Here is a 57,671-nt window from a genome sequence, read left to right on the forward strand (position 1 = left end):
TGTTCAAGGTCCAGGCCATCACCTGCACCCCGCGTTCAATCAGGGATCTGGCCAGAACCGGGCTAAGCCGGTCATAGCTGATGGATAAGAAGGAGCAGCCCAGCTCATCAAGCTTACCCGCAGGATTACCGGATCTGGAGTCATAGATCAGCCCTGTATGGAACCGCGCGTCCAGCTCCTTGATCCGCCGCAATACACCGGCATCGAACGAGGTCAGCACCACTTCCTCGCGCATTCCCCTGGCATTCACCAGATCAATGACTGCCTGCGCAAGACCGGGATACATATCCCCCACCGTCTTCAGTTCAATATTCAGCCGCAGCCGGCCTGATGCCAGAGCAAGCACCTCTTCCAGAGAAGGCACCCGCTCTCCGCGAAAAGCACGCCCTTTCCAGCTCCCCGCATCCAGCCGCCGCATCGGCTCGTACTCCATATTCTTCACCTTGCCGTGTCCGTTGGTCGTACGGTCCAGGGAATAGTCATGGATGACCACGGGAACCCCGTCCTTCGTCAGCTGCACATCAATCTCTATCCAGCGTACAAAGGGCAGCGCAATCGCCATCCGCACGGCGGCCAGTGTATTCTCGGGGGCCTTACCGGAAAAACCACGGTGGGCTACACACATATTGTTCATCATTGATACGCACCTCCGGCTATTTCACCGCTTGGGTTACGGTACCGTCATTGCGGACCTTGATCAGGCCGGAAGAAATAGATTGTATTCTGTGCAGCAGCAGCTGCCCGTCGGCTTCATTCATCGGCACAGGCTGCGCCAGCTCGGCATCCATCGGCTTCAGCTTAAGAGCGCATTGCCCCTGCTTGCTGCATTCCGCCTGGAATACCGCCGTCTCCCAAGTCGCCGGGATGGAGCCGCGTGTGAAAATAAAGTTGCCTGTGCTGTAGGCAATCCATTTGCCTTTGTACGGCTCAATTCCCTGCAGCACATGAGGATGGCCGCCCATCACCAGATCGGCTCCGGCATCAATGAAGCTATGCCCAAGCGCCTGCTGGGTCTTGTCATACTGCTCCATCCGCTCCCGTCCCCAATGGACGACGACAACGACAACATCGGCCTTTTGCTTGGCTGCGGCAATCGCCTTGAGACCTTCCGCACTGTCATACACGGAGGCAAGGCCAGGCTTGCCCGCTTCCGCCTTCCATTCAATCACCGGCATCACCCGGGTGAAGCCCAGCAGGGCAATCTTAATTCCATTACGTTCAAAATACTGCGCCGAATAGGCCTCCTGGCTATTCCGCCCTGCCCCCACATGAGGGATTCCGCGCTCACCCAGATGCTTCAGGGTATCCAGCAGACCTTCCTCCCCCTGATCCAGCGTGTGGTTGTTAGCCAGATTGACGGCATCCACACCGGCGGCTTTGAGCGCGTCCAGTGCTTTCGGCGGTCCCTTGAACACAAACTGCTTGTTCTTGGCCCCAACCCCGCGTGTAGTAATCGGCGTTTCCAGATTGACTACCGTGAGGTCATCCTTCTTGAACATTCCATCCAGCGCGCTGTAAGAATAATCGTAGCCCTTCTGCTCCAGCAGCGCGCCTGCCTTCCCGCTGAAGATGATATCTCCGGCAAAGCTCAGCTTCACCGTCGCTCCGGAGGTATTCTCCGGCAAGCCTGCGACCAGCCCGCTGCTGCTTCCCGTTGTGGCCTGCGGTGCATCCGTAGGGGTTGCCTGATCCGTTGGTGACGGTGCTGGCGTAGCCGAAGCTTCCGTGGTCGCCGCAGGCACTGGAGAAGCCTCCGGTGTCTCCTCCGGAGCAGGCTCCGCAGTGGCTGTAGCCTCTGCCCCGGGAGCTTCTTCTGTCGGGACGGCTTCCGAAGGGGCTGCCGCCGTTGCAGCAGCTTCTGGTGAAGGGGAGGTGACAAGCGCCGCTGGCGGAGCAGCAGAGCCCTGCGGGTCCTTGTCATCCATGAATGAATAAGCGAGCGCTGCGGTAATCATCAGCAGCAACGCCACATTGACCCACGCCCAGACCCTTCTGCGCCGTCGCCTGCTATGTTGTCTCTTGCCTTGTCTATTGCCTGATCTCGGCGGATACATGAGTCCAAGTAATCTCCTTTACCCTTAAAGTGTTTCTATTATAGCATATCTATCAGCTGCCGCTCCAAGCCGGGAACGGAGCCTCTCATAAAAAAAGATGGAGCGCCACTGCTCCGCTCCACCGTTGCTTTTAGATTGTAGCTCCCGCCGGCTCCGGCAGCTTCGTGAGGCTGGCTGCGGCAGTCTCAGCCGTAAGCTTTGCCTGCTTGATGCAGTCCGGCATCCCGATGCCGTCATAGCCTGCGCCAAAAGCATAGACGCCGGGCAGCTTCTGCGCCAGCTCGCTGCGCAGGCCGGAAATCCGGCCGGGATGGCCGACCGGATACTGCGGCATGGATGACCTCAGCCGGGTAATCTCTGTGAACAGCGGCGCTGCAGTGATCCCCATAATCTCCTTCAGGTCCTTGCGGACCAGCTCTGCCAGCGCATCATCCGGCAGCTCCACATTCTGTTCATCCCCCGAGCGTCCCACGTAGCAGCGCAGCAGCACCTTATCGTCAGGACTGGTATGCAGCCATTTCGTAGAGGTCCAGGTGCAGGCTGTGATGTTCCGCCCTTCCTTACGCGGAACAAGGAAGCCTGATCCGTCGTATTCGGTAACGATATCTTGCCGGGTGAACGCCAGAACCACATTAGCTACTGATACATAGTTCACTGCATCCAGCGCCGACACATCCACATGGGGACGCAGCAGCTCTGCGGCTGCGAAATTCTGCACCGTAACATAGATGTCGTCTGCTTCCAGCAACTCACCTGTCTCAAGCTCCACCTCATAACGGGCAGCGCCGGAAGAACCGGCGCCTCCCAGCACCCGGATGGACTTCGCTCCTGTCCCCGTGATTTGCCGGACATCCTGGAGATCATGGATGAGCGCATGGACAAGACTCTGCAATCCTTGCCGGAAGGTGAGGAAAGCACTTTTCTTCGTCCCGGTATGAGTCTCCACCGGCTTCCTGCCAGTCGTCATTCCCCGGATCAGGCTGCCGTACTGACGCTCGACCTCACCGAACTGCGGAAAGGTCGCCTGAAGGCTGATCTTGCGCATATCCCCTGCATAGATCCCTGCCAGCAGCGGCTCCGTCATATTCTCCAGCACCTCTGTACCCAGACGGCGCTCAATCAGATCGCCTAGCGACTCATCCTCCGCACTGCGGCGGGGCGGGAGTACGAAATCCATCATCGCCCGCATTTTGCCGCCGAAGGAGACCAGACCGCTCTTCAGGAAGGGCTTCAGCTCTGTCGGAATGCCCAGCACAAGACCGGCAGGCATCGGATGAAGCTTGCCCCGCTGCAGAATGTAGGTCTTCTTGGCATTAGGATTCGTGCTTACCAGCTCGTGGTCCAGCTCCAGCTCCCTGGCCAGATCGACCATCGCCGTCTTACGGGCCAGGAAGGAATCCGGGCCCTTCTCAATCACGAAGCCGTCACGGTGCAGTGTCTCGATTTTGCCGCCAAGGACCTTGTCCTTCTCGATTAAGGTAATCTCTGGCTGTACTGCCGCCTCACGGTAGAACTTGCGGATATAGAACGCGGCGCTGAGCCCGCTAAGACCTCCGCCGATAATAACTACCTTGCGGGGTGATGCCGTCATGGCAGATTCACCTTCAACTGGTTCGCCTTCGTACGCACCACATCGCTGAGCACCGACATATAGGCCGGATCACTGTTCAGCGAGTCAATCCGCAAGAGACGCATATCCAGCTCGGAGGCAAGCTGCTGTGCTTCAATATCCAGATCGTACAGCACCTCCAAATGGTCGGACACGAAGCCGATCGGGGCTGACAGCACGTACTTCACCTGGCTCTCGGCCAGCTCACGCAGCGTATCGAGAATATCCGGGCCCAGCCAAGGCTCCGCCGTCCGGCCCGCACTCTGCCAGGTGAACTGCCAGGATTCCACCCCCGCCTGAGCGGCAATCGCCTGAGAGGTCTCCAGCAGCTGGTCACGGTACGGATCGCCCATCGCCAAAATACGTTCAGGAAGACTATGTGCACTGAACAGCACGCGCACTTCCTCGCGCGCCGCGCCGGTCTCTTCGAACTCGTCCAGCTTGGCAGTCACTCTCCGGCTAAGCACATCGATCAGCTCGGGATGCATATGGTAGCTCTCTACGAACTCCATATGAATACCGCAGGCTTCAGCTTTTTCCTTGGCGCGCTTGATATAGGTTCCTACACTCATCACAGAGTAATGCGGAGCCAGCACGATGCCAATCGCCTGGGTAATACCGTCCCGGACCATAGCCTCGACACCATCCTCGATGAATGGTCTGGCATGCTTGAGACCCTGGTAGCAAACATACTGGATCTGCCCGCTGTTCAGCTTGGCCTGCAAGGCTTCCACCTGACGGTCCGTATTCTCTCTAAGCGGAAAAACCCCGCCGACAATCGCCTTGTAGCGGTCAGTCAGCTCTTTAAGCTGCTCAGCAGAGGGAGCGTTCCCCCGGCGGATATGCGTATAATAAGCCTCTACATCCTCAAGACTCTCAGGCGTGCCGTACGACATCACGAGTACTCCAATTTTGTTGGCCACGGTTTCCATCCCCTTTTATGAATAATTAACGTCCTATACAGCAAAGAGAGCAGCAAAGGCTGCTGCCATCTTGATGCTATTTCTTCAACTATGCCAGCGGCGGTACCGACTGTTTCATTGCCGCTGCTGAATACTCATGCACATAATCCGTTAATTCCTTGAGCGTATCGAGTGAAGCTTCAGGGAATAATCCATGTCCCAGGTTGAAAATATACCCCGGCTGCATGATGCCTTCATCGATAAGTTCCTTGGCCCGGGCTTTGAGCATATCCATCGGCGCGGTCAGCAGGTATGGATCCAGATTGCCTTGAACCGCATAGCCTCCGCCCAGTCTGCGCCGTCCTTCGGTGATGCTTACCCGCCAGTCCAGTCCAATCACATCGGCCTGCAGCTTGGTCAAGCTTGGGAGCAGCTCCCCTGAGCTGACACCCGGGAAGTAGATCTTCGGAACCTCCAGATCAGACAACTCCGCAAAAATCCGGGTGATCGTCGGCAGCACATACTGCTCAAAATCACGCGGAGCCAACGCCCCGACCCAGCTGTCGAACAGCTGGAACGCCTTCCCGCCGCTGGCGACATGGGCGCGCAGATAGACGATAACCATATCGCCCAGCTTCTCCATCAGCTTCTCCCACACCTGCGGCTGGCTGAACATCAGCTCCTTGGTACGGTGATAGGTCTTGGACGGTCTGCCTTCGATGAGATAACTGGCGATGGTGAACGGAGCCCCGGCGAAGGTGATCAGCGGAACGTCCAGCTCCTTGTCCAGTATGGCGATGGTCTCCAGTATATGGCCCAGATCGCCTTCCACATCGATCGGCTTCAGCCGTTCCACATCAGTTGCGGAGCGGATCGGATTCTCGATAACCGGCCCGATGTTCTTCACAATGTCAAAATCCACACCGAGGGAGGCCACCGGATTCATGATGTCAGAATACAGAATGGCTGCGTCCACGCCCAGCTTGCGCACAGGCATCAGGGTCACCTCAGCCGCAAGCTCAGGCTGCCTGCAGATCTCAAGCAGCGAATATTTCTCCTTGATCGTACGGTAGTCGGGATCATACCGGCCAGCCTGCCGCATGTACCATACGGGGGTGTACTCCGTGTTCTGCTGTCTGCAGGCACGGATAAAAGTGTCGTTGTAGGTCATGATAAGATCTCCATTAGATTTGATAGAATACTGTGAAAAAACACATATCATTATTATGCCCCTTTTGTAAGCGGCTAACAACCGCCTCACCCGAAAGGGAATGACAATCCCATGACATTACTATGACATGTGTTGCATTGTCCGGCTGAAAATCTATGATATACTGATATAATGTCAATTTTTCGTGAACTCTGTATCAATGAATCCCCTGAAAGGAAGTGAAAGCACTTTGAAGAATTGGGAGACCTGGAAAGTCAACCTCATGGTGCTTTGGTTCGGCCAGTTTCTAGTGAATGCAGGTATGACTATGATTACCCCGTTTCTGTCGCTTTATCTCGCCAAAGATCTGGGGGTGACCGGCGACCGCGCAATCGGGATGTGGGCCGGGCTTATTTTTGCCGCCAACTTCTTGACCTCGTTCATCTTCCAGCCGCTCTGGGGCAAGCTTGCCGACAAATACGGACGCAAAATTATGCTCCTGCGCTCCAGCTTCGGCATGGCGATTGTGATTGTGCTGATGGGCTTCGCCCAGTCCCCGATGCAGCTGCTGCTGCTCCGGCTGCTGAACGGAACCATCTCCGGCTTCAACCCCGCCTCTGTCGCGCTGGTCTCAGGCACCACACCGAAACCGAAGATGGGCTTCGCGATGGGCTTGATGCAATCCGGCGCGGTAGCCGGAACGATTCTGGGGCCGCTTATGGGCGGCTTACTGGCGGACTGGATCGGGTTCCGGCCGATTTTCTATGTGGTCGGCGCACTGCTGTTCGTTGCTTCATTGCTGGCGTTATTCCTGGTCAAAGAGAAATTCGACCGGGCAGAAGCAGCACAGGTGCCTCAGGTATCCGTGCTGGAAGGCTTAAAGGAACTGGCGAAGGTACCGCAGCTTCCCGCCTTGTTCGGCGTTACCTTCCTGTTGCAGTTCGCCATGGTCAGTCCCATGTCGCTGCTGCCGCTCTATGTTGAGAAGCTGCACGGCACCACCGTGGACCTTGCCTTCTGGGCAGGTATGGTCAGTGCAGTGACCGGTATCTCGAATATGCTCGCTTCGCCGCTGCTCGGCAAGCTCAGCGACAAGGTGGGAGCGCACCGGATACTGACCTTTGCGCTGATCGGCGCCGCTCTGTTCCTGATCCCGCAGGCGTTCGTGACCAGTGTCTGGCAGCTGATTCTCGTCCGCTTCCTGATGGGCGTCTTCATGGGCGGCCTGCTGCCTAGCGTCAACGCCCTGATCCGCTCCTATACGCCTGACGGCAAGGAGAGCCGGGCGTTTGGCTTCAACAGCAGTACGCTCGCGCTCGGCAATATGCTCGGTGCGGTGATCGGCGGATTCCTGTCCGGTTATATAGGGATTGAAGGCCTGTTCATTGTCTCCGGTGCATTCCTGCTGATCAATACGGTCTGGGTGCGGATCAAGCTGTACAAGAAGACTGAACCCCGGCTATTCCGTTAAGGGGCTGCTTCTCTTATGGGCGGTATAACTGGTGTGGCTGGCTGGTGTAGCACAAGTTATTTCACCATTGCCAGCGCCAGTCCGTCATAGGCAGGCAGCAGTGTGCTGGTCAGGCGGGGATCGCCCGCTATCATCTCATTGAAGCGGCGCATGGCCTGGACGGCCGGTCCGTTCTTCTCCGTATTAAGCGTGCGGCCGCGAAGAAAAATATTATCCCCGGCAATAATCGCCCCCGGTGAAGCAAGCCGGATCGCATATTCCAGATAATTCGGATAGTTCTCCTTATCGGCATCGATGAAGAAGAAATCATACCTGTTCCCCTGTGCTTCGAGCAGCTTCAGGCTGTCCAGTGCAGGGCCGGTCCGGTATTCCACCCGGTCGCCGAAGCCCGCCTGCTGAAGATGGCTCTGTGCCAGCTCTGCATATTCAGCCTTAAGCTCCAAAGAGGTGAGACGGCCTTCCTGTGTGAGTCCCCGGCACAGACAGATTCCGCTGTAGCCGCCAAGCGCCCCGATCTCCAGCAGGTTTGCTGAGCGGGAGAGGGTCACAAGCATCGTCAGCAGTCTGCCGTAGCCCGGGGCAATGGACACCTCCGGCATGCCTTTGGCCGCGATGGCTGCTTTGACTTGGAGCAATAATTCATCTTCTGTATATAGCTGTTCGCTGTACTCTTCCTGATTCTGCATATGTATTCTCCTCTTGAATGGGTGTGTGTGCCTGCGGACAGGCATTGTGCAGAACTCTTCCTTACCCTATACTGTAAGCTGAACGTTCTACAGGTTCAGATGACAAACCAGTTATTCTTATTGTACTGGCTTTACGTATTTATCTACAAGTTAAACGGAGTTGAGCGCACTTGGGCAAATTACAATTGATCGCCACCGCCCCCATGGGGCTGGAGGCTGTAGTAGCACGCGAATTAAACGAGCTGGGTTATGAGACCACGGTCGAGAACGGACGGGTCCTGTTCAGCGGGGATTACATCGACATCTGCCGCTGTAATCTGTGGCTGCGTACCTCGGACCGTGTACTGGTCAAGATGGGCCAGTTCCCGGCCCGGACCTTCGATGAGCTGTTCGAAGGAGTGAAGGCGATAAATTGGGAGGACTGGATTCCCGAGAACGGCGAATTCCCGGTAGAGGGCCGTTCGCATAAATCTCAGCTGACCAGCGTACCTGCCTGCCAAGGGATTGTGAAGAAGGCCATTGTCGAGAAGCTGAAGCTGTCGTACCACACCGAATGGTTCCCGGAGAACGGCCCCCGGTATGTGGTAGAAGTGATCCTGCTGAATGATATCGCGCTGATCACCCTGGATACCACCGGCCCGGCACTGCACAAGCGCGGCTACCGCCGTCAGGCTACGGAAGCGCCGCTGAAGGAGACGATGGCTGCGGCTCTGATCCAGCTCAGCCGCTGGAACGGCCATCGTCCGCTCTATGATCCTTGCTGCGGATCAGGCACTATTCTGATCGAGGCTGCGATGATCGCCTGGAATATCGCGCCAGGCCTGCGCCGCTCCTTCCCATCCGAGCACTGGCCGGAGATTCCGCAGCGCCTGTGGGAGGAAGCCCGCGAAGAAGCCTTCGATGCGGTGCGTGACGATTACCCGCTGCAGCTGACCGGAACGGATATCGATCCGGCAGCAATTGAGATCGCCGAGGCGGCGGCGAAGAGCGCCGGACTCTCCGGTGAGATCACGTTCAAGCATATGGCCGCTGCGAAGGCCCGGCCGGAAGGCGAATACGGCTGCATCATCACCAACCCGCCTTACGGCGAGCGGATCAGTAATGACAAGGAAGTGGAGAAGCTGACCCGCCAGTTCGGCGAGATGATGCTCTATCTGCCCACCTGGTCCTTCTTCGCCATCAGCCCGTACAAGGAGTTCGAGCAATACTACGGACGCAAGGCGGACAAGCGCCGCAAGCTCTACAACGGCCGGATCGAATGCCAATACTATCAATACCTGGGGCCGCTGCCTCCACGGAAATAGGCAATATTAAGTCTAAGAAGCCTTAAGTCCCATGAAGCACTCTGTGCTTGCGGACTTATGGCTTTTTTGCGTTTGCGGGGCCAATTGTAATCGGTTTTTCGACTACATTTGGTCCGCTCGCCTCTACGCTGCGTATTGTGGTCGGTTTTTCGTTTACATTTGGTCCGCTCGCCTCCACGCTGCTCAATGTGGTCGGTTTTTCGTTTACATTTGGTCCGCACACCTCCACGCTGCGTATTGTGATCGGTTTTTCGACTATATTTGGTCCGCACACCTCCGCGCTGCTCAATGTAGTCGGTTTTTCGTTTACATTTGCTCCGCTCGCCTCCACGCTGCGTATTGTAATCGGTTTTTCGACTACATTTGGTCCGCTCACCTCCACGCTGCCCATTGTGGTCGGTTTTACGACTACATTTGGTCCGCTCACCTCCGCGCTGCTCAATGTGGTCGGTTTTTCGATTACATTTGGTCCGCACACCTCCGCGCTGCTCAAAGTGGTCGGTTTTTCGATTACATTTGCCCCGCTCCCCTCCGCACACCAAAACAGCCCCCGCAAATAACGCGGGGGCTGTACGATGCTGTAGGCGCAGCAGATCTGAATTACTTCTTCTCCACCGGCCGTTTGACGAAGGCTTCCGCCTTGGCCAGCACCTCGTCTTCCGTCGGTCCGCTGATGTAGCGGCCGTTGATGTAGACAAACGGGCGTTTGCCGCATGGTCCGCAGTAGGAGATGCAGCCTGTCTTGATCTCGGCATCCGGTGCCATCTTCAGCAACTTGGGCACGATGCTTTTCATTTTGATATGATTGCACTCGTCACATAATCTTATATCGTTAGCCATGAAGCAACCCTTCTTTATGTCCGTAAAATACGGGCGGATCAACTAGTGATCGCCATGATTTCCTTTAGACGGATTAGTAATAACGAAACCTTCTTCGGGCAAGTAGAGATAATCAATCTTCACTCCGTCCAGCAGGGGCTGGTTCGGATCAAGAATGACATCGATATCCTTGTCGGTGGAGACTACAACATCGTTCTCCTTAGGCGTGTCCAGATCCAGTCCGTAGTGGGCATGGTCGCCATGGGCATGTGTAATTGCTACACGAAGCTTAAGCTCACTGTTGCCTTCAAGTTCCATGGTTTTCTTTATCACTTTAGCCGCGTTGCGGGTAATTTTGACGTTCATTCGATTCCATCTCCCAGGCCTCTATATTTTAAATACTCAATAATTCATTTTAAGGAGTATGGGAGGATAAAGCAACCATTAGGAGATGGACATCCACACTTAAAGGTACAATCGTCGCTAAAATGTCATCTTCCGCTGTGCAGCGCCGCGTATTTACGGTCCATCCGCGCTGTGAACCAGCCCATCAGCAGCATCGTTACGCCAATATCGTCAATCGGTATAAACGGCATGAAATCGGGCAGCACCCAGTACAGCAGCGCCGGAATCGTGAACAGCAGCTTGTCGGCCATAGCCACATTAGGCGAAACGATATAATGCCAGGAGCTGCGGAATATATGAGACCATTGTTTGAGTGACAACAGTTTTCTGAATTTCATGAGTTATGCCTCCCTGTGTAGTCTGTGTAAGCAGCAAAGGACACCGCCGCTAAGCACCTGTAAAAGGATTGCGGCTGTGCCCTTTGCTGTTATCTTACGCGAATGCGCAGGATTCGTTTCGCTTTTAAGTAGAATTTTATCGAATTCTCCCGAACCGGACCAACGTTCACTCCGTCACCTTAACATCGTCGATACGTGCGGTGCTGGAATGCATCCGCAGACCGATCTTCCCTCCGGCCGGCTGCGCCGCCGTATCGGTCCATTGGATCAGCTGGGTACCGCCCACAGATGCCGTAATCGTACTGCCGCTTACCGTCACCTTCAGCTCCATCCACTGGCCGGGCGTAACGGCAGTATTCGTGCTGCTCACCATCGTGAGCGTGCCGGCGGTTTTTTTGAACAGCTCCGCCTTGTCGCCGGAATCATTTAGCCGGAACATGTAATAATTGGAAGCATCCGCATACCGGAACAACAGACCCGCGTTGCCAAAAGCATTCAGCAGCTTGATTCTTGCCGAATACGTGTAATCCCTCCAGGAGGCGTCGCCTGTATAGGCAAGCGCTTCTCCTGTCCCGGAGTTCTGTGATAGAGCCTTCGTGCCGTCATCCTCCACACCCCAGGCTCCGCCAGAAGTCGTCCAGCCGCTGGAATTGCCATCCTCGAAATCATCCTGGAACAGCGTAACCGGCGGTGTAATCGTACCCTGGAACTCAAATACACCGATATCCGGCACACCGTTATACAGCGGATTCCCGAAGAAGTCCTGTCCTCCGTTGCCTGCAACCACCGCCCCGGCATCCAGCAGCGGAGAGGAGAGCGCCAGCTTATAGCCGTCTGCCGAATCGCGTCCTGTGGCCGTGCCGGGACTTACGAATCCGGGATTGCCGGTGATTTTATGGGGATCGTTCGGAACACTTGAGTTCAGCCCGTAGAAGCTGTTGTGATCATACGTCATTCTGGGGCTGTTCGTATATTGTCCGCTGGCTGCATTATAAAAGATGTTGTTCGTGTAATAGGCCATTCCTGTATTGCTCGCATGGGTCAGCGCCTTATTCTGCGTTCCCGAACGGTAGATGATGTTGTTGTAGACATAGAGATTGCCCCCGCCGTTCACCAGATGGAACACCCCGTTAGCGTCCTTATCGTTCTGGCTGATATTATAGCGGAAAATATTATTGTTCGTGTTGTTCATCACCAGCAGGGTGCCGCCCTCATTGTCATAGCTGAAATTGTACTGGTAGATGCTGTCGTGCACCTCGATGTCGAAATCCCAGGGCTGGCCGTCTCCACCCAGCATCCGGGTATCTGAAGCTTCATTGTATTGGAAAATAGCACCTTTGGTGTAATAGGCCCACTGCGCCGCAACGACAGTGATATCCTCAAGGTAATTGACGATGGATGTATTCACATCGCAGGCTTCTCCGATGGACTTCGTCTTGTTGTATTCGATCAGCGGCGCGGCGCTGGCTCTGACCAGGATGCCGTCCCGGTGGATCTTCTCCACCACATTGCCCCGGATGACCACACCCCGGAAAGCGTCGAACTTATGCGTCCAGGCACTGTTGAAAAAAGCATCCGTCATCGTCTGTATCCCCGTGTCCGCCACGTTAATGATCGTATTGTCCTCGATCAAAATATCTTCCCAGGTGCTCTCAAGTGCTGTATTGGCTCCCCGGGCATGAAAGTTGATGCCGCCTGTGCGGCGGTCTGTGCCGAAGATATCGTGGATGTCGAGATTCCGGATATAAATATGCCGGAAGTTCCCAGCCCCTGCTCCTTCGCCTACGACCAGCACACCGTTTCTGCGCATATCTGTAGGCTGCTGTCCGCTTGTAATCTCCAGATTGTTGATCTCCCAGTAAGAGACATTGCGCAATCTGACCCCGAAGCCTTCACCGCCCACGGCGGTGTTGCCGAAATCAATCAGCGGCTTGGCTCCGCTCCCGTAGCGGTCTACCGTAATCGGATTCCCCTCTGCGCCTGAGCCCTTGAGATCCAGATACTGGTCCTTCCATATACTTCCTGCCTTGAGCAAAATCCGGTCCCCCGGGCTGAAGGTCACGCTGTTGACTTTGCCCAGCGTCTTCCAGGCTGCCGCTTCACTGGTACCGGAATTACTGTCGCTGCCTTGTGCAGCATCGACGTAATACGTGGTGCCTGCCGCCTCAGCAACCGGACCTGATATTCCTGAGATAAGACTGAACAGCAGAAAGCCGATGATACCAAGCAAGGTCAGCCTGCCCGGCCTGCCTTGTCTTGATCTATGCTTCATACGATACCTTGTCATTCGGATCACGCTCCCGCAGAATAAATTGTACTTGTAAGTTTTCATGTGGGATCGCCGTGACTCCAGAGAAGTTTTGGACTTCCGGCCGCTGTTGTTTGCAGATTTCTTGATTTATCCCGTTTTTAACGGTTGAAATCCGCAAACTGCTGATGCTTCCGTAGCGAGCTTTCCTGCGGAAAGCTTTCAGGCGGACGCTATCGCTCCTACAGTTCCAAAATTCCCCTCCGCCACTTTTCCCTGTCTGTCTTTTTTTCAAGCTCAATTTATTAAGTTATAAAGCGGCCAAGGCCTCACCCAGCCAGGCTCCCTGCTGCACCAGTCCGTTCTGAAGCTTGGCGAGATCCACCTTCCGGCTCTGTCCCTCCGCTTCGGCCGCCATCGCCGCCGCCATACCCGCCGCCTGCCCCATGGCGAAGCAGTTCGGCATCACCCGCAGTGAGCCTTGCACGACACGGTCCGAGGAGGCGGCGCGCCCCGCCACCCATACATTGTCCAGTCCCACCGGCAGCATGCAGCGGTAAGGGACACCATGCGACTTCCCGGGCGGAAGATGGTGAATATGCATCGCCCCGCTGCTGCGGGCCATATGAATATCGATGAAGTAGCTGTTGCGGGCAATATCATCCGGGAAGGAAGCCATATTCATGAAATCCTCCTGGGTCAGCACGTAATCGCCCACAATCCGCCGCGTCTCGCGGATACCGATCTGCTCGCCGGTGGACACCAGATGGGCCTGTTCAAATCCGGGTACATAAGCTCTGAAGAATTCCAGCTGACGGTGAACCAGCTGGCGTCCCTCTATGGCCCCCCGGGTCAGATCCTCTGCACGGGAGCCATCAATGCCGAACACATGGCCAAAATTCACACCGACCAGATAATCGGCAATCCAAGCTAGTCCCGAGACGGAGTCCCGGCCCTGCGGCAGCTTTCCGTCAACCTGCGCCTGCTGGACGGCCTGATGGATCTGATCCGTGTCACCGCTTTCATTCCGGTATTCTTCAAAACGCTGCCGGTCCACATTCGCCAGCAGGTAGCACATCGTCGCGGCTTGAAGCTCGCCGGATTCTCCGCCCTTATGGAACGGCGCTCCCGCCAGGGCGGCCAGATCGGCGTCCCCGGTCGTATCAATGACAGTCCGGGCGCGGACCAGACTCCGGCCTGACTTGTTGACGATTACCACGCCCTCAATGCTTCGGCCGGTCTCATCCAGCACTGTCTGGCTCGCCACGGTATGGAGCAGCACCTCCGCTCCGCTCTCGGTGGCAGCCTCGTCGTATACACGCTTCAGCACCTCCGGGTCGATGGGCACCCAGTCCAGCTCTGCCTCGAAGCGCTCGCGGAACTCCGGCTCACATCCGGCCTTCATCCGCTCCAGCAGTTCCAGGCCGATTCCCCGCACGACAGCCTTCTCCCCGTCACTGTAAGGACAGAAGGCTGGCACCAGGGCAACGGTGCCCATGCCGCCCAGGAAGCCGCGCTGCTCGATCAGCAGCGTCCGAGCCCCGCTGCGGGCCGCAGCTATCGCCGCTGCCACACCAGCAGGCCCGCCGCCTGCAACTAATACATCCACCTCGCGGGATACCGTTATCTCCTCCGCAGGCAAGGTAAATACAGTTCTATTCATCGTTGTTCCTCCTTGAAGCTATACTTAGACTCCTTACCATTATAAGAAGCCGGAGGCTGCAACAGCGTGCAGACTGATTGCCTGTTGCAGTGGACAGTTTTGACCTTTATGGCTTGGCGTCATCCGTGGATGGCTCTCTGCCCTGCTCTTCCACCGGACCTGCCTTGAATTCGCTGGGATTCCGGCCGCTGTATTTCTTGAACACCTTGGAGAAGTACGCCCGGTCGGAGAAGCCGAGCGTGTAGGCGACATTCTCGACGGTCTCGTGCGGGCGGGCCAGCATCGTGATGGCCATATTCATCTTGTACTGGTTGACGTAATCGGTGAAGTTCACGCCGGACAGCTTCTTGAAATAGCGGGAGAAGTAGCTGGCATTCAGATGCAGATGCTCGGCCATGTCGGTAGAGGTGACCATTCGGTCCACATGCTCCTCCAGAAACTCATCCACCGCCTGAAGCCGGACATCCTTCTCCTCAGCGGCTGCGGGGGCTAGCGCAAACTGCCGCCACAGATGCCTCAGCTCCCGCTTAGTCAGGCTGGCCGCTTCCTCGATATGAACCGTCTGCTCGAGTTGCGTGAAGAAGTCCTCCTCAGCCAGCCCGCCGGCTTCGAAGGCCAGCTGGCGCACGAGATTCCCGCAGGTCTCCTTCACCAGCCGGGGCAGCAGCCGCTCCGCCGATGCCAGCTGCGTCCACTGATTCACGGCCAGATCAATCCAGGCGGCATGCTGGTCTGCAAGCGCCAACGACAGCATCCCGCGTTCCTTTTCCCCGCGCCGTTCTAACGTCTGCCCGAAATCCGCGTGCTCCTCAAGCAGAGACACAGGCTTCACTGAATGATAGAAGTTATTTTCCCGGCAATCGGTGAGAGTCTTGTATAACACACCGAAGCTGCGGACCGGTACACAGGACTCCGAATAGAACCCCCGCAGGCTAATCTTCAGATACTGCTCCACCTTATCCTGTACCGCCTGCATGAATTCAGCCAGCTTGTTCTCTGTGACGCCGGGGTCCTCCACATTCCAAACCACATAAATATCCGCGTCTCTGCTCATAATCGGTGTAATGGAAGCCTCTGCCGCAGACAGCTCCAGCGCAATATTGTTCACGGCTGAATGGATCAGCGGAATATCCTTGTACCGGTAACGCTCGGTAACCGATGCGGCATCCATATGAAGGAATCCATGACGCAGAAAGGGGTGCTTCCAGGAGATGCCCAGCCGTTCTCCGAACTCCAGGGTGTTCTCCTGGCCCGCCGCACCCGACAACAGCTGCTTCAGGAAGCTCTGCTTCAGTACTTCCTTATTGCGCTCAATCGCCTGGCGGAAGGAGTAGCGCTCCAGCAGTTCCTCGCGGCTCTTGAAGCGGCTCATCGCTTTGGCGAGACTGCTCTTAAGCTGCTCGGGCGACAGCTCATCCTTAATCAGATAATCATCCGCCTCCAGTTGGATCGCCCGCTTCGAGTAATGGAAATCCTCATAGCAGGTCAGGAAAATCAAGCGGACTTCCGGCTTCGTGATCCGGAAGGCATCCGCCAGCTCCAGCCCGTCCATCCCCGGCAGGCCGATGTCCACAATCACAATATCCGGCAGTGCGGTATGGAACTGCTCCAGCGCATCCTCGCTGCTATACGCCGAAGCCACCAGCTGCAGCTCCAGCCCCAAGGACCCGAGCAGATATTCCACGTATTCCAGCATCGGGACATCATCGTCAATTAGCATCAGGGTCATCAAGGGGAACCGCCTCCTTCTCCCGGGTCACGGGGATATATAGAGTGAACGTCATGCCTGCCTCGTCTTCTCTTGCCTGCGCGCTCAGCCGTGCGCGATATCCGTACAATACCTGCAGACGGCGTGCTGTGTTGACCAGCCCGACCCCTTTTTCCGGCCAGAGCGCAGTGTCTTCACTTCCTTGCAGACGCCGGTTCAGGCGCTGGAGCTTATCCTCCGGCATCCCGCGGCCGTTATCGCTGATGCTGATCCGCAGCAGATCGGACTCGAACGCCGCTTCGAGCCGGATCGCCGGTTGGTCCGGACGGGCGGAGAAGCCGTGACTGATGGCATTCTCGACAATGGGCTGAAGCAGCAGCCGGGGCAGCATCACCGCACCTTCTTCCTCGCCCACCTCGCATTCCCAGACGATATCCAGACGGTTGCGGATCTGCATCACCTGCACATAGCTGCCCAGCACCCTGCACTCCTCCGCCAGCTCCAGCGGCTTATCCACATGCACATACACACGCAGCAGCTTCATGAGCGCATCGATCATGGCGCCATGCGCCGGGTCACCGCTGAGCAGCAGATCCACCTTGATGGAATTGAGCGTATTCAGCAGAAAATGAGGCCGGATCTGCGCCGCCAGCGCCTGAAGCTCCAGCCGCCTTTTCTCCTCCTGCTCGCTCTCGACCTGCTGCAGCAGCCCGTTCATATCCTCCAGCATCTGATTGAAAGCTGCCGACAGCACCGCCACCTCATCCTTGCCCTTGACGGGTATCCGCACCGCGCGGTTGCCGCCGACATACTGCTTGACACTGGCCCGCAGCAGGCTAATCGGCTTGTTCATATATCCGGCCCACAGCATGGATAGGACCAGAAACGCCAGGAAGAACAGTCCGATCAGCGAGATGGAGACCAGAAACTCCCGGTTGATATGACTGTCGATGGAACTGCGGGGCGTCTTGCTGGTAAGCAGCCAGCCGACCTTAGGAATACGGACCTCACTGGCCAGCAGCGGGCCTTCATCCGCAGGAGCGGCTTCTCCGGTGACAGCAATGCTTCTCCCCTTCTGGTCAACCAGCGTGAGCCTGCTTACCGCATTGCCCGTATCGAGCAGGCTGCGGAAGTAGTGGCTCGGAATGCCTACGTACAGCGTGGCCAGCTTGTCCTGGTTCAGCGGGTCGGTAATGAAGCGTACCGCATAATAATAATCCGGTGCAGCGGGGGTGCCGCCGTAGGGGAACCATTGCAGCGACACTTTTTCCCGCTCATCCAGCCTGCTGCTCTCCTTAAGAAGCTTCTCAGGCAGCACAGAGAACACCGTAATATTCTGGTTGCCGATCAGTATCCGGTTCTCCCGGTTGACCAGCATGATCTGAAGATCAGCATCGAGCGACTGTACCGACAGGATATTGGCCGTAGTCTTGAGCTTGTTGTAATGGGTATACACTCCGTAATTTCCGAAGCTTCCCGTATTTTTGAGATAACGCAGACTCTCCAGCACGGCCGGATCATAAGCCTCAGAGAAATACACCGAGACAAACGAGATGCTGTCCACCGTTTTTTCCATTTGACTGCCGATGACCTTCAGGGTCTCCTCATTCGAACGGGCGATCTTCTCACTCACATTCTCCCGCACAGAGGTATACGACCAGAAGGTAACGACAACAAAAGGCAGCAGGATCAGGATCAGGAACGTGTATTGCAGTCTGCGATGGAAGGAAAAACGGCTTAACCATTTCATAAGAATTCCACCCCGCACTGTAATGAAAGCTTCAACGTCCCTATTATAATCCATAATCCCTGCTGCCTTTGCACTTCATCCGTTATTTCTGATTGGCAGAAACTACCTTATCGACTTCCGCTGTCATCTCACTCTTGACCTCATCGAAGCTGCGGTTATCCAGGATGAAGCTGGCGAAGCCGTTCTCCACAATCGCTTTCAGTTCGCTGCCGTAGGGCACGCTGAAGGTGTCCGGCATTTTAATATTCGGATCGAACAGCGTCTTGGAGAGGGAGGCGGTATCGATCAGATCTTTATTTTCCCCGAAAAAGCTATTGATCAGCTCCGCTCCGTCCACACCCTTGAACGAAGGAATCTCCTTGGTGAACTTGTAGGCTTCCTTGGACATCCAGCGGATGAAGTCATACGAGGCTTCCTTATTCGCTGATTTCGCGCCCATGGCCAGGCCGCCGCCGGAGATATTCGTCATGCCCAGTTCCTTACTGTCCACCGAACGCGGCAGCGGGGCGTACATGCTTTGGAATTCATGCGGGAATTTCTCCAGGTTCAGCGCTGCCCGGACAGCATAGCTTGGCACAGCCAGCATACTGGCATTTCCGGCAAAAAACTGCTGCAGCACATGATAGTTCGAGGCCAGCACATCCGCATACGGCTCAGCGCTCTTATCTTCCTTCTCCATCGTGCGGCGGAGGTTGAAGAAGTATTCGAAGGACGGATCGTCAAAAATCGGCTTCAAGTCTGCGCTAAGCTGCGGATGCGGCTTCTCGGTGTATGCGATAATGTTCGGATATTCGCCCCAGGTGTGGAAGTAGGTTCCGAAGTGCTCGGGTGTCGTCAGCTTCTTGGCATACTCACGGAAATCATCCCAGGTCCAGCCCATCTCCGGCAGGGACAGCCCTGCAGCTTCCAGATGATCCTTGTTGAAGACCGTCAGCCACTGCGTGGAGCTGGGCAGAATGCCGTAGACCTTGTCTTCCAGCTTCAGCAGCTTGGAATATTCATCCTCGGGTTTAATACTCTCCTGTTCAAAAAAGGAGTTAAGCGGTTCCACAACACCCCGCGAAGCACGCTCCAGCAGCTCATCCTCGTTCCCGGTCATGAACACATCGACCACTTCGCCGCCCGCAACCAGAATATCCAGCTTCTTCATGAAATCCGTGCTGTCGCTGTTCTGGACCAGGGATTCATACTCCACTTCCACTTTATCCTGAGCTTCGTTATACGCCTGAACGGCCTGATAGATGGGCTCTTCCGGCTTATCGGCCTTGAAGGTGTAGAATTTGATCTTGGCTTTGCCTGCGGGCTGGGCTGTGCCGGCGGTTCCGGCAGACGGATCAGCCGAGGCTGGTGCATCGGTTGCTGCTGAGGTGTTGCCCCCATTCCCGCCGCAAGCGGTGACGGAGAGCATGAGGAGCATACTGGCAAGCATGAATGGTAGTTTTTTCAAAGCAATTCCCCCTTGATTTGTTGTCTGCAGGCTCATTATACAATCTAAGCTTTGCGCACACCGTGTACAGCTATGCGGTGTGCGCGTACACTTTTTTGACCTTTACCCTTTGACGCCACCGATGGCAATCCCGTTAATGACCTGCTTCTGGAGGATCAGGAACAGCACCAGCAGCGGCAGAATCGCGGCGACGGAGGCCATCATCATGACGGAGATCTGTGTACCGAATTCCTCCTTGAAAAATTGCATCCCGAGCGGAATCGTATACAGCTTGGTCGAATTCAGCATAATCAGCGGCCCCTGGTAATCATTCCAGGTCCAGATGAACTTGATAATCCCCACTGTTGCCAGAATCGGGCGGCTCAGCGGCAGCACCACGCTCCAGAAAATCCGTAAGAACCCTGCGCCGTCCAGCTCCGCCGCTTCCAGCATATCATTATGAATCCCGATCATGAACTGGCGCAGCAGGAAGGTGAAGTAGCTGGAGAACATCCCCATCAGGATGAGCGCGGCGTGAGAGTCGTAAAGGCCCAGCTCTTTAATCATAATATAGCGCGGAACGAGTGTTGCCTGCTCCGGGATCATCATGAACGCCAGCATCAGGGTGAAGATCAGCGCCCGGCCTTTGAAATCCAGCTTGGCGAGCGCATACCCGGCCATGGCCGAGATTACGATTGTCGCCAGGGTGGAGATCAGGGCGATTTTGAGCGAGTTCATATAGAATAATCCGAATGCCACATCACCCATCCATACCGCCTTGAAGTTAGCGATCAGATTCCAGTCGGTGGGAATCCACTGAATCGGGAAGGTCCAGACCTCCTTCTCCGTCTTCGAGGCCGCCGACAGCATCCAGACCAGCGGCATCAGGAAGAATACCGAGCACAGGGCGAACAGGACCGTGAAGATCAGATTGCCGGGCTTAAGTTTTTTCATTGTCATTGCCTTTCGTTCCTTTCGCCTTGGACTAGTAATGGACCTTGCGGTTCTGGGTTACCCAGGTAATGGAAGTCACCAGCATAATGATCAGGAACAGCACCCAGGACATCGCCGAGGCATAGCCCATTTTGAAGCGCTCGAATCCTTCCTCATAGATCTGATAGACGATAACGGTACTGGAATAGTTAGGCCCGCCGCCGGTCAGGAACTTGATCATATCGAAGATTTTGAAGGAAGAGATCGTGCTCGTTATCGCCAGGAAAAAGGTGGTCGGCCCCAGCAGCGGCAGCGTAATCCGCCGGAATTGTCCGATCCCGCTGGCCCCGTCAATCGTCGCCGCCTCATACAGCTCCTCGGGAATATTCGTCATCCCCGCCAGGAAAATAATCATCTGATAGCCCAGCAGCTGCCAGACATAGATAATCATAATGGCAATCAGCGAGAAGCTGGTATCGACCAGCCAGCGCGGCGGTTCGGATACTCCAAGCTGCATCAGGATCTGATTGACCGGCCCCTTGGACGGATGGTAGAGCGCTTGCCAGACTGCGGCGATGGCTACCGTGGAACAGATATAAGGTACAAAGAAGGCAACCTTGAAGAACGTCTTGGCGTACAGCTTCTTATGAATCAGCGCCGAGAGCACCACCCCCAGCAGCATCGTGACCGGCACCGTGCCGACCGTAAACAACACATTATTCTTCAGGGCCAGCAGGAAGCGGTTGTCCCTGAACAGTTCAATAAAGTTATCTAGACCGACAAAGTTAATCGCCGACAAGCCGCCGACCAGGTTCCACTCCGTCAGACTGAGGAACAGGCTGAACAGCAGCGGGAACACTGCGATGACCAGCATCCCGATCACCTCCGGCGCAATGAACAGCCATCCGGCGAGCTGCTCCCGTCTCTTGCGCGTCCAATACGTACCGGCTGCGGGCTTGGCCGTTTTCCGGGTAACCGCAGATTCACTCATTGCAATCTCTCCCTTGCAGTTTCAGCTTGGTTGTCCGGCAGATAGCCGCCTTCTTCCCGGAGACGGGCGCGAAGGAGGGGGACATCTACGGCATGGACATCGCCTCCGGTCTGAGCGGCAGCCAGTGCCGCAGCAAGTCCGGCAGCTTCGCCCATCGCCAGGCAGACCGGCATCACACGCACGCTGCCGAGCACCCTGCGGTCACAGGAGATAGACCGTCCGGCGACCAGAACGTTGCGTAGTCCGCGCGGCGTAAGGCAGCGGTACGGAATGCCGTGCGATTCACCAGGCCCGTAGAGCGTGATGGACTGGCTGGATCCGGCGCCGCTCTGCTGCTCCTTCTGTGTGCCATGCACATCAATGAAGTAGCTGTTGCGGCAGATCTCATCATCGAAGCTTCTGCGGGAGATGTAATCCTCCGCAGTCAGGACATAATCGCCGGTGATCCGCCGGGATTCCCTCGTGCCGATCAGTGTGCCTGTGCTCATCACTACCGCATTGCCGAAGGCTGCGGGGTGAACAGCGGCAAGCATGTCCCGGTAGGCGGCCGCCATCTTGCGTCCCTCTACCAGCGCCCCGGATACGGAGAAGGCATTCGTGTTGTCAATTCCCCAGAGATGTCCGGCATTGAAGCCTACGGCACGCGGAGCTACCATATTGTTGCACAGATGCGTATCCGGAATGCCCGGATATTCTCCTGAGCGGACCACCTCATGGATCGGGCTGTGCGGGTTCTCGGCATGGAGCTTCGGCCCGTTCACATAAGCATAATCATCCACGTTGCCAAGGATGAAGCAATGGGTGGCGGGTTGAAGATCGCCGGTCTCTTCGTCTCCCATTTGGTACTCGGCACCTGCCCATGCAGCAACATCGCCATCTCCTGTGCAATCGATATATACGGCTGCCCGGAAGGCCTGCAGGCCGCTTTTATTGAGAAGGAGGAGTGTGGTGATGTTGCCGTGTTCGTCTCTGTCCACATCCGCAAGCGCGGTCAGGAACAGGATGTGGGCACCCGACTCCGTTACGAGATCGTCATAGACCCGCTTGAGCTTCTCCGGTTCGATCGGCACCCAGTCCATCGCATCCTCCGGCACATGCGGCATTTGAGCCTTTAAGGTATTGAACACCTTGGCCGCGAGACCACGGTAGACCATCTTCTCTTTGTCCGAGAATGGGCACCAGGCCGGTACAAGGCCGGAGGTTCCCATTCCGCCAAGGCTCCCGGTCGCTTCGACCAGCAGTGTCCGCGCCCCTTCCCTGGCCGCCGCCGCTGCGGCGGTGCAGCCCGCCGGCCCGCCTCCGACTACAATTACATCGTAGGAGGCGTTCAGTGGGATTGGTTTACTTTTCAGCGTATACGTATCGTTCTCCATTTGGCTCTCACTTTCCCGGCGGGTAGTCCTCTTTCCGTGAAGCCCTCCGCCGCTCTTCTATACGCTAATTTTAGCAAGAGACTTTGGCGGATACGGTATAGCTTTCATACGCGTTAATGTGTATTATTTTGACTCTCATTTCCAGCCCTAAGCGCCTGCGCTAACAAGCGCAGATAGGCGTTAACATACCAAAAAAACCGTTCTTACAGAAGTAGGAGGTCTCCCTCCAACTCTATGAAAGAACAGTTTCTTAGGTCAGGTATGTGGTGGCTGGTGGCAGTGGCAGCATCCCGCGAATCAGGGGCACTTTTGCACCTCATTGGCTCATCCAGCCGACTTTTGCGGAAATCAGGGGCACTTATACACCTCATTGGCTCATCCAGCCGACTTTTGCGGAAATCAGGGGCACTTATACACTTCATTGGCTCATCCAGCCGACTTTCGCGGAAATCAGGAGCACTTTTGCTCTTCATCCCCACGCAAAAAAAGGATACAGCCGCAAAGCATCATTTGGTCAGGATTGCGGCCGTGCCCTTTGCTGTTATCTTACGCAAATTTGCAGACATTGTTTCATTTTTATTTCAAATTCGACAGAATCGCACTGAGAATCAGGCCTGTGTCCAGGGCCATATCCTCAAAATCAGCCACAGGCAACGGATTCTTGCCTACTCCCAGCTCTACGGTGAAGCCCGGCTTGCGGAAGCGCTCGATGAACCAGTCCTTGTAGCCGGCATCGCTGCCGGTCAGCTCCACCGCTCTGTAGCCGCTCACCGCCGCAAGCGCCGCTGCCCACTGCTTACTCTCCGGCGGCTCATAGCCCCGGTAGTTCCAGTAGATCTCTGCCCCCTGGCTGTGCAGGGATACGGCGGCATCGCCCGGAACCCGCTCGGCCAGCGCCGCCAGTGCCGCCGCCTCCGGCTCACTGAGCGGCGCCGGGCCGCTGTAATCGCGCGGCGCCGGGCCGGGCACCTGCCGCCGGTCGCGTTCCTCCTCCCAGTGTGCGGGGAACTGGTCTCCAAGATCGACACCGCGGATGTTCGCCTTCCAGTGCCGGAAGCTGCGCCTGCCGCAGTTCCACCTCATCAGCTCTGCATAATGAGGATGGTCCGGCATCGCCCCTTCCTGCACCAGCTCGACACCGTCGGGATTCGCCATCGGCACGGCCCAGAGTGTCCAGTCCCGGTGCCAGTCCACAGGCTGACGCCCGTGCCAGTCCGCACCTGATTCATAAGCAGCCGCATATTCTTCAAGAAAGCTCATCAGACACGGGGACGTCAACCATTCGTTGGCATGCAGCGCGGCATTCACATGCAGGTGACGCGGGCCGCTGCCGATCCGCAGCAGGCGGAGCGGCTTGCCGAGCACACTGTGGCCTATAACCTCGCTGCTGACAAAAGAATAGCGGTCCGCAAGTCTTGCAGCATCCGCCTCTATCTCAGCCGGTCCGTATTCCCCGTGCAGATAAACCTCTGTCCCCCGGGTGGCCGCCGGAATCACCAGCACCTTGCCCGGCAGGCAGATACGTCCCGAGCTTACCCCGGGATTCAGCATCTCCAGCTCATCTATGCCAACCCCGAACAAGGACGCGATGCTCTGCGCATCGTCCCCCGCCTGCACCGCATACCGCTTGCGCGGGGCAGACGGCAGGAACAGCACCTGCCCCGGATATAAGTACGGCTGGCTGCCAGCCCATGGATTCCCCTGTATGACATGCTCCGGTGTCAATCCGTGTCTTGCGGCGATACGGCTTACGGTATCTCCCCTGCGGGCAATGTATTGCTGCATAGGTCTCATCCTCCCGGCCCTCTTGTTCCGGCGTCCCTAACATCCTCCGTGATGACATACGGGACCCGGCCCTCATGCCTAGTATATGAGCAGCAGCAGCGGGTCATGTGGAAATGTAGCAACTCGGGGGTTTGTCCCTATTCAGTTCGCCGCTGCAATGCTCTTATCCTACAGAGTAGATACTTGCCATACTACCGGCGTCCGGCTGATCTGCTCGCCCAGCCAGTCCCGGGCAATCCGCTGGAAGATTTCCGCATCTCCGCTGCAGAAGAACTGGTGAATCGGACTCTCATCCCCGCGCGCCAGCTGGCCTTTATCGTAGAGGATGGTGCTGATCTCCCGGGCCGTCTCATCCGCCGAGCTGATCAGCTTGACGCCGGGTCCCATCACCCTGCCGATTGGCTCCACCAGGAACGGATAATGAGTGCAGCCGAGAATCAGTGTATCGATCGGCTCGTACTTGATGCCGTTCAGTGATTCGGCCACCGCCAGATGGCTCTCCTCCGAGCGGAATAACCCTTGCTCTACGAAGGGCACAAGCGCCGGGCAGGCTTGGCTGACCACCTGAACAAAGGGAGACAACTGCTTCAGCGCCGCCGTATAGGCACCGCTTGTAATCGTGCCGATGGTGCCGATCACGCCGACCTGTCCGCTCTTGGATGCGCTGATGGCGGCGCGGGCACCGGGGTGAATGACTCCGATCACAGGAATGGCTACCTTGGCGGAGATATAATCAAGCGCTGCTGCCGTTGCTGTATTGCAAGCAATGACGATCATTTTAGGATTAAATTGAATTAAATAGTCCACGATTTGTTCAGTGAACAATTTCACTTCCTCAGTGGAACGGGGTCCGTACGGGGCTCTTGCCGTGTCGCCGAAATAGATGATTTTCTCCCGGGGGAGCTGTCGCATCACTTCCTTGACTACGGTCAATCCTCCTACGCCTGAATCTAATATTGCTATTGCCTGCTGCACGAACACACCGCATCCTTTAACTCGTTTTGTGTAGCTTATGTAAGGCTGGAATAATGTGTACCAGGATTTCAGCCCCAATTGCAGATATTACCCCATTTGCCGGTACAGTTCAAGTAGGGAAGAAAAGCGGAGGCATAATGCAGACTCACCCGAAGCATGCCGCCACACGCAAAAGCCGCCTCCCGCCTGTGCAGCGGAAAACGGCTCCAAACCTTTTATATCAAGCTTAGGACAGCTTCCCTGCGGTTTTGCCATCCTCGATAGCTTCCGCTACAGCAGCATCTGTACCGGTCACAGCTTCGATCTCAGCCTCCACCACTGCCGCTTCTTCAGCAGCCTCATATGCAGCCACCTCGTCACGCACGGCTTCCACTGCATCGGTAACTTCCACAGCCTGCTCCGCAATGCCGCTTACAGTAGCTACATCTGCTTCTTCCACCGCATCCTTGACGGATTTGCTCCATTCCTTGACTTCGCTTACCACCGAGACTACAGCTTCTTTGGCCCTACCGTAGATCTCTGTGGTTTTCTCGCCGGCCTGGCCGGCAATAACCTGAACCTTATCCACAGCTTCCGTTGTGCCTTCGGCAATATCCTTGCGCAGCTCCTTACCCGGCTTAGGAGCGAACAGCAGCGCTGTCACCGATCCCACAATACTGCCGGCGAGTACGCCCCAGAGCAAGCTTTTGTTATCTTTTTTCATCATCAATCTCTCCTTTGGATTCTAAGTGCCTCTGCCCGGCCACCCGGGCGATCGCCTATTTCTGCTATATCATAAGCATAGAGAGGATGTCCTGTGACTGTTCAGCCCTTGATTTCGGAAGTTTTCTGCTCGGGGTTCGGCGTGATAGCATACCGGCAGCATTGGCCGCCTTCCGCCATACACTCACTGCGTGTCACCTTCGCTTCCAGCAGCTCCTCGAACAAATGCTGCTCACACTGGCAGGCCTTGCGGTACTGGGTAGCCACCTGACGAATGGGACAATTATACTCCCTCAGTGTGTATGAGCCGTCCTCTTCCTTGCTCCACTCCGCCATATAGCCCCCGGCATTCTGAATGGTTGACAGCTCCGCAACCCGCTCCTCCAGATCACCGCTCTTCATCATCGAACTGTACTGGGCAAGCATCCGCCGCTTGCGGCCTTCAAACAGCATATTGACCGCATCCGCCCCGCTCCCGTGGTCCAGCTCCCGCAGCAGCTCCAGCGCCAGATTGTGATAGCTTTTGGGAAAATGATCCTCCGCCCGCTCGGTAAGCGAATATACATGCATCGGACGTCCCATGGCCTGGCGCACAACCTTGGTCTTGGCAAGCGACTCCTGCTCCAGCTGAAGTACATGGCGGCGGACACCCATCTCGGTAATTCCCAATTCCTCGGCAAGAGCGCTGATCGTCAGCGGACCTCTCATCTTCAGCAGCGTCATAATCATCCGCCGGGTTGAACCGCTCTCCTGACTCTTCTTCGCCATAAAGGACGACCTCCTTTCTGTCTGTATGCACACAGCCCCGGCTCAGCTAGCCCGTGACCCCGCTGCCCAGCTCCTGATCCAGATACCTGCGCACCTCGCAGGCGAACTTCTCCAGAATATCCGGCAGCGTCCGGGTCATGGGGTGCAGCTCTTTGCGTTCCCACACGAAATAATCCTGAACCAGCGGCTTGCGCAAGGCGACCAGCGAGGTCAGATCCTCGTAGATCCCGCTGTCTCCCAGCACCTTTTCCTCATGGATAATAGATATAATATCCTCGTAGCTTCCGGCATCACGCATAATGAACCCGTCAATCAGACAGCTGCCCACATCCGTCACGACTTCAACGGCCAGATGTAAGCACCGTTCCTGCACCAGACCCAAGAGCGTACTGCCGTCCCAGGAAGAAGCTGCATGTGCTAGACCTTCATTAAGATCAGGGATCTGTTCAAGAATAACTTCTATTTGCTTCCGGTTGACATAATACACAGCTGACCCTCCACCCTGCGGTATTTAGTGATCTTCCTTAACATGAACTGCCGTTATTTCCCCCGCCTGCCCCGGCGCTTCAGCCAGAACACCATCACGACACACGCCGCCATAAAAACAATCAGATACGTCAATGCTTCCATCGGATACTCAAGCTCACGCATTCCGCTCACCGCTTTCTGTGCTTAATGGGTTCCAGCCTTGCAAGTACGTACAGTCTCAGATCTCGTAATCGACCGCTACCGACAGCTCCTTGACCTCGTTGATATGGGCAATGACTTCCTTGTGAGCCGGATGCACCTGATACGCCTGCAGATCCTCCATCGAGGCCACAACCGTGACCAGGGCGATATCGAACGAACGCTCCGAGTGAATCAGATCGGCCCCGACTTCAATGGACAGCAGCTGCGGAATTCTTCCTTCCATATTACGGAGGACTGCAACAGTCTCTGCGACCTTGTCCGGGGACCGGTCCTTTAATTTGAAGAAAACAATATGCTTGATCATCTATCCCGCTCCCAGCCTGATTAATGTGAAATTGATTACTCAAAATATATCATAAACTGCAGCATTACTGAAACAATCTTGGTTCATGGCCAAAACAGGAGCTTTGCACTCTGGACGAATGCCGTGATGAAATGGTAAAGTCATAACAGCTAAACTAGATGATCCGTCACTTCATTAAATCAGTACACCCGGAGGTATTATGGCTAAAAATCAGCAAGAAACACATAAAATTCAGGCCTGGTCTCTGATCAACCGCAAATATCTTGGACAAGGCGTACGGGTTAAAAGATTTCGCCGCCCCAAACGCAGCCAGATCCGCAACCGCGTTCTGCTGGCCATCCTGATGGCCAAGGACATGAAGCTCTCCCGTCTCGCAGAAGAGCTCTCCGTCTCCTCACGCAGCGTAAGCGCATGGGTATATGAAGGACGCATTCCCTCCAGAACCAATCTGGACAAGGTCTGCCGCCATTTAGGCTATCCGCCCCATATCCTGTTCAATGAAGCTCTTCTGCGGCAAAGTCCGATTGTGTGCCAGCCGACCCCATCCCGTTTCATGAAAAGAACGCTCGCCCATTCACCGCAGCACAACGCGATTCTGACCGGACTCTGCATGGTGTATGATTTCTCGGTAACCGATGTCAGCATCTGGATCGGCGTCCATCCCGGCACCTTCCGCAAGTGGCTGCACCACTGCCATCTGCCTACCCTGGCCCTGCAGGAGAAGGCCGAGAATTTCTTCCGCATTCCGCGGCATATCCTGTTCGCCGACTGCGAGCTGCATTAACCTTCATTAATAGGAAGCTGCAGGAAGAAGTGGGAACACGCACAGCATCAGGTTCACAGTAAGGTCCTTCTCGCCGCAGGGAGGGGCCATGTTGACGTTTCTTTCGCAGAAGGCAGTTACCGTTTGATCGCAAGGATCGTTCTTAGTATGTATTCATGAGTCCCGCCCTGCGGGTTCTGCAACGACTCGGTAAATGAACCTGTCTCCAGAATCTCCGTCCCGGCAAAATGCTCCCGCAAATCGGCATCGCTGAAGAAGTGGGCATATTTATCCTCTTTATATTCAAAGGTGCCCGTCTCCAGCTCTCGTCCGCAGCCGTTATGGGGGTCTTCATCGGAGAAGCTGGTGAAATAGAGCAGCCCTCCAGTCTTGACCTGACTGAGACTCGCTTCAATCAGCCTGCGGCGGTCCCCGGCGAGGAATAAATGCAGAACATCATAGCAGTATACGGCATCCACAGGCTGCCCCAGCTGACGCTCCAGCGCCGAGCCTGCAATAAAGCTAGTTCTCGGGTCCCATGCTGCGCCCAGCTCAAGCGCCGGTTCACTTAATTCTATACCGTATACTGTAAAATCAGCAGAGAACACCTTGGTATTCCGCCCATACCCGGCACCCGGAACAAGCACGGACGATACTCCTGCCTCCTGAAATTTCCGCTTCGCCCATTCTGCCGACAGGCTAGGCTCACTCCCCCAGATCATTCCCTCCTGCGCAAATCTCTTACTCCAATACCCGGTCATGCAGCTCCTTCTTTCCTATTCAGATTATGTATCTATATAGCTGTCCCCTCTTCTCTATCATAGTCCACTCTGCCAGATCCGGCAAAGTCTATGAACACAGCAAAACGGCTGGCTCCTGTAGACCAGAGAGATCAGCCGTCTTAACGTTATAGCATCTATGAAGTTAACAGCCTACCAGCTGGACTTGGTAACGCCGGGAATTTGCCCCTTATGCGCCAGCTCCCGGAAGACGATCCGGGATATCTTGAATGTACTCAGATAGCCACGCGGTCTGCCGGACACGCTGCATCTGTTTTTTTGACGGGTGGCTGAGGAATCCCTAGGCAGCTTCTGCAGTGCCATCACATCGCCCGCCGCCTTCAGCTCTCTGCGCTTGTCAGCGTACTTCGCCACCAGCTCCTGCCGCTTCTGTTCCTTCACAACCTTTGACTTCTTGGCCACTATAGATCAGCTCCTTCGTTCTTATTCGTTCAACGCCTGGATCAGCGCTTCAAGATTCTGCCGCATCAGACTCAGGTAATCGAGATTATGCGCAGCGTCTTCCTCTGTTAATCCTTCGATTGGATTCAGCACAGCAGTCTTGGCTCCTATTTCCTGGGCAATAGTATCGGCGACACTGGAGGAGACCAAGGTCTCGAAAAAGATCGTAGTCACCTTATTCGCCTTGGCGAACTCCACAATCTTGGCCATCTGTGCAGCAGACGGCTCCTGCTCCGGTGACAACCCGGCAATCGGCACCTGAGTCAAGCCATATTGCTGTGCCAGATAACCAAAGGCGGCATGCTGGGTAATAAAGTCCTTACGCTTCGTGTTCTGAAGCCCGGCTCTGAAATCCTGATCCAGCTTCTCCAGCTTGGCAATATAAGCATCGCTGTTAGCGCGGAAGGCGGCTGCATTCCCTGGAAAAGCTGCGGAGAGTGCTGCTTCAATGGTGCGGACCTCCTTGATAGCCATCACCGGGTCCAGCCAGACATGCGGATCGAGACCGCCATGGTCGTGGTCATGGTCTGCTTCACCGGCAGAGGAATCATTATGGGAATGGTCGTGACCGCTTCCTTCAGTTGCGGACTCATCATGTTGATGGTCATGGTCGTGATCGTGGTCTGCTTCAGCCGTAGCTTCCTCTTCATGGCTGTGTTCGTGTTCATGTTCGTGTTCGTGCTCTGTTCCTTCAATAACCTGGAGTCCTTTACTCGCCTCTATCGTAATCAGATCACTTCCGGCAGCACCGTCCACAATCTGCTGCACCCAGCCCTCCATGCCTGCGCCATTATAGACAAGCACATCTGCATCCGAAATATCAGCCATATCCTTTGCAGTCGGTTCCCAGTCATGCGGCTCGACTCCGGGCGGGACCAGCACCTCCACATTGGCAAGGTCGCCGGTAATGCTTTTCGTGAATTCGTACATCGGGTAAAAGCTAACCTTAATGTTCAATTTATCCGCTGCGGGTACAGATGAAGCTTCGGCCGCAGCCGATGGTGAAGCCGCCGGACTGCTGGTTGAAGCGGCTTTCGTCGCAGTGTTGTTGCCGCAGCCGGAGATCACCAGCATGGCGGTCAGGGACAAGGCGGCAAGCTGACGGATTCTGAATGTGAATGTGGACTTTGCACTCGAATTGGATATTGCTATGGATTTGAATTTCAACATATGTTCTGAGACCCCTTTTCTTCATTGGCTTTGGAGGAATACAGGCTCCGGCGGCTTTGCAACCGGATCAGCCTCTGTACGGTAATGGCAGCTAGCAGAAATACCAGCAGAATGAGTGCAATCGTGCCTCCTGGAGGCGTGTTGATATAGTAGGAGGCTGTAAGCCCGCTGAACACACCGGTCAGCCCCACACTGACGGAGATCATTATGGCTGCCGTGAAGCCCGATGCAATCCGCAGCGCTATAGAAGCGGGCAGCACAATCAGAGCGGATACGAGCAGCACACCCACCACTGGCATCGCTGCGGCAACGGTCATGCCGGTTAGGACGGCGAATGAGAAGGACAACCACCCGGTACGGACACCGCTGATAACGGCCGTCTCTTCGTCGAAGGTTAGGCTGTACAATGGGCGCCGCAGAATGATGAAATAGAGAAGACCGGCTGCAGCCACCACGGCGATCAGTTTAAGCTGAGTATCACTTACGGCAACGATGGAGCCGAACAGATAGGAGCTGAAGCTCTTGGTCAGATTCTGCTTCAGGCTCATCAGCACAACGGCCAGCGCCAGGCCGGAGGTCATAATAATAGCAACCGGAAGCTCGCTGTATGTACGGTAAGAGCGGCGCAGCTGTTCAATAATCAGCCCTCCTGCTATAGCTACAGCGAAGCCGCTCAGAGCAGGATTCCATCCCAGTACGGAACCTAGTGCTACTCCGGCAAGGGAGACATGAGACAGCGTATCGGCCATCAGTACCTGCCTGCGCAGCATCAGGTAGACTCCCAGCAAGGGTCCAATCAGCCCGATCAGGCCTCCTGCCCAAAATGCGCGTTGCATGAATTCGTAACCAAGCATGTCCAGCCCTCCTGCTCCTTGCGTTCCAGCGTAATCACGGTATCCAGATAGGAACTTGTCTCTTCCAGGCCGTGTGTAACCATAATGACGGTCCGGCCGTGGCGGCTGACATAATGCCGCATCAGCTCATAGAATCCGGTGCGGCTGGCAGCATCCATCCCGGTTACCGGCTCATCCAGTACCAGCACCTGCGGCTGCTGGGCCAGCGCGCGGGCGATGCAGATCCGCTGCTTCTGCCCGCCAGACAGCTCACCGATTCTCCGGTTACGGTACTTCCACATCTCCACCTGCCGCAGGCTGCTCTCGACGAGCGCCTCCTGTTCCTTAGTGAAGCGGCGGAACAATCCCAGCCCTGAATAACAGCCGGAACGGACCAGCTCAATCACCTTGCTCGGAAATCCGGCATTGAAGGAGGCTACCTGCTGCGGCACATACCCGATTGTAAGCCTGCCCCCTCCGGTAATTTCCCGGTTCAGCGTAACCGTTCCGCTCCAGGGCTTCAGCAGGCCCAACATCAGCTTCAGCAGCGTGGTCTTCGCTGCCCCGTTCGGTCCGGTAATCCCAATGAACTGTCCGGCCTCCAGATCCAGCGACAAGCGGTCAATGACCGGCTCATCCCCGTAACCGAACACCACATCCCTGATGGATGACAAAATCATCGTTCCTCCCCCTCTCTTTCCGGCACGATGTGGAGCTGCCATCACGCTCCCGTACCTGATTCCGTGCTCGATCCCGTGCTTGGTCCTACGGCTGCTGCCGTAGTTACTGCCGCGTCTATTGTTAGACACTTGTAATTCGGCCCAACCCTATTCCACGGATTAAACAAACTAAGTATTGATTATTATTCGTAATATTTACGATTATGTTTCAACTTCATTGATATTATCGTAATCATTACGATTTGTAAACCCAAATCAACAAATTAATCGTAATCGCACTGATTAACCTTGTTCGATCCGAACCTGCGTGCGGCAAAACATCAAAATTCAAGCCATTGGGGGCGCACCGACTCGGTCTATGTCCACCCGCGCCAGCATGAATGCCCCACTAGCCTTCGCACTACAAATTGTGTTCGGTTTTCCGCATACATTCGCATTTGCCCCACGTGCCTTCGTAGCGCCTAATCCCTATACAGCACAAAGCCGGAATCCACACAATAGATTCCGGCTTTGCAGACTATCATTTACAGAAGCAGCTATTCCTGCCCCGCCGCAAGCAGCTCCTCGACAGGCCAAGGAAGCGGATTGTTGAATGCCGTCCAGTCCTGCTTCATCTCCTCTGCGGTCAGCAGGCAGCGGTCCAGGCGGGCTTCGATATCCTCACGGTTCATCTGAACTCCGATGAAGACGATCTCATTCAGCCGGTCTCCCCACTGCCCGTCCCACTTCGCCAGCACATCCGGTTCCGCAGCCAGCACTTCCTGCTGCTGCTCCTCCGGCAGGGTAGCCAGCCAATAACCGGCGGGACCGAACTGGATCGACGGCCCTGCCTGGCTGATGGTCGCTGCCAGATCACCGCTGGCTGCCAGCCAGACCAGCCCTTTTGCCCGGACAACCTCAGAGGGCCAGTTACTGAAGAAGAAGCTCAGCCGTTGCGGGTGGAATGGTGCTCTCCGGCGGTAGACGAAGGAGGTGATACCATATTCCTCAGTCTCCGGTGTGTGTTCCTCCTTGGCAAGCTCTGCGATCCAGCCGGACGACTGGCTGGTCTGTTCGAAATCGAATAATCCCGTATTCAGAATCTCGGATAGCTCCACTTGTGCGTTCACCGTACGGATGATCTTCGCGCGCGGCTGAAGACTGCGCAGAACGGCCTCCAGCTTGTTCAGCTCTACCTCCTCCACGAGATCACACTTGTTGAGCAGCAGCACATCACAGGTCTCGATCTGATCAATCAGCAGATCGACGATATCCCGGAAGTCGTCTTCGCCCGCCGTCATATTGCGGTCCAGCAGACTGTCGTCCGAGGCGAAATCATGCCAGAAGCGGTTGGCATCGACCACCGTAACCATCGTGTCCAGCCGGGCCAGCTCCGTCAGGTCGATATCCAGCTCCGGGTTCGGGTAAGTGAAGGTCTGAGCCACCGGGACCGGCTCGCTGATGCCGGAGGATTCGATCAGAATGTAATCGAAGCGCCCCTCCGAGGCGAGATGATTCACTTCGCGCAGCAGGTCATCGCGCAGGGTGCAGCAGATGCAGCCATTGGACATCTCGACCAGCTTCTCCTCGGTGCGGGAGAGGCTGCTGCCGGATTTCACCAGATTCGCATCCACATTCACTTCACTCATATCATTGACGATCACGGCCACCTTCAGGCCCTCACGGTTATGCAGAATATGATTAAGCAGTGTAGTCTTACCGGAGCCAAGATATCCGCTTAGCACTGTTACAGGAATTTTATCCATTGTATTCTCCTTGTACTTTATATTTTCATGCTAGAAACACTCCGCAGCTTAGCGGGTCTCCCGGTGCAGTGTGACACGCTTCAGGCGCGGGCAATATTTTCTCATCTCCAAGCGTTCCGGTGTCGTTCTCTTATTCTTCGTGGTGGTATAGTTGCGGTCGCCCGTCTCCGTACAGGCCAAAGTAACGATTACTCTCATTTCAATCAAGCTCCCTTCTATTTAATCGTAATAATTACGATTTACACATTCTACACGCTCCCGCCCTCCGCTGTCAACAGCTGTCCAGGAACTTTTGGGCTCTCTTAGATTCTCTCTTAGATTAGTGTTCTTTCCTGAATAAGCTTGACGTATAGATGGAATTACAAGCGGAAGCGGCTTGGCCGCCTTCTTATGGGGACGGTACTATTGGAGCGGGAGAGTGAGCCATGAAGATACCTGTGATTATACTGAGCGGATTTCTGGGGAGCGGAAAGACAACCCTGCTGCTGAGTCTGCTGAAGGAGAGCCAGCGCAGAGGGCTGAACCCGGGCGTAATCATGAATGAGCTGGGCGCAAAAGATGTGGACGGCTATATCCTGCAGGAGAGTACCGGCACAAGTGTGGAAAAGCTGCTGGACGGCTGCATCTGCTGCAGCCGCAAGGAGGAGCTGCCGCGCAGCCTGACCGCCCTGCTAATGCGCCGCCCGGATATCATCTACATCGAGCTTACAGGGGTAGCTGACCCGGACGAGATCGCGAAGTCGCTGCTGGCACCAGCGCTGGCAGACCGGCTGCAGTTGCACCACGCCATTACGCTGCTGGATGCCGAGAATGCACTGGAGTACAGCAGCCGCTTCTCGTCCGACAAGCAGCTCGTCCGCACCCTGCGCAAGCAGATCACCACCGCTGATCTCATCATCGTCAACAAAAGCGATCTGGTAGAACCGGAGACTCTGTGGAAGATTGAGAAGATGGTCTACAAGCAAAATTCGGAATCCGAGATTGTATTCACCCACTACAGCCAGATTAATCTCGCCCCGCTGCTGACAGGCATCGCCGTACGCGAATTTAAGGGCTCTGCTCCCCGGCGCGGTCCCGGCAATATCAGCGGCGCCACCCTCCAGCGGATGAACACGGGCAGTAGGAGCGGCGGCAGCATGGCGGCAGTACATGAGCCTGAATCCGAAACGGACGGCTCTTTTTCCCAAGTGGCAGCAGTGACGTTAACCGTTCCCCCGGCATGGACCGGGAGCCTCCGTCAGGAGGAGCTGGAGCAATTTTTGCGGCAATGGGGCTACAGTCTGCTCCGGGCCAAGGGCCATGTACGACTGGCAGGCCGGGAGTCCGTGCAATTGGTGCAGCTCGCGGGTAACCGTATTTCCTGGGAGGCATCAAGCTACCCGGGCCAGCCTTATATCGTCTGCATCGGTCTGAATCTGGACGAGAAGGCAATCAGCCGCAGCTGGGCGGCCTTATTCAGTTAAGAACCCTCTGCGGGAAGGAGCCGATGAACCTTTGACAACCATTACTCCGTTCAAAATATTGCCGCTGCTCTTTTCCGCCGCTTTTCTGCTGACAGCGGGCAGCCTATGGCTGCCCGGTCACCTAAGCCTGCTGGATAGCGGCTATGTCGACACGTTCAAAACCGCATTCCTCGGCATCCTGCTGGAGGCCTTGCCGTTTGTCCTGCTGGGCGCGCTGCTCTCCTCCCTGCTCCGCGTCTTCGTGCCGGACGAGCTGATCTCACGTTGGATTCCGCGCCGCGCGCTTCCGGCTATTCTCTTCGGCTGCCTGCTCGGAATCCTCTTCCCCGTCTGTGAATGCGGGATGATTCCGCTGGTCCGCCGCCTCATGCATAAGGGTATGCCGCTCTACGTTGCCATCGTGTTCATTCTGTCCGGTCCGATCCTCAATCCGGTCGTTTACGGGGCCACCCTGACAGCCTTCCGCTCCCATCCGGAGCTGGCCTACACCCGGATGGGACTGGCTTTTGCCGTAGCGGCATGCATTGGTCTGATCATCTACGGCACCGTCCGCAGATCGCCGCTGCGCCTGTCCATCCGCCGGGAGGGAAGCGAAGAGCTGCATGACACACTACGCGGGGGCCGGGCGGCGGCGATCCTGGTGCATACGTCGGATGAATTTTTTGAGATGGGCAAATTCCTGATCATCGGCTGTCTGCTGACTGCGGGAATCCAGACCTTCATGAATCAGAGCAGCCTGTCCGCCATTGGTGACCGTCCGCTCGGCTCCTACGTGTTCATGATGGGACTGGCCTTCGCACTCTCGCTCTGCTCTACCTCCGACGCCTTCGTTGCGTCCACCTTCCTGCATACCTTCCCGGCCGGGGCGCTGCTCGCCTTCATGGTGCTGGGACCGATGCTCGATTTCAAGAACGCCCTGATGCTGCTCGCGCTGTTCAAAACCCGATTTGCCCTGTACCTGTTCTTCCTCATTGCCGCGGCCGTCTTCACCGGCTCCGTGCTCGCTTCATTCTGGCTGTAGCTGCCCTGAAATTCCGAATATCTGGAGGAGGATCTGCATGAATAGCTCCGGAAGCATCCGGTTTCACTATGTACTCAGGGCGGTTATTCTGCTCGCCTTCGCCCTCTATATCGGACATCTGGTCCAGCAGGATGCCCTCCATTATTATGTTGCTCCTAAGCTGGCCCGCTGGATCCGGTTATGCCCGGTTCCGCTCTCCCTGATGGCGCTCAGCCTCGGGCTCCAAGCTGTGCTTGGCAGAAGCTCTGCCCTGTGCGACTGCGAGCACCGCCTGCCCCGTTCATTCCTGGGCAGCTCTGCGCTGTACAGCCTGTTCCTGCTCCCGTTGTTGCTCGGGTTCCTGCTGCCCGACCGGGCACTCGGCAGTGCCGCAGCGGCCAAGAAGGGCCTTGCCCTGTCTTACACTGCCGTTGAGTCCGGCAACGGGGGAAGGTTCACTCCGGCCAACCCTTATGAGGCTGAATTTGCAGAGCTGGCCGCCCAGCTCTACAGGCAGCCCGTCATCCCTGTGTTCCCTGAGATTTTCTCGGAAACGCTGGGCACCCTTAACCTGTACAAATCGCAATTCGAGGGTAAGGAGATCTCTGTATCAGGCTTCCTGTACCGTGAGCCGCAAGGGTCCGGCCAATCCGGCTACGCAGTCAGCCGCTTCCTGGTCCAATGTTGTACGGCAGATGCCACCCCATTCGGCATTCTTCTTGCACCGGGTACACAAATAAGCCTGCCCGCCGATACCTGGATTGAGGTTCGGGGCAAGCTTCATGTGACGTCCCATGAGGGCGTAGAGACTCTGCAGATCGCTCCGCAGAGCATAACCGCAGTGTCAGCACCGTCCACACCTTATGTGTACACGAACGCCGATGCCGCAGCGGCATGGACAGAGCTGCAGCCTTGACTAGATGACCGCATCCAGCGCGTCGTCATCCTCCAGCGAAGACTCAGGGTTCGAGATTTCCACCAGGAGACGGGCCGGAATACAGATAATCTGCTGTTTCGGCCGGGAGATGAATCCCATGTCCAGCGCAATGGTCAGCGGAGCATCCGAATAGGTCATCTGAATACCATAATCGTATACCTTCAGCGTGTTATGACCATATCGGGTGCGGATATCAATAATCTGCTCTTCCTTGGTCAGCTGGACAGTCTTGTAAGCTTTGCCGTTCACGGTGATTACGGCCTCCAGCTCCCCTTGCTTATACGGATGATTGTGGTTAGAGAACCACTTGTAGCCGTAGATGGAACCGGCGGCCAGCAATACAATGAGAATCAGCAGGAAATCTCCGCGCTTCATCGTTTTCACTCTATTGACCCTTTCGCTTACCGTTATATATTCGTAATGTTTACGATTTATATAATAGTAATGCAGACAAGGGAAAGCTGTCAACGTGAATAGCGCTAGCTTTGCCTGCCAACTATCCGGCCTTTTATATTACTAGACTATCTGCGGATGCTGCCGGACCATTCCCTCAGCACTCTGTCCAGCTCATCTCCACGGATCGGCTTGGGAATAAAGTCCTGCATCCCTGCCCGGAGGCACATCTCTTCATCTTCCTTGCGGGCAAAGGCAGTAGCGGCAATAATCACCGGGGACAGCCCCATCGCCTCGCGGATCTGCCGGGTGGCTTCAATCCCGTCCATGCCCGGCATCTGAATATCCATGAACACCAGATCATAGTGCCGGGACCGTACAGCTTCTACCGCCTGCTCGCCGTTCACTGCAAGGTCAGAGGTGTAGCCGCGCTTTTTGAGAAAAGTCTGCAGGATCTGCTGATTCACCGGATGATCCTCCGCGATAAGAATGGACAACGGCCCGTATTGACCCTCGGGATAATCCAGATTGAAGATTCCGCCCTTATACTCCTGAGTGGCAGCAACTCCTGCCAGCAGCGCTTGGCCCTGCTCCTCCACCGAATACATCACGCCGATGGTGAAGTAGAACTCCGAGCCTTCTCCTTCGACGCTGTTCACACCGATGGCGCCGTCCAGCAGCTCCACCAGCTTCTTGCTGATCGCCAGACCCAGTCCCGTCCCGCCGTACTTGCGGTTGATCGAAGGGTCCAGCTGGGAAAAGGACTGGAATAACAGGTTCTGGCTGCCCTGCGGAATGCCTATACCGGTATCGGTTACCGAGAACCTCAGAATCAGCGAGCCTGGCTCCCCGGCAGCCTCCAGCTTCACGCAGACGCTGACCTCGCCTTCTTCCGTGAACTTGACCGCATTGCCGACGAGATTCACCAGCACCTGCCTCAGCCTGGTCTCGTCGGTGATGACAACAACCGGAATATCGGGCTCAATATGGCTGCGCAGAACCAGCCCTTTCTCCTGGATACGGGGATAGAATAGTTCACAGACGTTCTGAACGACCTGCCGGATATCGACCGGCTGCAGATCCAGCGTCATCATGCCGGATTCAATTTTGCTGAAATCCAGCACCTCGTTGAGAATATGTACCAGCGCGGCACCGCTTTTATTGATAATCTGGGTGTAATACTGCTGTTCCTCCGTAAGCTCTGTTCCCGACAGGAGATCGGCCATCCCGATAATTCCATTCATCGGCGTACGCAGCTCGTGGCTCATAATTGCCAGGAACTCCGACTTGGCCCGGTCAGCCTTCTCCGCAGATTCCTTGGCACGCTCCACAGCCTTCTCCTCAGTGATATCCCGGAAAACAACCACCGCCCCCTTGTGCTCTCCGTTATCATACAATGCTGTCATCCGGTATTTGACCAGGAAGCTGGAGCCATCCTGACGCCAGAAGATCCCTTCCTGCTCCTGCTCATAAGAGAGGTTGGTCTTCAGCAGCTCCGCCAGCGTCCGGTGTCCTCCGGGATACAGCTCGCCGTCCATCCAGGTCTGCGCTATCGTATGCAGCTTGATATTGCCGGCCAGCTCACCCGGGTTATATCCGAGCATGACCGACGCAGCGGGGTTGATAAATACAGTCTCCCCCTCCAGATTCATGCCAAAAATCCCCTCAGACACGGAGTTCAGGATCAGCGCATGCTCATAGCTAAGCTTCTCAATCTGCTCCAGATAGCGCTTAGGCTCTGTAATATCACTGGTAATGGCGAATACGCCGACCACTTCAGAATCAATGAGCATAGGGACATAAATCATCCCTACCTCCACCCTCTCGCCGTCGTGACGGATCACCCGGGTATCGAAGGTCTGGGCCATGCCTCCGGCTGCCGCCAGAAACCGCATATTCACATGCTCCAGCTCATCCTCTTCAATAATCTCACAGTAACTGGAATGCATCATGGTCTCCCTGCTGTATCCTGTCAGCTGCTCCAGACTGGCATTCATTGACTGTATGTATCCCTGAAGATCCATGGCACTGATGGCAGACGGGTTATATTCGAAAAGCGACTTATACCGGTTCTCGCTCTCACGGAGCTGCTCCTCCATCCGCTCGCGCTCGGTCACATCCTGCACCATCCCGCGGATCAACTGAACCTTGCCGGAGGCATCCAGGATTACCTCCCAGTGTGCGTAGATAGACTTACGTTCCTCGCTGCCCTTCACTCTGAAAATCGCCTCACCCTTAGCCCCGGACTTCAGCGTATAATGCAGCTCTTCGCGCAATCTGTCCAGGTCCTCCGGCACTACACAGTCAAGCAATTGAGTATAATGGACCACGGTATGATTTCCGCAATTCCCGCCTAATTCAAAGATAGCCATCAGCTGGCTGGAGACGATCAGCTGATCATATACGGAATTCCACTCCCAGGAGCCCATTTGTCCTAACTCCTGCGCAGCAGCCAGCATATCTTCAACCTTCTTCCGCTCGGTGATGTCATGGGCAATCGTCAGGATCTGCCGCACTTCGCCTTCACGATTCCGCACCACCTGGAAGGAGCTCTGTGTCCAAAGATAATGGCCGTCCTTATGCCTGACCCTGCGTGTAAAGGTGTCACTGTCAGAGTAGAGCTTGCCCGGCTCGGTCATTTCCAGCGCATCCGCTTCATGGTAATAATCCGTTTTGTTGCGGCCGATCATCTCACTTGCCGGGTAGCCGAGCAACGTTTCGACTGACGGGGAGACGTAGCGCAGCGTTCCATCGGGATCGGCGAATGAGATCATGTCCGGGGTGTGCTCCGTAATCAGCTCGAAGAGCTGGCGATCCTCCTCTATCTTCTTCTCCGCCAGCTTGCGCGCGGTAATATCCGTCATCTCCGCAACCAAATGGGAGGGACTTCCAGTCTGTTCATCAATGATCAGAAAAAGATGCAGGGCAACCCAGAGCATCTCACCATTCTTATGTACGAACCGCTTGTCGGTATCTACAGCCATATCAGGACTGTTTATTAAAGCATTCATAATCTGCCCGTGATCCAGGGTAGCCCCTTCATCCGGAAAGACGATATCCTGGTAACGCAGCTCCTTGAGTTCGGTCTCAGTGTATCCCAACATCCCGCAGAGCGCAGGGTTGGCCATGAGCATAGTACCATCCGTAATGGCTACTGCCGCATATCCTATTGAGGACCGCAAGTACAAGTGCTTAAATAGAGTGTCGGACAAAGCTAGAGCCTCCTCTGAGAAAATGGGGGACATAATTTAGTAACATTATACCTTTTTTTCGGAAATTATGCTCCAGACCTAAAGTCCCGCTAATGAAGATACACAGGGTAAGCATGCCGCTGGAAACGAGCATATCCACATACAAAAAAAACGCCCTGGTCACTTTCATGACATCAAGGCGTTGATTATGGGTTAATCCAGTCTCCTGAATTCGTTACTTGGCCCTTCTGGGAATTCTCACCGCCACTGTTGTGCCCTGGCCGATTTCGCTGTGGATCGTGATCCCGTACGCCTCGCCAAAATAAATCCGGATTCTCTCCTGGGCGTTGAACAGTCCATACGATTTGGATTGCCTGCTTAATACCGTATCCATCGTCTCCTGAGTCATTCCCGGACCGTTGTCTTCAATGCTGAATACAATCGTATCTTCCTCGAAGCAAGCCCGCAGGCTGATCCTGCCGCGCCCCTCCCGCTTGTTGTCCACGCCGTGCTCAATCGCATTCTCTACAATCGGCTGCATAATCAGCTTGATCATATGGTAGCCCAGCACCTCCGGGTCCACCTCGTACACTACATCGAAGCTGTGGTCATGCATAATCAGCTGCAGATCAATATAAGATTTCGTATTCTCCAGTTCATCCTGAACGCTGATGACATCCTGCCCTCTGTTCAGGGTCGTCCGGTAAAATTTGGAGAGGGTTGTGGTAATTTTACTGATGTCATACGCTTTAATGCTTATAGCCTTCCAGTTGATCAGCGACAGGGAGTTATAGAGAAAATGCGGATTGATCTGAGCCTGAAGCGCTTTCAGCTCCGCGTCCTTCTGCACAACCTTGCTGCGGTAGACTTCATTGAACAGCTCATTCAGACTTTGCAGCATATCCTTGAACCGCGAGGTCAGCTCGCCGATCTCATCATTGGAATCGACCACAATATCCACATGCAGGTCCCCTCGGGTCACCCTTTTCATCGTGCGGTTCAGACGGTAGATCCTTCTCACGAATGCATTCGACAACAGCCAGACCGCAGGCACCAGAATCAGCAGGCAAATCCCGACCGTGAGCATGGTGGCGCGGAGAATCGTCTTGGCATCGACACCGATCGAGTTCTTGGGCATATAAAAGACAAGCTTCCACCCCGTCACGCCAAGCGCCTGGGAGATCACGATGAAATCGCTCGCGCGCTCTTCCGCTGCCTTAGCCGATTCAAAGGACGGCAGCCCGTTGTGATAGTCATACACAGGCTCCCCCGCTCCATTCTCGACCAGGACGCCGTACTCACCGGAGACCACATTGGTCAGACCCGCAAACATATCCTTGCTGTCAAAGCCTAAGTAGATCAGGTTGTCATACTGCGTTCCCGAGCCGCCCACCATCCTACGCACTGCGGACAAGGCCGTACCCTCCTTGATCCAATGCGTCTGGCCGCTGGCCATCGCCGCTTCATACCAGGGCTTCCCGGATACGGTGCTAATCGGCAGAATTGTATTCTTCCGTTCCGTGATGTTGTTCCCTGTATACACCGTCAGCTGGCGGATCTCTTCGTTCAGGAACAGAAGCGTATTGAACAGCGGCTCCACGATGGTGTTCAGATCATTGTACATATAGTAATAATTGTCCGAGTAATCATTGTTGAAGACGGACACTACACTGGAGTTGAAGGTGAACGAGTCCAGCGCGGCATTGAGCTTGCCGAACTTATAATCCAGATTGGCGGCGATCTCCGACACATTGTCGGTTAAGGTCAGCCGGGCCTGCTGAACAAGCAGACTCCTGGATTGATCATACGAATACCAGCCAAGCACACTTAGCGGAATAATGATAACTAGTAAATAAGAGACAAACAGCTTATGTTTAATTCTTAAATTCCTGATGAACCGGCCCCAGCGCTCCAGATCTACCCCTCCTGTCTTAAGCCTCTTTTCCTTATAACGTAGCATTGCCCCCGGCAAATAACAATCTGTAAAAGCGGCGGCCCGCCGCATGAGTCCTGCCCCGAAACAACAAAGGGGTGTCCCCAGCCGTTTCCGGCTTACAGGACACCCGCTTACATGCAGTTTACGCTTACTCTTTGACGGCGCCGAGCACGATTCCGCTGACGAAATACCGCTGCAGAAACGGATAGATCAGCATGATCGGGATCATCGAGACCATCACCTTGGCCGCATTGAGCAGCTGGCTCGACATATTCGACAGACGCTTGATCTCTTCCGGATCGGTGGTGTTCATGATCGAATTCACGCTGATAATCAATTGCTGGATATACGTTTGCAGCGGCCAGTTCTCCTTGTGGTTCATCAGGATCATCCCGTCAAAAAACGCATTCCAGTGACCGACGACCGAGAACAGGGTGACTGTTGCCAGTGAGGGCAGGGAGATGGGGATAAAAATCGTCACCAGCGTTCTCCACGCCCCCGCCCCGTCCATCCCGGCAGCCTCCTCCAGCTCCTTCGGAACGCCCTTGAAGAAGTTCATCAGCAGAATCACATTAAATACCGGAACGGCGGTAGGCAGCACAAGCGCCCAGATGGAATCGAGCAGCCCGTACGTATTGATCGTCATATACCACGGGATCAACCCGCCGTTGAACAGCATACAGAAGATAACGAACCACATATAGATATTTCTGCCCGGAAAATGTTTGTTCGATTTGGATAAAGGATAGGCCATCAGCACCGTAACCAGCAGATTGATGGCTCCTCCGAGCAGTACCCTTTTCACAGATACGCCAAAGGAAGTGAAGAAGCTCCGGTCACTGATGACCGACTTATAGGCCTCCAGATTGAAATCAACCGGCCAGAAGAAGACCTGACCCGACATGGCCGCCACCTTGCCGCTGAACGAAATAGCCAAGGTATTCAGTACAGGGGCCAAGGAGAGAAAAGCAATCACGGTTAGAATACAATAAATCACAATATCAACAGTCCGGCTGGTTCCACGGATCACAGCAAATCACCTCTGTCAGAAAATACGGTAGTTGGCAAACCGGGCAGCCAGACCATAGGAAGCGGCAATCAGCACAAAGCTTACGACCGATTTGAGCAGGCCTACAGCTGTTGCCAGTCCATACTGGATTTCAAGCAATCCTGAACGGTATACATAAGTATCAATGATATCCCCCGACTCATAGACAATCGGATTATACAGGTTGAGAATCTGCTCGAAGCCCGCATTCAGCACATTGCCGAGGCTTAAGGTCGCCAGCAGAATCACCGTGGTCATCAGACCCGGAATCGTAATATTGTTTAACCGCTGGAACCGGTTTGCTCCGTCAATGGCGGCTGCTTCATACAGATTGGTGTTGATTGAAGTCAGGGCAGCGATATAGATGATCGTATTGAAGCCGAATTCCTTCCATACATCGCTCGATACGATCACAAAGCGGAACCAGTGATTGCTCTGAAGGAACATAATCGGATCGCCGCCGAACCACTGGATCATCTGATTGATAATGCCGTCCAGACTGAGCAGGTTAATCAGCACCCCTGAGAGTATGACCCAGGACATAAAATGGGGCAGGTACACAATCGTTTGGATGGTACGCTTGAATTTAATATTCGCCACTTCATGGAACAGCAGTGCAAATACAAAGGGAACGGTCAATCCGGCAATGATTTTCATCAGTGCAATGCTCAGGGTGTTTCCGAGAATCAGCCTGCTGTCCGGCAGGCTGAACATATACTCAAAATTCTCCCAGCCCACCCATTCCGAGTGGAAGATGCCCAGTGTAGGCTGAAAGTCCTGAAAGGCAATCACGATTCCGAACATCGGAACTACACTGAATGCTATGAGCAGCAATATGCCGGGGAGCAGCATCAGGTGGTAATTCCAGATAGAAGCTCTGCTTCTCATGGTGACTCAACTGCCTCAGCAACCTCTTTGGTGATTTCTTCCCCTCCGATGCTCTTCCAGGTCTCCACGAACTTGTCGAATTCTTCAAGGGGAGAAGTGCCGGTAATGATTTTCAAAAAGGTCTCGTTTTCGAGTTTTTCCAGATTGGCTCCCTTTTTAAGCATCGCTTCTGTCTTGCCGTAGAACACAGGCTCCACCTTCACAATTTCTTTTGCTCCGGTGATAGAAGCGGCAGTATAGAAGGCCAGTGAATCGGCATAAGCGGGAATATCCTTTTTCGGATTTTCATTATTCTTCAAGACCGCCTTGACTCTCGGCAGGATGCGGGCCGGCAGATCGTCCAGCTTCTTATCCTTAATCGCCTTCTCATAGATCGGCACATCGCGTGCCAGGGAATCCTGATAATCCAACTGCACATTAATCGGATAATTGAGCCAGCCTACACCCAGATCCTTATACAGCTCCTGCGCTGCCGGATCAATCAGGCGGATGCCTTCATACTCCACGCTGAGCATTTTCAAGGCGGCTTCGGGATGCTCCGCCTTCTTGTTCACCACCATGAAGGTTCCCGACGGCGTGGATGGCACGATATTCCGTTTGCCGTCTCCGTCCAGCGGCACAGCCAGCGGCACCCAATCCGCTTCCGGGTTGGGCTTCACCGCATCAGACAACGCCCAGCCTCCGAACCAGGGGGCAAACAGGATACCGGCCCGGCCGCTTGACACCAGCCCGGCATTATCCTCGTATTTCCGGGTCAAGAACTCTTTGTCAATCAACCCGTCCGCGTACATCTCTCTCAGCTCAGAGAGCGCCTGCTTGGTCTCTGGAGTCGTGGAGCCGTAGATGATGTTTCCTCCCTCATCCTTGAACCAATTCTTCGGATAGGCATGATTGGCATTGAAGATCGGATCGAAGGTGAAGAAGCCGCCGTCTGCGACCACACTTTTATCGCCAAGCAGACCAACGGTATCCGCTTTCCCGTTACCGTCAGGGTCCTGCTCCTTGAACGCCTTAATCACAGTCTTCACTTCATCCATGGTACGGGGCGTCTCAAGCTTCAGCTTGTTCAGCCAATCCTGGCGTATCCACAGGAGCTGATAATTGCCGTCGATGTTGGTATTGGGCAGCGCCATCAGCTTGCCGTCGATTCTTCCGGTGTTCAGCACCCGGTCTCCCGTGTAGGAGTTGTAATAATCCTTAATCAGCGGCGAGGCATATTGATCGTATAACTCGGTCAGATCGGCCAGCATACCCGCTTTGGCCATTCTCTTAAACTGCTGTTCATCCACCACCAGAATGTCCGGCAGGGAATTGCTTGAGATCGCCAGGGTAACCTTCTGGTTATACGCATCCTGGTCCTCCACCGAGAAATCGTATTTCACCTTTACATTCAGGCGGTCCTCGACATATTTCAGATACTTGTTATTCTCCAGCGTATCTCCTGCCGGCAGGTTATTCCCCGATACGCCCTGTCTCCCCAGAGACACGGTAACGGGTTCTTCATATTTGCTGAAGGGTCCATCGTCCTCTTTGGCGGTGGCGGATGGTTCATTGCCTCCGGCATTCGTGGACTCACTGCCGGCGGGGGCAGCAACCTTTTCCTCCTCAGAACTGCTGCCGCAGGCCGCCAGCACTCCCAGCACCATTACCATGGACAGCAGCAAGGCCATAACACGAATTTTCTTCAATCTCATAGATGCCCCTCCCAAACTTTGTTATAAAACGCTTTCATGCTTACAGTTAAATTGTAAATTAGCCTGGAAGGGAGCGAAATCCCAAATTCTTTGGATACGCGTCAATTAATTTGGAAGTAAAAAGCACCCGCAGGTGCTCTCCAATAATTCGTACTATTACTCGTCCAGTATTTCACGATATTTTTGCGGACTGATGCCGTAATATTTTTTAAAGGTCTGGCAGAAGTAGGAGGAGCTCCAGTAGCCGGCATGTTCAGCGATATCGACGATTTTCATATTGGTGCTGTCCAGTAAATGCCTTGCCCGTTCCAGACGCTGCTGAGTAATGAATTTGATCAGGCTCTGCCCCGTTTCTTTCTTGAATAAATGGCTCAGGTAGCTGGGATTGAGCGATACGCGCCCGGCGATGACCTCCAGACTGATATCCTCCCTGAAATCCTTCTCCACAATCCGGATGACCTGCTGGACAATATGGCGTTTGCTCTCATCGGGAGCGCCGTTGTCCGGTTCTATTTCCGAGAGCGCCTGCAGCAGCACTTGCTTCACCCCGAGAATCGAATCGCTTTTGAAGATACGCTCTACCGTTTGCTGGAAATCCGCCTTCTGCCTGCGGGCTGATTGTTCAAACGCATTCCGCACCAGGTCCGAACACAGATACTTGACATAGATTGCAGAAGATCCGCCGTTCCGGCTCAAGTGGCTGAACAGAAGCTCAATGCTTTTGGCAGCGCCTGCATATTCCCCATGGTGAATGAATTGGTTGATATCGGCCATCAGCGTCTCGGTGCTGACAAGCTCCGGGACACGGCCTGCCAGATCATCTCCGGCAAACAGCACCACCGTATCCTCAAAAAAGAATTTGTAGTCCAGCGTCTGCTCCATCTGCTCATAACACGCTGAAATCTCCTGCCAATCGGAGATCACGGGGCTGTATACGATGCAGCAATGCCGGTAAAAGCGTTCCGCGATCCGCTCCGCCAGCGCTTCACTCATCTCCCTGATCCTCTTCTGTCCGCCGCTGCCTGGACAAGGGACCATAAGCACACTTTGATATTCATTCAGGTTCAGCAGCTCATATTCACCGGCTGTGAGCTGCTCTGCCGCTTGCTCAAATGCTTCGTAGCTACGGTCAAAGAAACGCTCTTTGAAATCAATCAGCAGCAGAGCGGCCGGCTGCCCTCCGAACGGCAGAGCGTCAGCATCCGCGATCACCTGAACCCCGTTCAGCACATCGGTCAGCCACTTCTCCCGCTCATACTCCAGGCCCTTTTGATACCCCTGCATCATCTCGGCAGTGCGGCGCTGCTGGGTAGCCTTATCCGCGCATTTCTGTATCACGCCGGACATCACCCCGGCGAACTCCTCGATATCAATCGGCTTCAGCAGATAACTGGAAGCATTGGTATAGAGCGCCCGGCGGGCATAGTCAAATTCCCCGTAGGCACTGTAGATAATAATTTCCAGGGAGGGCTGCGCCAGGCTCGCCTTCTCCGCCAGCTCCAGTCCGCCCATGAAGGGCATTTTGATATCTGTGAGCAGGATGTCCACCGGGTTCAGACGAAGATACTCCAGCGCCTTCTCCCCGTTCTCCGCTTCGATAACCCGCAGCTCGTAGTTCATGTCAGCGATCAGCCCCCGGATGCCGTCCCGTTCAATTTTCTCATCATCCACGATCAATATGGTAAACATAGAGTTCCCTCCTGATGTCTGATAGAATCATAAGTAAACGTTATCATTTCATTGAAGCCTACACTATGAGGAGGTCCCGCCATGCGCCTGGCGTACCGCAAAGCCAATGCACTTTTGAATCAGCATATCTCAAATATCAGTGACGGACAAACCTCATTTCATATTCATTACTGGGGCTTCATGCCGAATCATTATAATAATTCCCTGCACCGCCATTCTTTTTTTGAAGTCTGTTATGTCCAGCAAGGCACCGGCTCTTACCAGGATGACGATGCGCTCTTCCCCCTGGAGCCGGGAACCCTGTTCTGCTCGCGTCCGGGCATCTGGCACCAGATCCGCAGTGAGCAGGGGCTGATCCTGTTCTTCATTGCCTTTGAAATCGACGAAGCTCTAAGCTCTGCGGCCGGCCGCAAGCCGTTTCAGGATCTCGCCGCCGGAGGGCAGGCCATAGCCCCGCATGAGGCCGCCGCACTCTCTGCCCGAATCTGGCGGACTCTCTTCAGCCTTGCAGAGAGCGAAGCGGCGGTGTCCCGGCTGCCGATGAACCATCTGGCGCTTGCCCTGCTGCATTCCTTCCCGCAGGCGTTCTCTCCCGAACCCCATCTGCAGGCCGGGGCGATCAAGGAGGACAGCGGGGAGCACCGCCATTTGGAGCGGGCGAGGCGCTATATCCGCGACAATTTGTCCTCCCCGCTGCACATGGCCCAAGTGGCCCTGGAACTGGATATCTCTCCGCGTCATCTGTCGAGGATTTTCCAGGCCTGCCTGGGCCAGACTTTCGTCCATTATATTCAGGAACGAAGAATCCAACAAGCCAAGGATTGGCTGCTGCACACCGACTTGCCCATCAAAGACATCGCCGAGCGCTGCGGCTTCGAGTCTGTGCACTATTTCACCCGCGTATTCACCAAGCAGCTTGGTGTCTCCCCCGCCCGATTCCGCAGGTCGCAGTTTGCAGACGGAAGACAGAACCTGAGCTAATCATCACCAAATGTCCGGATTGTACAAAAAATCAGACGCCGTATTCAAAGATAATCCCGCACGGACTCCTTACAATGGTGGTAGACCCTTAGAAGGAGTGAGTTTCCCCATGTTTGTTAAACGACCGGTCAACCTTGTACGCAGCCCCATTCCTGTTCCTCAGGACGGCATACCCTTGGCTGCTCCTCCCGCAGTGCTCCGGGAAGGCTATTCAGCGATTGCCGCTTCCCTGCTTCAGCTCGCCAGTGAGAAGGGAAGCGGCAAGCTGTATGTTGCTTTTGACGGAACCCACGGCGCCCCGTTTCAAACCGTTCTGCAGCGAGCAGTGGATGCGCTTGAGCAAGCGGGTCATTCAGTGTCCCTCATCGGCTCGGGCAGCTATCTCAAGTCAGGCGAAGAGCTTCGGGAATTTTTTGCCGCCAATATTACGGATAACCGCGCCTTCGGCTATTTCACTGATGGTAGCATAGAGGATTATTTCCGGTCCGGGGCCAGGGCAGACGCTGCCCGCAGGCTGGATGAGGCAGAGCAGGGCGCGGATTCGGCTGCATTCTGTATAGTTTTTGGCCCGGGAGCTTACTGGCTTGGAGAGGGACGGTTCGATCTTTCCTGCTATCTGGATGTCTCGCGTGAATACCAGCAGGCCGGCCACCGGCAGGAGCTGCTGAGTTTCGGCCTTAACTGGAACCGGGATGCGGTGGAGAAATATAAAATCGCCCTGTTCGTGGAATGGCCTATTCTCGAAACCTACCGCAAACACATCCTGGATCAAATGGACTACTACATCGACCTGAATCAGCCCAAGCAGCCGGTCATGACTGCCGTGCCGTCTCTGCGCCGGATGATCTCGGATATTGCCGGGTCACCGCTGCGGGTGAAGCCTTTTTATGCACCGGGGGTGTGGGGCGGGCAATTCCTCAAACAGCTGGCCGATCTGCCGGAGGATTGGGTGAACTGCGCCTGGAGCTTCGAGCCGATTGCCCCCGAGAATTCCATTCTTGTAGGGTATGAAGGCAAAGAGATGGAAATTCCGTTTCTGCTGGTCATGCAGCAGGAGCATCCAGCGATTCTGGGGGAACGTCTGACCGGCTTATTCGGAGATTATTTCCCGGTCCGCTTCAACTATCTGGACACGATGGACGGAGACAATCTGTCCTGCCAGGTCCACCCTACCCAGGACTATATCCGCAGCCGGTTCAATGAATTCATGGCCCAGCAGGAATCCTATTACATCATGGAGCAGCAGGGGGATTCCGGGGTCTATCTGGGACTGACTGAAGACTGCCTACCTGAGCAGTTCCGCCATGAGGTGCAGAAGGCTCAGGAGACAGGCATCCCGCTGCCGCTGACCGATTATGTCAACCGTTATGCGTCCCGGAAGGGCGAGCTGTTCCTGATCCCGCCCGGAACCGTTCATTCCGCAGGCAAAGACAATCTGGTGCTGGAGATCTCCTCTACCACCTGGTGGTTCACCTTCAAAATCTATGATTTTCTGCGCAAGGACCTGGACGGCAAACCCCGGCCGATCAACATCGACTTCGCCTTCGACAATATTGACTTCACTCAGAAGACCGCCCGGGTTGAAGAGCAGCTCATGCCTTCGCCGGTGCTTCTGCAGCAGCAAGGGGAGAATGAAGAGTATGTGCTGGGACAGCGCAGTGATCTGCTGTTCTATGTCCACCGTGTGCATTTGAAGGATACCTGGAAAGACGATACACGCGGCGAAATGACCATGTATAACCTCGTTGAAGGAGAGGGCGTGCGGATTGTGTCTGCTGCTGACGAGGCGGTATTTGTGGAGCTTCATTATGCGGAATCGTATATTCTCCCGGCTGTACTAGGAGAATACACCATCGTCAATACCGGTTCCGGCCCCTGCAAGCTGATCAAGGCCGGTGTCTCCGCAGCATGGGATGTGAGTCTCCTTGAGCCGTGATATCGTACTCGCGTTGGATGTGGGCGGAACCTTTATTAAGACCTGCGTGCTGGAGGACGGCCTTCCGCTGCAAGGCAGTGACATGGAATTCCCCGCCCTGGCTGACCGGGACCAGGAGACGATCCTCGACCATTTCCTATCTATTTTTCAAGCCCAGTACGACCTGTATCAGCACCGGCGCCGGGACGCTGTAACGGACTGCCGCTATCATATCGGGATGGCTTTTCCCGGCCCGTTCGATTACAGGCAGGGCGTCTGCCTGATCCGGGGGCTTGCCAAATTCGAGGCGATCTACGGGCTGAATCTGGGCCAAGCCTTACGCGCACGCTGGCACGCTGGCACCTCCGGTGAGGCCGGCACGCTGCCGGACATGGATATCCGCTTCGAGAATGACGCACGCCTGTTTGCGCTGGGAGTCAGCGCCGAATTCCCGCGTGAGCGGTTCATCGCCTTGACGCTAGGAACTGGACTCGGTTCCGCCTTCATCGACAGCTCCAGGATCATGGAATCCGGGCCGGGCATCCCGCCGGACGGCTGGCTGTATGACCAGCCTTATCTTGACGGCAGGGCCGATGATTGGTTCTCCAGGAGAGGCATCCTGAAGCTGGCCCGTGAAGCGGGGATTGGGGAGGCTGGGCTTCCGGGAGCAGAGTTGGATGTGAAGGAGCTTGCCCATGAAGCCAGAGAGGGGAATGCTGCCGCGCGCGGGGTATTCGCCGAATTCGGAGCCCGGCTCGGGGAGCTGCTCCAGTCTCACGTGGATGGTTACCGGCCGGATTTCATCATGCTGGGCGGGCAAATCTCCCGAAGCCATGACCTGTTCGGGCCTGCCTTGCTGAACCGCTTGCGGAGGCCTTCCTCCCCCGCCTTGACCGTCCGCACGGCGGAGCATGTTCTCGCCTATACCTTCCTGGGCATTGCCCGGATGTTCAGCGAGGGATAGGCGGGGGCATCGTCATATGCTTCGTGGCGAGCTTCACTGTGCGTTTCGCCATGTGCTTTCGCCGTGCGCTTTCGCCGGGCGCTTCGCCATGCGATTCGTCGTTGCACCCGTCCAGCTCAGGATCACAGGTGGAAAAACGTATCTTAATTGGCCCATTTCGGAGGGATGTACGGAAGCAAGTGGATAAACTACATCTGCTATTGTGCGTTTTCGCTGCTTGGGGTGAAATCGGAGAATTTAAGTGCTGTTTATACAACTGTTGCCGCCGCAGGGTCCCATCGCCCATCAACAAGTGTACAAAATCCAACTATTTCCGGTATCGTGCCAGCGAGAAATAGTTGGATCATGGTGAGGGCGCTACCCTAAGGAGAGCCTTCCCTGAACCTGGCCGGAGTGACTCCATGGTAATTACGAAAGGTCTGGATAAAATAGGTCGAGCTTCTGTAGCCCAGCTTCTTATAGATATCTACGATCTTCATATTCGTTGTACTCAGCAGCTCGACGGCTTTGTCCATTCTCACCTGCGTGATGTACCGGATGAGACTTTGGCCTGTCTCCTTTTTGAATAAATAACTGAGGTAACTGGGGGTCAAATAGACCCTCTCCGCAATGCCCTCCAAAGAGAGATCCTGATCGTATTCCTTGTCGATTACATCTGTAATGGTCCGGATCAGCTTGAGATTGGCGGCCTTCTTCGGGCTCACTCCGCTGCCGTTATCCATGAGGGACAGAATCGCAAACATGTGATCCTTCAAGTCCTGAAGGGAAACGGTCTTATGAATTTGGTCCAGGTAATGATTCATTTCCAGCGGCTCATGGTTTTTCTCTCTCGATACCACCTTTTTCATAATTTCCGAGCAGATGAACTTGGTGTACAGGGATGAGAATTGCCCTTTGGTTCTCAGGTAGGTGAACAGCAGCTCTATACTGTATTTCGCACCGGTAAAATCGTTATACTCCAGACACTGGTAGACCTTATCCAGAATCGGATTCAATTCGATCTCGTCAAACCCCGCTTGCTCAAAGGGTTCATCGGCAAATAGAAGAGTGTACTCATCCATGAAAAATTTGAATTCCAGCATCTGCTCCATCTCGGTATAGGCATCATATAACTGCTCCGGCTGATTCACCGCTCTGCCGATCACCAGACCCACATTCAGCTCCAGGCTCCCGGCGGCGGCGCGGATAATCTGATCTCCAAGCAGCCTCAGCGTCTCTTTGGGGATGGGACGGGGGTGCTTGATGAACAGCATGCTTTGATGCTCGCTCAAGTTCACATAATCGAAGGCATAGCTGAGGTTATCGTGTAACAGCCGAATGAATTCATCATTGTGAATATCAAAAAACTTCCGGCGGCAATCCACCAGAATCATATGCAGCCAATGCTTGTGATGGACATATTCCAGCAGCTCCGGGGACATCCATGCCTCTGTATTGATTTTCACACCGTTTAGGGAGTCCAGCAGCATTTTCTCCTTCTCATACAGCAGCCCCCGGTTATATCCCTCCACCAGTTGTTCGTTCCGCAATTTCTCTGCCGCTTTGTCTTCACAGGCCCTGATCGCCTCGTTAATCACACTGAGAAACTCCGGGATATGAACCGGCTTGAGCAAATAATTCGATATGTTGGTCCGCAAGGCTCTTCTCGCGTATTCAAACTCATGGTAAGCGCTGAAGATGATCATTTCAATATCCAGACCCAGGCTGCTAACCTTCTCCGACAACTCCAGTCCATCCATAAAAGGCATCTTGATATCTGTAATCAGAATATCAATTTTGTGCTTCCCGAGGATCTCCAGCGCAATCTCGCCATTCGCCGCAAGGAGTGTCTCCAGCTCCAGATGGTGATCCTGTATTAATTGCTGAATGCCCTCTCTCTCAATGCGTTCGTCATCCACAATCAGAATACGGTACACAGCGCACGCCTCCCTTTTTTACACAAGGCTCATTTCAATATTGATGGACTTGTATTTCTTCTGCTCTGGGATTGCCGTGACTCCAGAGAATATTTGGCCCTCCGGCCGCTGTTGTCTGCAGATTTCTTGAATTTAACCCGCTGTTCGCGGTGGAAATCCGCAGACAAAGGCGGACGCTATCGCTCCTACAGTTCCAAAATTCTCCTCCGTCACTTTTCCCTGTCTGTATTTTTTCCAAGTTCAATCTATATAGCTTGAAGCCTATAAATTAGACAAAAAAAGGGCTTCTCTATGATAGATTCAGCCCTTCTTCTGCGTGCCGGATTTATATGGTTCTAAACGCAACCGTGCCTGCATTGGCACTGTGGCACAACTGAATAGCTTGCTCTGCCGTATCCGCTTCGCTTCCCCATTGCAGCATATACCGGAATTCGTAGAATCCCCCCAGGGTGGCCTTGAAGTTCGTCTCCCAGTAATTGGTCAGCACCCAGGCATATAACGAGGTATGGCCGTTCTCTTCCTGTTGGCCCTGCACCAGTCTTGGGCCGTATTCCAAAGACCCGGTCTGCATCAGCGGCGTATCCGGGGTCGCAATGGACAGCCCGCCTTGAGGAGATATAACCGCAAGCCCTTCCTGAATACAATAGAAATCTGTACAGGTGCCCGGGATCTGATCCATTCCCGGCCTTAGGACAGCCCCGGCCTTCTCGAACCACAGCTCACTGCTGCCGCCTGCACTAAAGGGGAGGGCGATGTACACATTCTCCGGGTCCCACACACTATCCTTGTGGATGCGGACGGAGACATCGACTCTCTTCCGGTCCTTGAACACCTTCAGGAATAACGAATAGTGGCTCATCCCTTGAACCTGATACTTCAATTCAATGATGCCATACACCGGGCCATTCGTTATTTCCTTCACGCCTGAGAGGACACCCACCGAACGCTGAACATTCATGCCTTTGCGGTTCCTGCCCATGATTCTCCGCACGGTCATCTGATCGTCACCGCCGCCGGGGGTCACTTCATACACCGGAGTGAAGGCTCCGTGAGCCTGACGGGGATCAATGAATTCCTGGCCTGTTTGTGTATCCATCCAGGAGACGATGCCTTCTCCGGCTCTCCACGCAATTCGTACGTAAGGCGATTCTATGTGGTTTTCCGTGATGAACAGCCGGGGGGTCTCCTCCTGCACAGGAGGGAAGATATCCCGAATATCATGAATCCGGTCGGCTCCCCGCAAGCGGGTGCTGCTCGTCGTCACCGGGACGGTCTTCGAGGCCTCCCGGATACTGAACCGCTTCTCTTCCTTCGCCCCCAGCTTGACCATGACCGCAATCTGGTATCCTCTGCTGACCTTCTCCTGCTGATGGTGGACCACTTCTCCGCTCTGCTCATCGACCACCTCAAGCCCCTGCCGGAAATAATCCGCTTCCCACTGCTCCTCCAGATAGAAATGAGCCAGATCCTCTACGGGGTAATCGAAGGAATTGATCACTTTATAGGTGAATGCTCGGTCTGCCCGCAGCAGCACATCGCCCCGCGCCTTCAGTACCGTATCCAGCGAGGCATGAACGAGTCTGCTGGCATTGGCGGCATACGCCTCTTTGCGGACGGCAAGCTCCTGCACCATGATGTGCCAGGGCTCCGAGATGGAGGAGTGATATCCCCAGGTATGCTCGGCATACATCATTAATTGCTGCTCTGCCTGGGCAATATCGCTTGACGCCGCCAGCTTGCGCTCCGGGTCCAGCCGCTTGACGACGTCCAGGGTTCGCTGGGCATTCCTGAAGATCTGGGTGTGCATCGCGGTTGATGCCACGCCATCGGACCACCAGTCCGGCCAGTCCCCGCTATAGACAGGAATCTCGGCCTCCTGCTGCCGCAACAGGTCGAAGTACCGGTTAAGCGTTGTCATTTCAATCTCAACACGGTCCCCGTGCTTCTCATTCCATTCCTTGATGAAGGTTATGATTCCGGGGTTCGGCGCCGAGTTATCCCGCAGCAGCCCCATGACATTCACCAATACAAAATCGTAGGGATACTGCTCCTTCTCCAGCTGATCCAGATAGCGGGCAATCCGGGTCTCGGCCAGCTTCCAGTGATCCTTGGAGATGCCCCATACCGGGTCTTCGTCTTTGATGGTATAAGATAATGCCCCATCCGGATTGATCCCCAGATCATTCCCCATCATGTAATGCTCGCCGCTCCACACCAGCAGGCGGTTGCCTTTGGGCGTCTCCCAATAAAAGGGGAATTGCTTGCGTCCGATGGCAAACATTCCATGATGCGTGTGGATAGAAGACAGCAGATTCTCGACTCCCGCATCAGCCAAGGCCTGCGCGTAACCCCAGCTATATCCATTAATATCTGCAGTCATGGCCGACTTCACTTGAAGCCCCAGCGGCCGGGCGAATTGCCCTGCCCGTGCAAGCATATTGCCCAGCAGCTCGAAATTGATCAGTTCCGTCATATTCAAGTAGGTGCCCGATAGCTCAATATCCCCGCGTCTGAGCGCGGCTGCAAATTGTTCCTTCTCCTCTTCCGTGGCTTCCTCCAAGAATTTCTCCACGGCCCAGAAGGTCTCGCAGGTCCATTTAAAGCCCGACCATTCCTTACGGTCCTCCGTCTGAGCCGCCTCACAGATCGCAATGGCCTGCCTGATGAAGTCCACGTGATATTGCTCGATCTTCTCTTGCCGCTCGGTGTAGCCAATATCCGTATGGGAATGATGAATCACATAAATCGTCCATTTCTTCTTGTTGTTCATGCTTGATTCTCCAATCAATATGGCATTTTATTTTTTACATTTTCATTATATCCAGCAGGCCAAATGGAAGGATATCCTACTTTTTTTTGAAACATATCAGATTCTTGAGGGTTGGGTTATACAGGCAGCCCCCACACTTCAAGCTCAAAGATCCGCGCCTGAAAATCATTCTGGGCCGGATAAGTAATATATAGTCTGATATATCTGAACGAACAGCCGTCAACCTCATGCATGGTTAAGACAGACTCATTATTCCGTACAGCCGCTATCTGCTCCCACTGCTCTGTGTCGTTGCTTCCCTGAAGCTCATAATCCATCGTGATATAACCGGGGGCAGGCGAATGCCTGATCACAACTTTCCTAATCTCTCTCTGCTTCAGCAGATCCAGCAGCAGCCAAT

50 protein-coding genes (2 of these 50 only partly in view) are annotated in these 57,671 nt (G+C 55.0%); 10 read left to right on the forward strand and 40 right to left on the reverse strand.

The window, feature by feature from the left end; genetic code table 11:
* From MHH78_RS25035 to hemE, 5 genes are all read right to left on the reverse strand, one after another.
* Positions 1-634, reverse strand: partial view of a glycerophosphodiester phosphodiesterase gene (locus tag MHH78_RS25035; RefSeq protein ID WP_341170376.1) — the 5' portion only. The gene continues 98 nt to the left of window position 1, outside the view; the window shows 634 of its 732 coding nt (coding positions 1-634); the start codon lies at positions 632-634; its stop codon lies beyond the left edge, outside the window.
* A 19-nt stretch (positions 635-653) separates the two neighbouring features.
* Entirely contained in the window at positions 654-2,054 is a 1,401-nt protein-coding gene (locus tag MHH78_RS25040; RefSeq protein WP_341169174.1) for a CapA family protein, read from the reverse strand.
* Between the two features lie 130 nt (positions 2,055-2,184).
* A complete protein-coding gene (gene hemG / locus MHH78_RS25045; RefSeq protein ID WP_341169175.1) occupies positions 2,185-3,645 on the reverse strand; it encodes a protoporphyrinogen oxidase in 1,461 nt (486 codons plus the stop codon).
* On the reverse strand, positions 3,642-4,586 hold the full coding sequence (gene hemH / locus MHH78_RS25050; protein ID WP_341169176.1) for a ferrochelatase: 945 nt from the start codon (positions 4,584-4,586) through the stop codon (positions 3,642-3,644). Before hemH ends, hemG begins: the two co-directional genes overlap by 4 nt.
* 88 nt (positions 4,587-4,674) lie before the next feature.
* On the reverse strand, positions 4,675-5,736 hold the full coding sequence (gene hemE, locus MHH78_RS25055; RefSeq protein WP_341169177.1) for a uroporphyrinogen decarboxylase: 1,062 nt from the start codon (positions 5,734-5,736) through the stop codon (positions 4,675-4,677).
* A gap of 229 nt (positions 5,737-5,965) precedes the next feature.
* On the opposite strand from hemE, the gene MHH78_RS25060 reads away from it, so the two are divergent.
* On the forward strand, positions 5,966-7,186 hold the full coding sequence (locus tag MHH78_RS25060) for an MFS transporter (RefSeq protein ID WP_036725253.1): 1,221 nt from the start codon (positions 5,966-5,968) through the stop codon (positions 7,184-7,186).
* Between the two features lie 56 nt (positions 7,187-7,242).
* On the opposite strand, the gene MHH78_RS25065 is transcribed toward MHH78_RS25060, so the two are convergent.
* Positions 7,243-7,872: an O-methyltransferase gene (locus MHH78_RS25065; RefSeq protein WP_036725254.1), complete on the reverse strand. Its 630-nt coding sequence runs from the start codon at positions 7,870-7,872 to the stop codon at positions 7,243-7,245.
* Between the two features lie 170 nt (positions 7,873-8,042).
* On the opposite strand from MHH78_RS25065, the gene MHH78_RS25070 reads away from it, so the two are divergent.
* Positions 8,043-9,176, forward strand: a complete 1,134-nt coding sequence (locus MHH78_RS25070; protein WP_209874315.1) for a THUMP domain-containing class I SAM-dependent RNA methyltransferase — start codon at positions 8,043-8,045, stop codon at positions 9,174-9,176.
* A 47-nt stretch (positions 9,177-9,223) separates the two neighbouring features.
* A complete protein-coding gene (locus MHH78_RS25075) occupies positions 9,224-9,736 on the forward strand; it encodes a hypothetical protein (RefSeq protein WP_341169178.1) in 513 nt (170 codons plus the stop codon).
* Between the two features lie 40 nt (positions 9,737-9,776).
* On the opposite strand, the gene MHH78_RS25080 is transcribed toward MHH78_RS25075, so the two are convergent.
* From MHH78_RS25080 to MHH78_RS25160, 17 genes are all read right to left on the reverse strand, one after another.
* Complete coding sequence (locus MHH78_RS25080; RefSeq protein ID WP_036725257.1) at positions 9,777-10,016, reverse strand: DUF1450 domain-containing protein; 240 nt, start codon at positions 10,014-10,016, stop codon at positions 9,777-9,779.
* Between the two features lie 42 nt (positions 10,017-10,058).
* Complete coding sequence (locus tag MHH78_RS25085) at positions 10,059-10,361, reverse strand: HesB/IscA family protein (protein ID WP_036702251.1); 303 nt, start codon at positions 10,359-10,361, stop codon at positions 10,059-10,061.
* A 125-nt stretch (positions 10,362-10,486) separates the two neighbouring features.
* Positions 10,487-10,738: a hypothetical protein gene (locus MHH78_RS25090; RefSeq protein ID WP_036725259.1), complete on the reverse strand. Its 252-nt coding sequence runs from the start codon at positions 10,736-10,738 to the stop codon at positions 10,487-10,489.
* 166 nt (positions 10,739-10,904) lie between these two features.
* Positions 10,905-13,025 carry a family 16 glycoside hydrolase gene (locus MHH78_RS25095; protein WP_341169179.1) on the reverse strand — a complete coding sequence of 707 codons (2,121 nt, stop codon included), beginning with the start codon at positions 13,023-13,025 and terminating at the stop codon, positions 10,905-10,907.
* 271 nt (positions 13,026-13,296) lie between these two features.
* Positions 13,297-14,649, reverse strand: coding sequence for an FAD-dependent oxidoreductase (locus tag MHH78_RS25100; protein ID WP_076078401.1), 1,353 nt, complete (start codon positions 14,647-14,649; stop codon positions 13,297-13,299).
* A gap of 106 nt (positions 14,650-14,755) precedes the next feature.
* Positions 14,756-16,378, reverse strand: a complete 1,623-nt coding sequence (locus MHH78_RS25105) for a response regulator transcription factor (protein WP_341170377.1) — start codon at positions 16,376-16,378, stop codon at positions 14,756-14,758.
* Positions 16,359-18,107, reverse strand: coding sequence for a sensor histidine kinase (locus MHH78_RS25110; protein WP_341169180.1), 1,749 nt, complete (start codon positions 18,105-18,107; stop codon positions 16,359-16,361). Before MHH78_RS25110 ends, MHH78_RS25105 begins: the two co-directional genes overlap by 20 nt.
* 82 nt (positions 18,108-18,189) lie before the next feature.
* On the reverse strand, positions 18,190-19,554 hold the full coding sequence (locus MHH78_RS25115) for an ABC transporter substrate-binding protein (RefSeq protein ID WP_341169181.1): 1,365 nt from the start codon (positions 19,552-19,554) through the stop codon (positions 18,190-18,192).
* Positions 19,555-19,656: 102 nt separating this feature from the next.
* Positions 19,657-20,493 (reverse strand): carbohydrate ABC transporter permease, encoded by an 837-nt coding sequence (locus tag MHH78_RS25120; RefSeq protein WP_036702263.1) that lies wholly within the window; start codon positions 20,491-20,493, stop codon positions 19,657-19,659.
* Between the two features lie 25 nt (positions 20,494-20,518).
* Positions 20,519-21,457 (reverse strand): carbohydrate ABC transporter permease, encoded by a 939-nt coding sequence (locus MHH78_RS25125; protein WP_341169182.1) that lies wholly within the window; start codon positions 21,455-21,457, stop codon positions 20,519-20,521.
* Positions 21,454-22,830 carry an FAD-dependent oxidoreductase gene (locus MHH78_RS25130; protein WP_341169183.1) on the reverse strand — a complete coding sequence of 459 codons (1,377 nt, stop codon included), beginning with the start codon at positions 22,828-22,830 and terminating at the stop codon, positions 21,454-21,456. The genes MHH78_RS25125 and MHH78_RS25130 overlap by 4 nt, the downstream gene beginning before the upstream one ends.
* Before the next feature lie 576 nt (positions 22,831-23,406).
* On the reverse strand, positions 23,407-24,615 hold the full coding sequence (locus MHH78_RS25135; protein ID WP_341169184.1) for a M14 family zinc carboxypeptidase: 1,209 nt from the start codon (positions 24,613-24,615) through the stop codon (positions 23,407-23,409).
* 168 nt (positions 24,616-24,783) lie between these two features.
* Entirely contained in the window at positions 24,784-25,590 is an 807-nt protein-coding gene (racE, locus tag MHH78_RS25140) for a glutamate racemase (RefSeq protein ID WP_341169185.1), read from the reverse strand.
* 226 nt (positions 25,591-25,816) lie between these two features.
* Positions 25,817-26,296, reverse strand: coding sequence for a YtxH domain-containing protein (locus tag MHH78_RS25145; RefSeq protein ID WP_341169186.1), 480 nt, complete (start codon positions 26,294-26,296; stop codon positions 25,817-25,819).
* A gap of 98 nt (positions 26,297-26,394) precedes the next feature.
* Positions 26,395-27,060 carry a helix-turn-helix transcriptional regulator gene (locus MHH78_RS25150; protein WP_076078390.1) on the reverse strand — a complete coding sequence of 222 codons (666 nt, stop codon included), beginning with the start codon at positions 27,058-27,060 and terminating at the stop codon, positions 26,395-26,397.
* A gap of 46 nt (positions 27,061-27,106) precedes the next feature.
* A complete protein-coding gene (locus tag MHH78_RS25155) occupies positions 27,107-27,547 on the reverse strand; it encodes a DUF86 domain-containing protein (RefSeq protein WP_076078388.1) in 441 nt (146 codons plus the stop codon).
* Between the two features lie 219 nt (positions 27,548-27,766).
* On the reverse strand, positions 27,767-28,054 hold the full coding sequence (locus tag MHH78_RS25160; RefSeq protein WP_036702274.1) for a Dabb family protein: 288 nt from the start codon (positions 28,052-28,054) through the stop codon (positions 27,767-27,769).
* A 199-nt stretch (positions 28,055-28,253) separates the two neighbouring features.
* On the opposite strand from MHH78_RS25160, the gene MHH78_RS25165 reads away from it, so the two are divergent.
* The gene (locus MHH78_RS25165; RefSeq protein WP_036702276.1) at positions 28,254-28,838 is read left to right on the forward strand and encodes a helix-turn-helix domain-containing protein; all 585 of its coding nucleotides are present in this window, start codon (positions 28,254-28,256) and stop codon (positions 28,836-28,838) included.
* 116 nt (positions 28,839-28,954) lie between these two features.
* Here the strand turns inward: MHH78_RS25165 and MHH78_RS25170 are convergent, their stop codons facing one another.
* The 7 genes from MHH78_RS25170 to rpmG all read right to left on the reverse strand — a co-directional run bounded on the left by MHH78_RS25170 (position 28,955) and on the right by rpmG (position 34,684).
* Positions 28,955-29,539: a class I SAM-dependent methyltransferase gene (locus MHH78_RS25170; protein ID WP_341169187.1), complete on the reverse strand. Its 585-nt coding sequence runs from the start codon at positions 29,537-29,539 to the stop codon at positions 28,955-28,957.
* A 210-nt stretch (positions 29,540-29,749) separates the two neighbouring features.
* Positions 29,750-30,019, reverse strand: coding sequence for a 30S ribosomal protein S14 (gene rpsN / locus MHH78_RS25175; RefSeq protein ID WP_076078385.1), 270 nt, complete (start codon positions 30,017-30,019; stop codon positions 29,750-29,752).
* Between the two features lie 21 nt (positions 30,020-30,040).
* Positions 30,041-31,228: a metal ABC transporter substrate-binding protein gene (locus MHH78_RS25180; protein ID WP_341169188.1), complete on the reverse strand. Its 1,188-nt coding sequence runs from the start codon at positions 31,226-31,228 to the stop codon at positions 30,041-30,043.
* A complete protein-coding gene (locus MHH78_RS25185) occupies positions 31,222-32,082 on the reverse strand; it encodes a metal ABC transporter permease (RefSeq protein WP_445668067.1) in 861 nt (286 codons plus the stop codon). The genes MHH78_RS25180 and MHH78_RS25185 overlap by 7 nt, the downstream gene beginning before the upstream one ends.
* Entirely contained in the window at positions 32,034-32,741 is a 708-nt protein-coding gene (locus MHH78_RS25190) for a metal ABC transporter ATP-binding protein (RefSeq protein WP_341169189.1), read from the reverse strand. Before MHH78_RS25190 ends, MHH78_RS25185 begins: the two co-directional genes overlap by 49 nt.
* Positions 32,742-33,277: 536 nt before the next feature.
* Positions 33,278-34,486, reverse strand: coding sequence for a GTP-binding protein (locus MHH78_RS25195; protein ID WP_341169190.1), 1,209 nt, complete (start codon positions 34,484-34,486; stop codon positions 33,278-33,280).
* A gap of 48 nt (positions 34,487-34,534) precedes the next feature.
* Positions 34,535-34,684, reverse strand: a complete 150-nt coding sequence (rpmG, locus tag MHH78_RS25200) for a 50S ribosomal protein L33 (protein WP_036725285.1) — start codon at positions 34,682-34,684, stop codon at positions 34,535-34,537.
* A gap of 227 nt (positions 34,685-34,911) precedes the next feature.
* On the opposite strand from rpmG, the gene MHH78_RS25205 reads away from it, so the two are divergent.
* From MHH78_RS25205 to MHH78_RS25215, 3 genes are read left to right on the forward strand one after another with little or no spacing between them, the layout of a single operon-like run.
* A complete protein-coding gene (locus MHH78_RS25205) occupies positions 34,912-35,949 on the forward strand; it encodes a CobW family GTP-binding protein (protein ID WP_076078373.1) in 1,038 nt (345 codons plus the stop codon).
* A gap of 31 nt (positions 35,950-35,980) precedes the next feature.
* Positions 35,981-36,970 carry a permease gene (locus MHH78_RS25210; protein ID WP_341169191.1) on the forward strand — a complete coding sequence of 330 codons (990 nt, stop codon included), beginning with the start codon at positions 35,981-35,983 and terminating at the stop codon, positions 36,968-36,970.
* Positions 36,971-37,007: 37 nt separating this feature from the next.
* Positions 37,008-37,865: a TIGR03943 family putative permease subunit gene (locus tag MHH78_RS25215; protein ID WP_341169192.1), complete on the forward strand. Its 858-nt coding sequence runs from the start codon at positions 37,008-37,010 to the stop codon at positions 37,863-37,865.
* Here the strand turns inward: MHH78_RS25215 and MHH78_RS25220 are convergent, their stop codons facing one another.
* From MHH78_RS25220 to MHH78_RS25250, 7 genes are all read right to left on the reverse strand, one after another.
* Positions 37,866-38,261, reverse strand: a complete 396-nt coding sequence (locus MHH78_RS25220) for a NusG domain II-containing protein (protein ID WP_036725293.1) — start codon at positions 38,259-38,261, stop codon at positions 37,866-37,868.
* Between the two features lie 146 nt (positions 38,262-38,407).
* Positions 38,408-41,491, reverse strand: coding sequence for a PAS domain S-box protein (locus MHH78_RS25225; RefSeq protein ID WP_341169193.1), 3,084 nt, complete (start codon positions 41,489-41,491; stop codon positions 38,408-38,410).
* 214 nt (positions 41,492-41,705) lie between these two features.
* Entirely contained in the window at positions 41,706-43,430 is a 1,725-nt protein-coding gene (locus MHH78_RS25230) for a sensor histidine kinase (protein WP_341169194.1), read from the reverse strand.
* 124 nt (positions 43,431-43,554) lie between these two features.
* The gene (locus MHH78_RS25235; RefSeq protein WP_341169195.1) at positions 43,555-44,436 is read right to left on the reverse strand and encodes a carbohydrate ABC transporter permease; all 882 of its coding nucleotides are present in this window, start codon (positions 44,434-44,436) and stop codon (positions 43,555-43,557) included.
* 15 nt (positions 44,437-44,451) lie between these two features.
* Positions 44,452-45,342, reverse strand: coding sequence for an ABC transporter permease (locus MHH78_RS25240; protein WP_341169196.1), 891 nt, complete (start codon positions 45,340-45,342; stop codon positions 44,452-44,454).
* The gene (locus tag MHH78_RS25245; protein ID WP_341169197.1) at positions 45,339-47,036 is read right to left on the reverse strand and encodes an extracellular solute-binding protein; all 1,698 of its coding nucleotides are present in this window, start codon (positions 47,034-47,036) and stop codon (positions 45,339-45,341) included. Before MHH78_RS25245 ends, MHH78_RS25240 begins: the two co-directional genes overlap by 4 nt.
* A 156-nt stretch (positions 47,037-47,192) precedes the next feature.
* Positions 47,193-48,725, reverse strand: a complete 1,533-nt coding sequence (locus MHH78_RS25250; RefSeq protein ID WP_341169198.1) for a helix-turn-helix domain-containing protein — start codon at positions 48,723-48,725, stop codon at positions 47,193-47,195.
* An 81-nt stretch (positions 48,726-48,806) separates the two neighbouring features.
* On the opposite strand from MHH78_RS25250, the gene MHH78_RS25255 reads away from it, so the two are divergent.
* The 3 genes from MHH78_RS25255 to MHH78_RS25265 all read left to right on the forward strand — a co-directional run bounded on the left by MHH78_RS25255 (position 48,807) and on the right by MHH78_RS25265 (position 52,585).
* Entirely contained in the window at positions 48,807-49,706 is a 900-nt protein-coding gene (locus MHH78_RS25255; protein ID WP_341169199.1) for an AraC family transcriptional regulator, read from the forward strand.
* A gap of 109 nt (positions 49,707-49,815) precedes the next feature.
* On the forward strand, positions 49,816-51,642 hold the full coding sequence (locus MHH78_RS25260; RefSeq protein ID WP_341169200.1) for a class I mannose-6-phosphate isomerase: 1,827 nt from the start codon (positions 49,816-49,818) through the stop codon (positions 51,640-51,642).
* Positions 51,632-52,585: an ROK family protein gene (locus MHH78_RS25265; protein ID WP_341169201.1), complete on the forward strand. Its 954-nt coding sequence runs from the start codon at positions 51,632-51,634 to the stop codon at positions 52,583-52,585. The genes MHH78_RS25260 and MHH78_RS25265 overlap by 11 nt, the downstream gene beginning before the upstream one ends.
* 362 nt (positions 52,586-52,947) lie before the next feature.
* Here the strand turns inward: MHH78_RS25265 and MHH78_RS25270 are convergent, their stop codons facing one another.
* The 3 genes from MHH78_RS25270 to MHH78_RS25280 form a co-directional block, all read right to left on the reverse strand.
* Positions 52,948-54,501, reverse strand: coding sequence for a response regulator transcription factor (locus tag MHH78_RS25270; protein ID WP_341169202.1), 1,554 nt, complete (start codon positions 54,499-54,501; stop codon positions 52,948-52,950).
* A 325-nt stretch (positions 54,502-54,826) separates the two neighbouring features.
* Positions 54,827-57,271, reverse strand: coding sequence for a glycoside hydrolase family 38 N-terminal domain-containing protein (locus MHH78_RS25275; RefSeq protein ID WP_341169203.1), 2,445 nt, complete (start codon positions 57,269-57,271; stop codon positions 54,827-54,829).
* Between the two features lie 116 nt (positions 57,272-57,387).
* Positions 57,388-57,671, reverse strand: partial view of a discoidin domain-containing protein gene (locus MHH78_RS25280; RefSeq protein WP_341169204.1) — the 3' end only. It continues 1,207 nt past the right edge of the window; 284 of the gene's 1,491 nt are visible here — the last part of the coding sequence; the start codon falls outside the window, past its right edge; its stop codon occupies positions 57,388-57,390.

Origin of the sequence: Paenibacillus sp. FSL H3-0333, assembly GCF_038002805.1 — a bacterium.
GTDB classification, from domain to species: Bacteria; Bacillota; Bacilli; order Paenibacillales; family Paenibacillaceae; genus Paenibacillus_AQ; species Paenibacillus_AQ silagei.

Excerpts from the sequence above, each read along its gene's own strand:
- MHH78_RS25040 (WP_341169174.1), bottom strand. The coding sequence starts at position 2,054 with ATGTATCCGCCGAGATCAGGCAATAGACAAGGCAAGAGACAACATAGC.
- hemG (WP_341169175.1), bottom strand. The coding sequence starts at position 3,645 with ATGACGGCATCACCCCGCAAGGTAGTTATTATCGGCGGAGGTCTTAGC.
- hemE (WP_341169177.1), bottom strand. The coding sequence starts at position 5,736 with ATGACCTACAACGACACTTTTATCCGTGCCTGCAGACAGCAGAACACG.
- MHH78_RS25065 (WP_036725254.1), bottom strand. The coding sequence starts at position 7,872 with ATGCAGAATCAGGAAGAGTACAGCGAACAGCTATATACAGAAGATGAA.
- MHH78_RS25080 (WP_036725257.1), bottom strand. The coding sequence starts at position 10,016 with ATGGCTAACGATATAAGATTATGTGACGAGTGCAATCATATCAAAATG.
- MHH78_RS25085 (WP_036702251.1), bottom strand. The coding sequence starts at position 10,361 with ATGAACGTCAAAATTACCCGCAACGCGGCTAAAGTGATAAAGAAAACC.
- MHH78_RS25090 (WP_036725259.1), bottom strand. The coding sequence starts at position 10,738 with ATGAAATTCAGAAAACTGTTGTCACTCAAACAATGGTCTCATATATTC.
- MHH78_RS25095 (WP_341169179.1), bottom strand. The coding sequence starts at position 13,025 with ATGACAAGGTATCGTATGAAGCATAGATCAAGACAAGGCAGGCCGGGC.
- MHH78_RS25100 (WP_076078401.1), bottom strand. The coding sequence starts at position 14,649 with ATGAATAGAACTGTATTTACCTTGCCTGCGGAGGAGATAACGGTATCC.
- MHH78_RS25105 (WP_341170377.1), bottom strand. The coding sequence starts at position 16,378 with ATGACCCTGATGCTAATTGACGATGATGTCCCGATGCTGGAATACGTG.
- MHH78_RS25110 (WP_341169180.1), bottom strand. The coding sequence starts at position 18,107 with ATGAAATGGTTAAGCCGTTTTTCCTTCCATCGCAGACTGCAATACACG.
- MHH78_RS25120 (WP_036702263.1), bottom strand. The coding sequence starts at position 20,493 with ATGACAATGAAAAAACTTAAGCCCGGCAATCTGATCTTCACGGTCCTG.
- MHH78_RS25125 (WP_341169182.1), bottom strand. The coding sequence starts at position 21,457 with ATGAGTGAATCTGCGGTTACCCGGAAAACGGCCAAGCCCGCAGCCGGT.
- MHH78_RS25130 (WP_341169183.1), bottom strand. The coding sequence starts at position 22,830 with ATGGAGAACGATACGTATACGCTGAAAAGTAAACCAATCCCACTGAAC.
- MHH78_RS25135 (WP_341169184.1), bottom strand. The coding sequence starts at position 24,615 with ATGCAGCAATACATTGCCCGCAGGGGAGATACCGTAAGCCGTATCGCC.
- MHH78_RS25145 (WP_341169186.1), bottom strand. The coding sequence starts at position 26,296 with ATGATGAAAAAAGATAACAAAAGCTTGCTCTGGGGCGTACTCGCCGGC.
- MHH78_RS25150 (WP_076078390.1), bottom strand. The coding sequence starts at position 27,060 with ATGGCGAAGAAGAGTCAGGAGAGCGGTTCAACCCGGCGGATGATTATG.
- MHH78_RS25160 (WP_036702274.1), bottom strand. The coding sequence starts at position 28,054 with ATGATCAAGCATATTGTTTTCTTCAAATTAAAGGACCGGTCCCCGGAC.
- MHH78_RS25165 (WP_036702276.1), top strand. The coding sequence starts at position 28,254 with ATGGCTAAAAATCAGCAAGAAACACATAAAATTCAGGCCTGGTCTCTG.
- MHH78_RS25170 (WP_341169187.1), bottom strand. The coding sequence starts at position 29,539 with ATGATCTGGGGGAGTGAGCCTAGCCTGTCGGCAGAATGGGCGAAGCGG.
- MHH78_RS25180 (WP_341169188.1), bottom strand. The coding sequence starts at position 31,228 with ATGTTGAAATTCAAATCCATAGCAATATCCAATTCGAGTGCAAAGTCC.
- MHH78_RS25185 (WP_445668067.1), bottom strand. The coding sequence starts at position 32,082 with ATGCTTGGTTACGAATTCATGCAACGCGCATTTTGGGCAGGAGGCCTG.
- MHH78_RS25190 (WP_341169189.1), bottom strand. The coding sequence starts at position 32,741 with ATGATTTTGTCATCCATCAGGGATGTGGTGTTCGGTTACGGGGATGAG.
- MHH78_RS25195 (WP_341169190.1), bottom strand. The coding sequence starts at position 34,486 with ATGGATAAAATTCCTGTAACAGTGCTAAGCGGATATCTTGGCTCCGGT.
- rpmG (WP_036725285.1), bottom strand. The coding sequence starts at position 34,684 with ATGAGAGTAATCGTTACTTTGGCCTGTACGGAGACGGGCGACCGCAAC.
- MHH78_RS25205 (WP_076078373.1), top strand. The coding sequence starts at position 34,912 with ATGAAGATACCTGTGATTATACTGAGCGGATTTCTGGGGAGCGGAAAG.
- MHH78_RS25215 (WP_341169192.1), top strand. The coding sequence starts at position 37,008 with ATGAATAGCTCCGGAAGCATCCGGTTTCACTATGTACTCAGGGCGGTT.
- MHH78_RS25220 (WP_036725293.1), bottom strand. The coding sequence starts at position 38,261 with ATGAAGCGCGGAGATTTCCTGCTGATTCTCATTGTATTGCTGGCCGCC.
- MHH78_RS25230 (WP_341169194.1), bottom strand. The coding sequence starts at position 43,430 with ATGCTACGTTATAAGGAAAAGAGGCTTAAGACAGGAGGGGTAGATCTG.
- MHH78_RS25240 (WP_341169196.1), bottom strand. The coding sequence starts at position 45,342 with ATGAGAAGCAGAGCTTCTATCTGGAATTACCACCTGATGCTGCTCCCC.
- MHH78_RS25245 (WP_341169197.1), bottom strand. The coding sequence starts at position 47,036 with ATGAGATTGAAGAAAATTCGTGTTATGGCCTTGCTGCTGTCCATGGTA.
- MHH78_RS25250 (WP_341169198.1), bottom strand. The coding sequence starts at position 48,725 with ATGTTTACCATATTGATCGTGGATGATGAGAAAATTGAACGGGACGGC.
- MHH78_RS25255 (WP_341169199.1), top strand. The coding sequence starts at position 48,807 with ATGCGCCTGGCGTACCGCAAAGCCAATGCACTTTTGAATCAGCATATC.
- MHH78_RS25260 (WP_341169200.1), top strand. The coding sequence starts at position 49,816 with ATGTTTGTTAAACGACCGGTCAACCTTGTACGCAGCCCCATTCCTGTT.
- MHH78_RS25275 (WP_341169203.1), bottom strand. The coding sequence starts at position 57,271 with ATGAACAACAAGAAGAAATGGACGATTTATGTGATTCATCATTCCCAT.